The organism is Bradyrhizobium denitrificans (genome assembly GCF_013179005.1).
Lineage (GTDB): Bacteria > Pseudomonadota > Alphaproteobacteria > Rhizobiales > Xanthobacteraceae > Bradyrhizobium > Bradyrhizobium denitrificans.
The window spans coordinates 1-55,415 of the sequence record NZ_JABFDP010000008.1; the positions used below are offsets into that span (position 1 = coordinate 1).

Here is a 55,415-nt window from a genome sequence, read left to right on the forward strand (position 1 = left end):
TCAAATCCGACCGAAAGCAGACTTCTTCAACGGCCTGCTAGACGATGCACGGCCGTCGGCTGGCGGTGCGGCTGCCGGACGCTCCCTGTGACTGTGATGAACGCACCGCAGCCGCTTGACCTGAGGCGCAAGGCTTGGTTTGACCCGATCTCACCCGGGCTGCGAAAGCAGCCTGGGTTTTGCCCCGCCCCAACCGTGGAAGATCCCTGGCCATGCGTATCACCCTCGTCGGCTCCCGCCATTTCGGTGTGGCCACACTGAACATGCTGCGTGAGAGAGGCATCGAGATCGCGCGGGTCGTCGTGCATGATGGCGAGGACAGGCTCGCCGCGGCGGCGCGTGCGGCCGGCATCGAGGTTCTCGTTCAGGCCAACCCGAAGGTGGTGCCGGCGAACGAGATCGCCCCGGGGACGGATCTGATCGTCACCGCCCACAGCCATGCCCGCGTGACGCAGGAGGCGGTCCAGGCGGCACCGCTGGGTGGCATCGGCTATCATCCTTCGCTGCTGCCGCGGCATCGCGGCATTGCGGCCGTGGAGTGGACTGTCAAAGAGGGCGATCCGATCGCGGGCGGCACGATCTATCATCTGGCCGAGCGCATGGATGCCGGCGCCATTGCCGCGCAGGATTGGTGCTTTGTGAAGAAGGGCGAAACGGCCCGCGAATTGTGGGAGCGCGCGCTGGCGCCGCTCGGCCTCAAGCTGCTCGGCGACGTCGTCGAATATGCCAAAGCCCATGGCACGATCCCCGCCAAGCCGCAGGACGAGCAGTTCGCGACCAAGGCGCCGAGCCTGACGCCGCACTGAGCAGACGCCGCACTGAGCATCGCGGTCACTGGTGGAAACCGGTTTTCCGAAAAGATCATGCTCAAACAAAGAGGAAAGATCATGATGCGTTTCCGTGGAAACGCATCATGATCTAAAGTGCGGATCGCCGCACCGCATCTGGCGCCACATGATCGCTCTGTTCTGCCGTGCCGGTTGAGCAAGCGGCGGCATTTTCCAGACGGTGCAACGCGATGGCGCCGATGTGCTCGAGTCGCGCGCGAGTTCCCAATTTCCCCGCAATGTCGCCGAAATGGCTCGAGGCCGAGTTTTGGATTAACCCTTACCCGTTTGAAAAGACGAGATAATTTTCCATTGCGGCGGCGCGGCAAATTTTCGTCACAATTCTTCCAAATAAGCTAGCCGATCACAGACATTGAGGGACATCGATTCATGCGTCTCGATCGCATTGGAATGGCTTTCGCCGCGTCGATCCTGGCAGGCGCTGCAACCTCTCCTGCTTTTGCCCAATCGCCCTATGACGGACAGTGGCAGGTCACGATCGTCACCAACAGCGGCAGCTGCGAGCCCACGGCCAGCTCGACCCTGATCGTCTCCGACGGTAAGATTTCGGCCGCCGGCGCCAACGTCTCGGGTTCGATCGGGCGCGAGGGCGTGGTCAAGGTCTCGATCAATGGCGCATACGCGAATGGTCAGCTCAGCGGCAATTCCGGCTCCGGCAAATGGAATGGAGCTTCGGCAGGTATCCCGTGCAGCGGGCGCTGGCAGGCGTCCCGCCTCTAAGGCAAGCCACGCCCCCTTCTCCAGGCGGCGGCTTTCGACAGCCGCCGTTTTGCTGTGTGCACTCTTTGCCGACGGCCCGGCATGGGCCGATCCGGGCGCCTTCACCGGCCTGGCCGGGACGTGGAGCGGCAGCGGCACGGTGGCGCTCGAGGACGGCTCGACCGAACGCATCCGTTGCCGGGCCAATTACGCGGTCGCGGGTCCGCGCATGGGCCTGGTCCTGACCTGCGCGAGCGACGCCTATAAATTCGGGCTGCAGGCCGATGTGGTCGCCGAGGGCTCGGCGATCTCGGGAAGCTGGAGCGAGACCAGCCGCGGCGTCAGCGGTGTGCTGCAGGGGCGCGGCGGCGGCGGCAACTTCCAGCTCGTCGCGACGACCGCCGGCTTCAACGCCAATATCGCGCTCGCCACCCGCGGCAACAAGCAATCGGTATCAATCCGCGCCGACAGCCAGTTCCGCGCAGCGACGATCTCGCTCTCGCGCTAGCCAATAAAGAGACACGGACGGAAGCGCGTCGCGCTCTGACCGGCGCGGCGCCCGCTCAAGCGCGCTTCACGCCTGGCACCGGACCACCGGCCGGAGCGGGCGCCAATTGCGCCGCGGTCCGTTTGATGGTCTTGGCAATCAGCAGCGCCTGCTCCCGGGTCATGGCGAAATCCTGCACGCCCTTCTGGGTGGTCAGCGACAGCACCATGAGATGAGGCTCCCGCTCCGGCCAGCCGGTGGCAAAGGCGGTCAGGAAGTCGGCTGAGGCGGCACGTTCGGTCATGTCTGAAGCTCTGCCCTGCTGTTTCGGGGCGGTGGCTTTAGGACGAAACCGGGCCACACTCCACGTTTTTCTCGACGGACAGCTTTGGTCGGGGCTGCGGTTCCCTGCAGCCATTGGTGCAGCGCATCGTGGAAAACATTTGCAAGACCGGACCGGGGCGGAGATACAGCCCCTCCGCTCCTCGCCCCGATCCTTTCCAAGACAGCTGCCTGATGCATCGCTCCGCTTCGAAAATGACGGCCGCATTATGGATGGCGGGCTGGCTCGCTCTCATGCTTGTCATGGTGGTCGCAGGGCGCGAGGCCATGCGGGAGCTGAACGTGTTCGAGTTGATGGAGCTCCGCTGTCTCATCGGCCTCGTGCTGCTGTCACCGGTCATCGCGCTGAGTGGCGGCTTTGCCAAGCTCCGCACCGCCAGGCTGACGCTGCATGTGGTGCGCAACCTGATCCATTACGGCGCACAGCTGGGCTGGTTTCTGGCCCTCACATTGATTCCGATTGGCCAGGTCGTGGCCATCGAATTCACGATGCCGATCTGGACAGCGTTGCTGGCAGCGACATTCCTCGGCGAGCGCATCACGTTCTCGAAGCTCATCGCCATCGTGCTCGGCCTGGTCGGTGTGGTCGTGATCGTTCGACCTGACGCCGGCGCCGTGAACCCGGGGCAGCTCATTGCGCTCGCCGCCGCCGTAGGCTTCGGCGTTTCGGTCGCCCTGGTCAAAATCCTCACCCGCACCGAACCGACCGCCTCGATCATCTTCTGGATGCTCGCGGTCCAAGCCACGGCGGGGCTTGCCCCCTCGATCGCGATGTGGGCATGGCCGTCGGCGACGGCATGGGGCTGGATCGTCGTGGTCGCGCTTGCCGGGACGTTCTCGCACTTCTGCATGGCGCGAGCGCTGCTCTATGCCGATGCAACCGTGGTCGTGCCGATGGACTTCCTGCGGGTGCCGCTGACGGCCACCGTCGGCTGGCTCGTCTATTCGGAACGGCTCGACGGCTTCACGCTGGTCGGCGCAGCTCTGATCCTGGCCGGAAACCTCCTGAACCTGCGCCCTGCCCCGGCTCGCCCGGTTCCACTGAGCCGCTCAGCGGGGACCTGAGTCCCGGAGCACCCGCTCCGAGGCGCTGGCTGCGCTGTGATCCTCGTCACGGAAGACAGCCCCTGCACGTGGTTGGCGTTGGTCCGGCGCAACACTCGCCAAAAAGCTTTGCGGCCAAAGCGAGATTTTTTACATCGGAACAAGACTTTTCGGCCCGCGCAGCGACAAATGCGGAAGTGATCGCTTCGCTAATTCGTTGGGGGATCTCCTGATGCGCTTTCTCACCATCACATTGTCCCTGCTCTGCATGGTGCTGACGGCGGAAGCCGCACGCGCCGACCGTCGCGTCGCCTTCGTGGTCGGCAACGGCGCCTATAAGAGCGTGGCTCAGTTGCCGAACCCGCCGGTCGACGCCAAGGCCATGGCGGCAACCCTGCGCAATGTCGGCTTCGACGTGGTCGAGGGCACCAATCTCACGCGCGACAAGATGACCGAGAAGCTGCTCGACTTCGGCCGCAAGGCGCAGGGGGCCGACATCGCGGTGTTCTATTACGCAGGCCACGGCATTGCGATCGCCGGCACCAACTACCTCCTGCCGGTCGATGCCGACCTGAAATCGGAGATGGACGTCAAGCTGGGCTCGGCGATCAATATCGACGTGACACTCGATCAGACGATGGGCGACGCCAAGGTCAAGCTGGTGTTCCTCGATGCCTGCCGCGACAACCCGTTCGCCGCCAAGATCAAGTCGAACTCACCGACCCGCAGCGTGTCGGTGCAGACCGGCCTCGCCGAGATGAAATCCGGCGAGGGGACGCTGATCGCGTTTGCGACCGGTCCCGGCCAGACCGCACTCGATGGCGATGCCGGCGCCAACAGCCCGTTCACCCGCGCGCTGATCTCGCACATCGCGCAGCCCGGCGTCGAGATCCAGCAGGCGATGACCTCGGTGCGCGCCCAGGTCAATGAAGAGACCAACAAGGGGCAGCTGCCCTGGGGGCATACCAACCTGATCGGCGCGGTGTATCTCAATCCGGCCGCATCCCCCGCCGCAACCACCGCCTCTTCCGGAACCACTCCGGCCGCCGTCGTCGCAAGTCCGGTCGCCGGCGAGGCCGAGCTTGAATTCTGGCGCTCGGTGAAGGATTCCAACAAGCCCGAAGAGCTCAACGCCTATCTCTCGACCTATCCGAACGGGCAGTTCAAGTCACTGGCGATGGCGCGCATCGCGTCGATCGAGAGCGGCGCCATCAATACCGCGACCCGCAACGTCGCCAAGGGTGTCGATCCCGCCACCTTCACGGAAGAAGGCACACAGGTCAGTGAGGATCAGATCGGCCTCGACAAGACCAAGCGGCGTGACATACAGCGTCGCCTCACCGGTTTGGGCTTCGACACCAAGATGACGGGTGTGTTCGATGACGAGACCCGCGCCGTCATGAAGCGCTGGCAGGCGGCCCGTGGCTATCCTGCGACCGGCTTCATGACCAAGCTGCAGCACAAGGCGCTGCTGGCCGAGCCTCAGCCGGCTCCGGCGACGGCCGCGGTCGGCGACGAGGCCAAGCCCCGCCGCGCCAAGCCGGCCGGCAATGTCGCCGCTGGCGCGCCGCCGCCGCAGGCCGCGCCGGTCTATCGCAACCCGCCGCCGCAGGACAACGCCGGCAATGCCGCGGGCGCCGCGTTCATCGGCGGCATGATGGGTGGCGTTCTCGGCAGCGCGCTGCGTCGCTAGTTTCTCCTGCTATCATTCGACAACAGCTGTCAGCCCGTGCCGCAAGGCACGGGCTTTTGCTGCCGACCGACAAGGCAGCCACAACCGCCGATTTGACCTGGGCCAATCACGGCTTTTTGGTGTAGATATGGAGGCGAATTTCAGCCGTCGCCTATGCTTCGCCAAGGAGATTTCAGATGCGGGGGATCAGCCTCATTCCAAGGCTCATTTTGGCGCTGGTCCTGGTTACGCTTGCGATCGACAGCGCATCGGCGGACCGGCGCGTGGCCTTCGTCGTCGGCAATGGCGCTTACAAGAACGTGGCCCAGCTTCCCAATCCGCCGGTTGACGCCAAGGCCATGGCCGTCACCCTGCGCAATGTCGGCTTTGACGTTGTCGAGGGTACCAATCTCAACCGCGAGCAGATGACGGAGAAACTGCTCGATTTCGGCCGCCGCAGCCAGGGCGCCGACGTCGCCGTGTTTTATTACGCCGGTCACGGCATCGCGATTTCCGGCACCAATTATCTGCTGCCGATCGACGCCGACATCAAATCGGAGATGGACGCCAAGCTCGGCGCCGCCATCAATGTCGACGTGACGCTCGATCAGACGCTGGGTGACGCCAAGGTGAAGCTGGTGTTCCTCGACGCCTGCCGGGACAATCCATTCGCGGCCAAGATCCGGTCGAGCGCATCGACGCGCAGCGTCTCGGTGCAGACCGGCCTCGCCGAGATGAAATCCGGCGAAGGCACGCTGATCGCGTTTGCCACGGGTCCGGGGCAGACCGCACTGGACGGCGAAGCCGGCACCAACAGCCCGTTCACCAGGGCTCTGATCGCGCACATCACCCAGCCCGGCCTGGAAATCCAGCAGGCCATGACCCAGGTCCGCGCGCAGGTAAACGAGGAGACCGGCAAGGGCCAGCTGCCATGGGGCCACACCAACCTTATCGGCGCGGTCTATCTGAACCCGGCAGCCGGAGGAGCGCCCGCAGGCCCGAGCGCCGGGACTGTTCCGGCGGCGGTCGCGGCGGTGCAGCCCGCGAACGATGTCGAGCTGGAGTTCTGGCGCTCGGTCAAGGACTCCAACAAGGCCGAGGAGCTGAAGGCCTATCTGACCAACTATCCCAATGGCCAGTTCAGATCGCTGGCGCTGGCGCGGGTGGCTTCGCTCGAGAATGGCCCGTCCACCACGACGCGCAACCTGACCACCGGCGTCGATCCCGCGACCTTCACCGAAGAGGGCACCCAGGTGACGGAGGACCAGATCGGGCTCGACAAGGGGCAGCGCCGCGACGTGCAGCGGCGCCTGACCGGCCTCGGCTTCGACACCAAGGCCAGCGGCAAGTTCGACGAACCGACCCGAGCCGTGCTCAAGCGCTGGCAGGCGGCGCGCGGCTATCCGTCGAGCGGTTATCTGACCAAGCTGCAGCACAAGGCCCTGCTCGCCGAGATCATCCCGGCCTCGGTCACGGCAAGCGCCAGCGAGGATGAGCGCCCGGCCCGCCGGACGCAGCGCAGCAACGGTGGCGGGGGTGGTGGCCATCATCGCGGCGGCGGTCCGGACGCCGGCGCAGCCTTCATCGGCGGAATGATGGGCGGCATTCTCGGCGGCGCCTTCCGTCGCTGATCTCGGCAACCGCGCGGCTGCAGGCGGCCGAAGACGCGTTGCCCGGTCGGTCGGGTCAGCTGGCCTCGGCGCAACGTTTGCGTTCAATGGCGTCGCTGATAAAGGCCAGCAGGTCCTCGCGCTTGAACGGCTTCATGATCGTCCGCCGGCCGCCGATCCGGTGCTCTCCGGCATCAGCGATGATGGGATCGTTCGAGTAGCCTGTCATGAACAGCACCGGCAGATCAGGATGCGAAACGGCCAGTTGCCGGGCGAGTTCCGGCCCGCTGAGCCGCGGCATGACCACGTCGCTCAGGACCAGGTCCACCGCATCTGCATGCTCGCGAAGAAAGCGCAGCGCCTCTTCGCCATTGCTCGTGGACTGAACCGAATAGCCCGCCCGCGTGAGCATCGCCGCTGTTGCGCGCTGGGCGAGAGAATTGTCCTCGACCAGCAGGATCCGTTCGCCTCCCCTGGCTTGCTGAACGGGAGGAGCCGGCGCAGCCTCGGTCTGGATGGTCTCGTTCGCACGCGGCAATAGCACGATGAAGCTGGTCCCCTCGCCGATCGCACTCCGCACAGCAATGCTGCCGCCCGCCTGCTTCACGATGCCGTAGCAGGTCGCAAGTCCGAGTCCGGTGCCGCCGCCGCGGACCTTGGTCGTGAAAAACGGATCAAAGATGCGATCCAGATCATCGGGAGGAATCCCGGTGCCGGTGTCGCTCACCGTCATCATGACATAGTCGCCCGGCTCCATGCCCTCGTCGCCGCACTGGATCGTCCTGTTGGCCAACCTGATCGTCAGCTGCCCGCCCGAGGGCATCGCATCGCGGGCGTTGAGAGCGAGGTTCATGATCAGTTGCTCGACCTGCACCCGATCCGCGATCACGGGCCAGCTCTGCTCTTCGACATCGATGCTGATCTCGATATTGCTGGGCAGCAGCCGGCGAAACATCTTCTGCAGATCCGCCAGAGTGGCGCCGAGATCGAGCAAGGTCGGGGTCGCCGGCTGCTTGCGCGAGAAAGCCAGCAGCTGCCGCGTCAGATCGCGGCCTCGTTCAATCGCCTTGATGAGCTCCATGACATCCGGCAACCGCGGATCGTCGCCGAGACATTCCTCACGCAGCATTTCGGCATAGATCATCATCACGACGAGAAGGTTGTTGAAGTCGTGGGCGATCCCGCCTGCGAGCACCCCGACCGCCTCCATCTTCTGAGACTGCCGAAGCTCCTCGTTTAGCCGCTTCTGCTCGGTCACGTCCTGAATGAGAAGAAGCTGCGCCGGCGCCCCCTCCCATTCGCATCGCGACACGCGCAGCTCGCAGCGCCGGACGTCCTTACCGCGATAGACCTCGATCTCCGAAACCGCGCCTTCGCTGACCGCGAAGCTGACGCGTTCGCCGATGAAGTCGTCGCGCGCCTTTCCGAACAGCTCATGGGCCGCCCGGTTGACGAAGGCGACCTCGTTGTCCTGATTGGTGACGATCAACGCGTCCGGCACGGCCTCGAGCAACTGGCCGAAGTGACGATGACTTTCCGCCGACAACGCGCGCGTCGCGGGCGCGCCAAGCGGCAGTCTGAGGCGGGCCTGTCCGGCACCGTCGTGCCCGTCCGCGGACTGGTTGAAGAGCACGACGGGGCTCGCGGAAGCCAGCGCGTACAGTTCCTCCGGGAAGGCGGCAGCGACCTGCGAGGACGCCAGGTTCATCAGGATGGTGTCGTAGGAGGCTGTTTCGAGCCTGCGGCGCGCCTCCGCGATCGTCGATGCCCGGCTCAGGTCGAACTCGGCTTTGTCGCCGCCTTCACTTCCTCCCGCCGCGAGCAGGGGCGCCGCGGCCTCGCCGCCGATCACCAGCACTCGGTAGGTTGATGCGTCCATGTCGGATGTCCCTGCCTAGAGCTCGCTTTGCGATCCGCCAAACATCTCGGCAAGATGGTCGCGCTCGCGTGCAAACATGTAGGTGGGAGCCCCCGTCAGAATTCCGTGCACGTCGCGGAAGGTGGAGACCAGATGCATGCCGTGACCGTCAATGACATACTCGCGGATGTCCTTGTCGTGCTGCGTGCCGCGCATCTTCAGGATCGCCAGGCCACGCCGCATCACGCCATAGAGCTCGACGTAGCGCAGCAGCACGATCATGTCGGTGATGGTGGAGATATGGGTCTCGGTGATCGACGCGCCGCCCATCAGCATCGATGTCGTGTTGGTGAAAAGCCCGGTGATCCCGACCTTCTTGATATGACTCGTCAGCGCAATGACGAATTCTCGATAGGATTTCGGCGTGCCCGCGCGCTCGAAGGCCGACAGGCTGTCGACCGCAATCCGGCTCGGCTGGAACTCGTTGATCTCCCGCTGGATGTAGAGCAGGTGATCCTCCAGGCCCATGGTCTCGGGGTATCTGGCAATGATGCGGAGAAGACCCTCCTTCTCCGCTGAATCGAAATCGACGTTCCAATTCGACGCATTGCGGGTCAACTGTTCCCGGCTCTCCTCCGCCGCGATCAACAGCGCACGTTCCCCGCGCTCGATGGCGGCCCTCAGGTAATGCGTCACCATCAGCGTCTTGCCGGTGCCGGTGGCTCCGCTCACCAGAATGATGGAGTCGCGGTAGAAGCCACCGCCGCACATCTGATCGAGCTCGGGCACGCCGGAGGATACCCGGAGATCGCTCGAGCGCTGCTTCAGCTCGATGGCCGAGAGCGGAATAATCGTAACACCCTCGGCGTGGTCGACCGTAAACGGATACTCGCCCTTCTGATGCGTGGCGCCACGAAATTTCAGGATCTCGATGGTCCGCCTGCGCTTTTCCTGCTCGAGCCGGTTGCGCAGCACCAGGACGTTGTCGGCCACGAACTCCTCGACGCCGAAGCGCGCCAGCCCGCCATCCTCGTCGAGACGTTCCATCGTGATGATCGTGGTCACGCCAAGCAGCCGCAGCGCGCTGGCGATGCGGTGCAGTTCCCGGCGCACCACATTGGCGTCCGAGAACTGCGGAAACAGCGCGCCGACCGAATCCAGCACCACCCGCTTCGCATTGACCTTCCGGATCGCATTCTCGATCCGGACCATCAGCGCCGAGAGATCATAGGCGCCGGCCTCGACCATCTCCTCGCCCTGCTCCGGCGTGGCATCAACAATCGCGATCTGGCCGTTCCGGTTCAAGGATTCGAAGTCCCAGCCGAACGACGCGACGTTGCGCATCAGGTCCTCTGGAGCCTCCTCGAACGTGACACAGACGCCATGCTCGGCACAGGTCTGCACGCCCATGACGAGAAACTGCAGCGCGAGCACGGTCTTTCCGCTGCCGGCTGTGCCGGAGACCAGCGTGCTTCGATTCAGTGGCAGGCCACCGTTCGAAATCTGATCGAATCCGGCGATGCCGGTGCGCAATTTCTCAAGTTCGAAAGCCCTACTCGCGCTCATTCCCCGCCCCCTCCTCCTTTCCCATACGCCCCGCGGACGAATTCTGGAGGATCCCGAGCCCGAGCAGGACCTTCCTGGTGTCGCTGAGATCGCCGATGATCTTTCGCACCGGGCCGGGATGGCGCTTCACCAGCGTGGGTGTCGCGACGATCTTCTCGTCCTCGGCGATCTGCGGATGCTCCAGCACGTCGATGATGTCGATCTCGCAGGGGATGTTCAGCTCGTGCTGGCAGATCCTGCGGAGGTTTTCCATCGCGCGCAGCGAGTTCGATGTCTGACCTGTGATGAACAATCCGAGTTGCAGGGTCATGCCCTGTCTCCCGGTGCGATGCGGCGTCGATGCCCGAGCCGGTAATAGTCGACCAGCAGTCCCATCATCTCGAGCGCAAGCAGCCTGCCTTCGAACACCAGCGTGCTCGTCCGCTCGACGGTCGTCCCGCCGATCGCCCTCTCGAGCGCCACAACGTGAAGATCGAGGAGATCGCGCGGCCCGCCGCCTTCATCGCCAATCGATGTCGCAATCCTCTCCATCATGCGGAGCGGACGAGCATGAGGCTCACCGCTGGGGTCCAGGTATTCGCGAAACAGGTGCAGATATTGCTCCACGAGGTCACCGAAGGCCTCAGGCCTGCGCTCCCGGATCGACCCGTGTCCGGCCAGATGCGCCGAAACGCTGGTGACGCGGCCGGCCGAGGACAAGTCCCGATCATTGGCAAGCGAGCGCCTGTTGTCCTCGATACGATCCTTGCGGCGCCGAGCGGTCGCATAGATCATCGCGCGCCGCAGCGTCGAAGGTCCGGTCTCCGCTCCGGGCAGGTAATCACGAGCTCCAGCCCCAGCATAGGCCGCGGCGCTATCAGCATTGGCCGGTCCATTGACGACAATGATCGGGATATCCTGGCCAGCGGCTCTGAGCTTGCCGACATCCAAGACGCTGTGCGCGTCGGAATCGTCCACGTCCAACACCACCAGGTCGATGGGCTGGTGCGTCAAGATGGCTTGCGCTTCCGCAACTGTTGCAACAGTCACCAATTCGCAGCCATCCATCATCGAGGGGCCGGTGATCGCATCCCGCACCACCTGCCCGCTCGCTGGACCACTCTCGACGAGCAGCACACGAACCGGAAGCTCAGCTTCGGCGCTCATGAAACGCTCCCGGAGAGGCGTCGAAATCGCTCAGTCGGGACAATTAAGGCATTGCAGACGACCGCTGCAGAGGCTTGCTCTGAACAACATCGCCGCGTAGCCGGATGGAAACGCAAGAGACAATGGAAGAACACGTTCGACGACAGTAGATCAGGATCGAGGCGGTGAGAAGAAAAAGTTCCACCAAGACGTGTGCTGCGCCAATATATCGCTGCGATCATGCGACGGGGTGTCGCAAATGCCTCGCGTGATCTGCCGCCATGACCTTCGGCGGTCATCGGGGCGATCAGCCGCGCGGAAGCGGTCACATTGCCTCACCACTGACCTGTGACCGAAGGCGTGCAGAGCAGGCGCGGCCGCGACCGGCCGAGCCAGAGAGTCAGCCGTCCGACGCCTAAGCCGGGGACTTGGTTATCGCGCTACAGACCCGCGGCCTTGCGCAGGACGGCGTTGATGCGGTCCTGCCAGCCCGGGCCTTCGGATTGGAAGTGCTCCAGCACGTCCTGATCAATCCGCAAGGTCACCTGCTCGCGCACGCCGGGGACGGCCGCCTTCTTCGGCGGCGCCTCCACCGGCTTCGTGGTGACCTTCTTGAAAGCGGCTTCCGCCTCGGTGCGAGCGTCGGCCAGGGTCCGTGGACGCCGCGGCTGGTCGGCCATGATCAGATCCCTTCGAACAGCGCGGTCGACAGATAGCGCTCGGAGAACGACGGCACGATCGCCAGGATCGTCTTGCCGGCATTCTCCGGCCGCTTGCCGAGTTCGATCGCCGCCGCGATCGCGGCGCCCGAGGAGATGCCGCCGGGGATGCCCTCATTGCGGGCCAGCGCACGCGAGGTCTCGATCGCGGTCGTGCTGTTGATCTTGACGATCTCATCGATCACCGAGCGATCGAGAATATCAGGCACGAAGCCGGCGCCGATGCCCTGGATCTTGTGCGGCGAGTGCTGACCGCCGGACAGCACCGGGCTCTCCTCCGGCTCGACGGCGACCACTTTCAGGCCCGGCTTGCGCGATTTCAGCACCTGGCCAACGCCGGTGATGGTGCCGCCGGTGCCAACACCGGCGACGAACACGTCGATGTTGCCTGCGGTGTCGTTCCAGATCTCCTCGGCCGTGGTGCGGCGGTGGATCTCCGGATTGGCGAGGTTCTTGAACTGCTGCGGCATCACCGAGTTCGGTGTGGTTCGCAACAGCTCTTCCGCGGCGGCGATTGCGCCCTTCATGCCCTGTGCCGCCGGGGTCAGCACGATCTCCGCGCCGAGGAAGGCCAGCATCTTGCGCCGCTCGATCGACATCGATTCCGGCATCACCAGCTTCAGCTTGTAACCGCGCGCTGCCGCGACAAAGGCCAGCGCAATGCCCGTATTGCCGGAGGTCGGCTCGATCAGCACCGTATCCGGCTTGATCACGCCAGCCTGCTCCATGGCCAGGATCATGCCGACGCCGATGCGGTCCTTCACGCTGGCGGCTGGATTGAAATATTCCAATTTGGCGAGAATCGTCGCTTTGACTCCGTGCTGCTCCGGCAGCTTTCGCAGCCGCACAATCGGCGTGTTGCCGAAGGCATCGACAATTGAGTCAAATACACGTCCACGCCCGGGACGCGGCGTTGCGGCTGCTGTTTCCATGATCTCACCCCTCGCGCACTCCGGCGCAACTGCGACACTCTTCCACGTCCGTTCATCTTCGACGAGGCTGCTGCACTGCGCAAGCACGTTTCCACGATGGCCTGATCGTCGCGACGCACAACAACTTGTTGTTAAATTTCGCCAAACCAACGCATTTGTGTTGCGACACAGTCAAACAAATCAGTCTATAGTCGAAGTCAGACGGAGATGCCGGTTGTAACTTTGAGCCTCGTTTCGTGCCTGAACTGCAATCTATTTGCGCCTGCAAAGTTCGACAAGAAAAGATCGCCCAGGAGGTCACTATGTCAGCACTTGCTGATCTCGTGTCGACCGCAACGCCCCGCCCCGATCCTCGCGGCTGCGATCTGCCGACATGTCCAGTCTGCGCCGATTCCATGATTGCTGCCGAGGCCTCGGCCTATCTGGCCGACAATGCGATCAGCTACCTTTGGACCTGCGACACCTGCGGCTATGGCTTCGTGACCAAGCACGCGGTAAAAAGCCGGTTCGCCTGCAACTGAAAATCCCGGCGGCGTGCCACGCAGCTTGGTGACGTACGCCGAAGCGCGTTGCGGCCTTGCAGAAGGCCGCGCAACTAGATCCGTGCAATGTCGCCGCGCGTCCAATCCGCCTTGGTGCGCGCGTAGAAATCCGCGAACTGGCCCTGCGCGATCGCCGCGCGCATTCCGGCCATCAGCAGCTGGAAATAGGCGATGTTGATCTCCGACAGCAGCGTCGCGCCGAGCGCCTCGCCGGCCTTGATCAGATGGTGCAGATAGGCGCGCGAATAGCTGCGCGCCGGCGGCCACGGGCTTTCCTCATCGAGAGGACGCGGATCATCGGCGTGGCGCGCATTGCGCAGATTGACCGGTCCGAAGCGCGTGAAGGCGACGCCATGCCGGCCGTTGCGGGTCGGCAGCACGCAGTCGAACATGTCGATACCGCGCTTCACCGACTCCAGCAGATCATCCGGCGTGCCGACACCCATCAGATAACGCGGGCGGTCACCGGGCAGCGCCGGCACGGTCGCCTCGATCATCTCCAGCATGACCGCCTGCGGCTCGCCGACCGCGAGACCGCCGATCGCATAGCCATGGAAGCCGATGTCGACCAGCGCCGCGGCGCTCGCCACGCGCAGCGCGGGCACATCTCCGCCCTGCACGATGCCGAACAGCATATAGCCATCCGGCGCGCTCTCGAAGGCACGACGGCAGCGCTCCGCCCAGCGCAGCGACAGCCGCATCGCGCGCTCGATATCAGCAGGCTCGGCCGGCAGCCGCACGCATTCGTCGAGCTGCATCGCGATGTCCGAGTTGAGCAGCCGCTGCACCTCGATGGCGCGCTCCGGCGACAATTCGATCTTGGCGCCGTCGATATGCGAGCGGAACGTCACCGCCTGCTCCGTGACCTTGCGCAGGGCCGACAGCGACATGACCTGGAAGCCGCCGGAATCGGTCAGCATCGGTCCGCCCCAGCCGGTAAAGCGCTGCAGGCCGCCGAGCGCAGCAATGCGTTCGGCCGTGGGACGCAGCATCAGATGATAGGTGTTGCCGAGCACGATGTCGGCGCCGGCGTCGCGCACGTCGCGCCAGTGAATGCCCTTCATCGCGCCGGCCGTGCCGACGGGCATGAAGGCGGGGGTCCGGACCACGCCATGCGGCGTGGTCAGCCGGCCGGTGCGGGCCGCGCCATCCGTGCCGAGAAGTTCGAAATGATTGGGGAGTTCGGTGCCGGGGGAGCTCATGGCCGGCTTATTGCGTCAGGACGGCCCCGGATTCAACCGCGATCGGCACAAGTTCGGCCCCTCGCGGCCGTTGACGGCGGTGCCTCACGCCCCTATGGTCCCCCGCCATGTCGACCTCGACCAAACGCACGACGAAAACCACCAAGCCCTTGCGGGCCTCGGGAGGCGTGCGCGCGTAATCGACCTCGATCGCGACCATCTTCGAACCGAAGCCCCGCCTGATGAAGGTCCGGGGCTTTTTTATTGCCTAAATTTCAACCGGAGACCTGAGACGTGCCCCACGATCCCACCATTGCCATTGTCGGCGTCACCGGCGCGGTCGGCGCCGAGTTCATCGCCACCCTGGACCGCCGCAACGTCCGCGTCGGCAAGCTGAAGGCGCTGGCGAGCGCCCGCTCGGCCGGCCAGAGCGTGAGCTTCCGCGGCCAGAGCATCGTGATCGAGGAGCTCAATGAGCGCTCATTCGAGGGCGTCGACATTGCGCTGTTCTCGGCCGGCAGCGGCATCTCCAAGAAGTTTGCCCCGATCGCCGTGCGCTCCGGCGCCGTCGTGGTCGACAATTCGTCCGCCTTCCGCATGGACCCGAACGTGCCGCTGGTGATCCCCGAGATCAACGCCCGCCGCATCCGCGACCACAAGGGCATCATCGCCAATCCGAACTGCGCCGCCATCACCGCGCTGGTGCCGCTGTGGCCGATCCACCAGAAGAACCGCATCAAGCGCGTGATCATCTCGACCTACCAGGCCGCCAGCGGCGCCGGTGCGGCCGCGATGGACGAGCTGGTGCAATCGACCCGCGCGAACCTCAACGGCCAGGTCTATGCGCCCAAGGTGATGCCGCACCCGTTCGCCTTCAATCTGTTCAGCCACAACACCGCGATTGATCCGGAGACGGGCTACAACGACGAAGAGACGAAGGTCATCAACGAGACCCGCAAGATCTTCGAGGATGAGGGGATCGCGATCGGCGTCACCTGCGTCCGCGTGCCGGTGCTGCGCGCCCATTGCGAGTCGATCACCTTCGAATGCGAGAAGCCGATCTCGGAGGATGAGGTCCGCCGCATCCTTGCCACCGCGCCGGGCGTGCGCATCGTCGACGATCGCGCCAACAACTACTTCCCGATGCCGGTCGACGCGTCAGGCCAGGACGACGTGCTGGTCGGCCGCATCCGCAAGGATCTGTCCGATCCGTCCGGCCATTCGATCGCGATGTTCGTCGCCGCCGATCAGCTGCTGAAGGGCGCCGCGCTCAACGCCGTGCAGATCGCCGAGTTGTTGCCGGAGCGGGTGATGGCTTAGCCATCTCCACGCGTCATTACGAGGAGCCGAAGGCGACGAAGCAATCCAGGACTCCCGCCGCAGCGGCAGCCTGGATTGCTTCGCTGCGTCGCTGCGCTCGCAATGACGTGGTGAGAGCACGGCCTGCCATGAGCGACGCAACGTGGAGAGCCGCGCGAAATGACGACACCCGGATGTCACGATCGCCAATGCCTTTGCGCCAGCGGGCTATCAGCTACGGCTCGACGATGCGCTCGTCCGGCTGGCGAAACAACAAACACGCATCGCCATACGAATAGAACCGATAGCCGCTTCGAATCGCATGCGCATAGGCCGCCTGCATCGTCTCCAGGCCGGCGAAGGCCGAGACCAGCATGAACAGCGTCGAACGCGGCAGATGAAAATTGGTCATCAGGATGTCGACGGCGCGGAAGCGATAGCCGGGCGTGATGAAGATCGAGGTCTCCGCCTCGAACGGCGCGATGGTGCCGTCCGGCAACGCCGCGCTCTCCAACAGCCGCATCGACGTGGTGCCGACGGCGACGATACGGCCGCCTTTGGCCCGGGCCTCGTTCAGCGCGGCGGCCGTCTCGGCCGAGAGGCTGCCCCACTCCGCATGCATGCGGTGGCCCTCGGTGTCCTCGACCTTCACGGGGAGGAACGTCCCGGCCCCGACATGCAAGGTGACCCGCTGCAACCCGACGCCGCGGGCGCGCAGCCGCTGCTCCAGCGCCGGGGTGAAGTGCAGCCCGGCCGTCGGCGCGGCCACCGCGCCCTCCTTGGCCGCGAACATGGTCTGATAATCCGCCGCATCCTGCTCGTCCGCGGGACGCCTGCCGGCGATGTAGGGCGGCAGCGGCGGCCGTCCGAGATCGGCGATGGCCTGGTCGAGCGCCGGGCCATGGAAGACAAAGGAGAGCGTCACCTCGCCCTCTTCGCCCTTGGCCTCGACGGTCGCGTCGAGATGGCCGAGCAGGCAGACCTTGCCCTCATGACCGAAACGGATCGTATCGCCAGGGGCGAGCTTCTTCGCAGGACGGACCAGCGCCTGCCAGCGCGAGCCGTCGAGCCGCTTGATCAAGGTCGCCTCGATCTTCGCCTCGGTCTCGCGGCTGACGCGGCGGCCTGAGAGCTGGGCTGCGATCACCTTGGTGTCGTTGACCACGAGCTGATCGCCCGGCTCGAGCCAGTCCGGCAGATCCGCGACAATGCGATCGCGCAGCACGCCATCGCCCTGCACCACCAGCATGCGCGCGGCCTCACGCGGGCTCGCCGGCCGCAGCGCGATGTTCTCAGGGGGAAGATGGAAATCGAACAGGTCGGTGCGCATCGTCGTCCTGGAACGACAATCGGGATCCTCATCCTGAGGCGCGCGTAGCGCGTCTCGAAGGATGAGGCCCCGATGTCGGCCTCATGGTTCGAGACGCGTGCTGCGCACGCTCCTCACCATGAGGGTCTTGAGCTCAGGCCGCGTCGGCGGCCATATACGCCTTCACGATCTTGTCCGGGTTCTGCACCGGCTCGCCGCGCTTGATCTTGTCGACGTTGTCCATGCCCTCGGTGACCTTGCCCCAGACCGTGTACTGCTTGTCCAGGAAGCGGGCGTCGTCGAAGCAGATGAAGAACTGGCTGTCGCCCGAATCCGGGTTGGCGGCGCGGGCCATCGAGGCGGTGCCGCGGACGTGCGGCTCGGCGTTGAATTCGGCCTTCAGCTTCTTGCCTGAGCCGCCCATGCCGGTGCCCTGCGGACAGCCGGTCTGCGCCATGAAGCCGTCGATGACGCGGTGGAAAACGATGCCGTCATAGAAGCCCTCGCGGACGAGCTCCTTGATGCGCGCGACATGGCCGGGCGCGAGATCGGGGCGCATCTCGATGGTGACGGGGCCCTGGGTGGTTTCGAGGATCAAGGTATTTTCGGTCACAGCCATGCTGGTCTCTCGTTCGCTAGGGATGAATCGGGGTCAGGACGGACATCCTGGGTCTGAAATGTCGAGCTTCCAATGTGCGGCCGTCACCCCTTCTGACGGCGAGCCGGGGACGACGGGCCCGGGCGATGCAGGCGCAGGATAAACCGATCCGGCTTAAAGCTGAAGCCGCCGGTCCTGTCGATGCAACGGGCGGCGCGTGGCAAAGGGTTCCTTAAAGGACGGGAACCCGGGCCTGGGCCCGGGTGCCCTGCTCTCGCCGGCCTACTTGATATCGGAGGCGACCTGCACCTTCACCATCTTGTCCGGGTCGGTGACGGCTCCGCCGGCCGAGCCCGGAGGCGCTTTCTTGAGCTTGTCGACGACATCCATGCCCTGCACGACCTCACCGATCACGGTGTACTGGCCGTTCAGGAACGACGCGTCGCCGAAGCAGATGAAGAACTGCGAATTGGCTGAATCGTTGCTGTCGCCGCGCCGCGCCATGCCGACGGTGCCGCGCTTGAACGGCGTCTGGGAGAACTCCTGCTTCAGGTTCGGATATTTCGAGCCGCCGGTGCCATTGAAGTTCTGGCCATCGCCGGTCTGGGCCATGAAGCCGTCCATCACGCGGTGGAACGGCACGTTGTTGTAGAAGCCCTCACGCGCCAGCGTCTTCAGCCGCTCGGCATGCTGCGGCGCCAGATCGGTGCGCAGCTTGATGATGATGCGGCCTTTGGTGGTGTCGATGACCAGCGCATTCTGCTTGTCGAGACCAGCCGGCAATGATTGCGCCAGCGCTGGCAACGCGAAGACGAGAGCAACAACGAAAGCAAGAGCTCGGATCATGGCAACTCCGATGAGATGTGAGGCTGTAAAGAGACCGGCACCGCGCCGAGCGGCCAGCGCCCGACGGATCAGTTGAATTTGGCCTTCAGGCTGGCGGCGACGGCGGCCGGAACGAAGTGAGACACGTCGCCGCCCATGGCGGCGATCTGGCGCACCAGCGTCGCCGCGATCGGGCGGACAGCCACCGAGGCCGGGACGAACACGGTCTGAATTCCCGGTACCATGGTCTGGTTCATGCCGGCCAATTGCATCTCATAGTCGAAGTCCGTGCCGTCGCGCAGGCCCCGGATCATCATGATCGCACCCGCCTTTTGCGCGGCGGTGACGGTGAGATCGTCATAGGTGGAGGCTTCGAAGCCACAACCGGCCGCCGCGGCCACCGGCCCCAACACCTCATGGACCATGGCCAGCCGCTCCTCGGTCGAGAACAGCGGCTTCTTGCCGTGATGCACGCCGACCGCGACGATCAACCGGTCACAGAGATGGACGGCCTGCCGGACCACGTCGAGATGGCCGTTGGTGACAGGGTCGAACGACCCCGGATAGAGCGCGATGCGTTGCATGTGCCCGTCCTATACCGGCCGGAACAGGCCGGCAAGCTGGCCGTCATGCCCGATGGCGGAGCTGTGATGGCGACCGGCGACTGCGGCAAAAGAGATCGGCCCCCTGAGTCCGGGTCCTGATTGTTTCGTCGGAACAGCCGCCACGAAACAGTTCCGTGTTCCCACGAAACCTTTTTTTGCGGCGGCGAAGATCTTCCGAAACCCGAGATGGTTAACAAGACATCAACGAACAACGGGCCGAAATCGGCCCTGACAGGGGTCCGTCATGATCAAAGCGCTTTCTGCCGTTGCCGCCGCCGGCTTCGTGGCCGCCGCCTTCTCCGTCGTGCCCGGCTTCGCTCCCCAGGTCGAAGCCAGCGTGCCGCGCCCGCTCGCCAAGGGCGACCGCCTCGACATCCGTCCGATCGGCCGCGACTGCTCGCAACAGGCCTGGCCGAATTTCGAAGCTTCCTGCCTGCGCAGCGCCGGCACCAAGGCGACCGTTGGTCAGGCACGAATGGTCGGCGTCGACCGGACGCAGTGAGGCGAATAGCGAAGCGGGAAGACCTGATTCGTCCCTATTCACTAATCCCTATTCGCCATTTGCCCGTACTCGCACCTCGCCCTTATTCGCCATTCGCCGCTTCGGTCCCATTCGTCCCGTTGCCGTTCTCCGTCTCCTCGCCGATATGCTCGACCGAGACGACATGCTCATCATCAGCCGTGTTGAACACGATGACGCCCTGGGTGGAACGGCCGGCAATACGGATGCCGTCGACCGGGCAGCGGATCAGCTGGCCCTTGTCGGTCACCAGCATGATCTGATCACTGTCCTCGACCGGGAATGAGGCGACCAGCTTGCCGTTGCGGTTGTTGACGGACATCGCGACGATGCCTTTGCCGCCGCGACCGGTGGTGCGGTACTCGTAGGACGAGGTGCGCTTGCCGTAGCCGTTGACCGACACGGTCAGCACCACCTGCTCCTGCGCCGACATCTCCACGTAGCGCTCCTGCGACAGCTGGATTGCACCCGCCGCCTCCTCGCCCTCGGTCTCGACGGGCTCCTCCGTGGTCGTCTCGCCGGACATCGCCCGGCGCATCTTCAGATAGGCCGTGCGTTCGTCCGAGGTGGTTTCGACGTGGCGCAGGATCGAGAGCGAGATCACCTTGTCGCCCTCGGCCAGGGCGATGCCGCGCACGCCCATCGAGGTGCGGCCGGTGAAGACCCGCACGTCGGTGACGGGGAAACGGATGCACTGGCCGCCCGCCGCGGTCAGCAGCACGTCGTCGCGCTCCGTGCAGATCTGCACGTTGACGATTTCCTCGCCGTCATCGAGCTTCATCGCGATGATGCCGGAACGGCGCACGTCGACGAAATCCGACAGCTTGTTGCGGCGGACATTGCCGCCCGTGGTCGCGAACATCACGTCGAGATTGGCCCAGGAGGATTCATCCTCAGGCAACGGCATGATGGTGGTGATGCGCTCGCCCTGCTCCAGCGGCAGGATGTTGATCAGCGCCTTGCCGCGCGAATTGGGCGCCGCGATCGGCAGCCGCCAGACCTTCTCCTTATACACCTGACCGCGCGACGAGAAGAACAGCACCGGCGTATGCGTCGAGGCCACGAACAGCCGGCTGACGAAATCCTCCTCGCGGGTCTGCATGCCCGAGCGGCCCTTGCCGCCGCGGCGCTGCGCCCGATAGGCCGACAGCGGCACGCGCTTGGTGTAGCCGGCATGCGACACGGTCACCACCATGTCCTCGCGCTGGATCAGGTCCTCGTCCTCGACCTCGCCCTCCTGCTCGATGATGGCGGTGCGGCGCGGCGTTCCGAACTCCGCCTTCACGGCGGCGAGCTCGGTCTTGATGATGTCCTGCACACGCGCGCGCGAGCGCAGAATCTCGAGATAGTCGGCAATCTCGATCTTCAGCTTGTCGAGCTCGTCGGAGATCTCCTCGCGTCCGAGCGCGGTCAGGCGCTGCAGGCGCAGATCGAGAATGGCCTTGGCCTGCTCGAATGACAGCCTGATCGTGCCGTCTTCCGCGAGCCTGTGACGCGGATCGTCGATCAGGGTGATGATCGCCTCGACATCCCGCGCCGGCCAGTCACGCGACATCAGCGCGTCGCGCGCGCTGGTCGGATTGGGCGAGGTCCGGATGACGCGGATGATCTCGTCGATATTGGCGACGGCAACCGCGAGACCGACCAGGATGTGGGCGCGGTCGCGCGCCTTGTTGAGCAGGAACTTGGTCCGGCGCGTGACGACCCGCTCGCGGAACGCGACGAAGATCGTCAGCAGATCCTTCAAGGTCATCGTCTGCGGACGGCCGCCGTCCAGGGCCAGCATGTTGGCGGCGAAGCTGGTCTGCAGCGGCGTGAACTTGTAGAGCTGGTTCAGCACCACGTCGGCCACAGCGTCGCGCTTCAGCTCGATGACGACGCGATAGCCGTCGCGATCGGATTCGTCGCGCAGATCGGAGATGCCTTCGATCTTCTTCTCGCGCACCAGTTCGGCGATGCGCTCGACCATGGTGGCCTTGTTGACCTGATACGGGATCTCCGAGACGATGATCGCCTCGCGATCCTTGCGGATGGTGTCGATGGTCACCTTGCCGCGCATCATGATCGAGCCGCGGCCGAGATGATAGGCGCTGCGGATGCCAGCCCGGCCGAGAATGATGCCGCCGGTCGGAAAATCCGGCCCCGGAATGATCTGGGTGAGTTCGTCGATCGAGATCGCAGGATTGTCGATCAGCGCGACGCAGGCGTCGATCACCTCGGAGAGATTGTGCGGCGGGATGTTGGTGGCCATGCCCACGGCGATGCCGCCGGCACCGTTGACCAGCAGGTTCGGGAACTTGGCCGGGAGAACCGACGGCTCCTTGTCGGAGTTGTCGTAGTTGGCCTGGAAGTCGACAGTATCCTTGTCAATGTCGTCGAGCAGCGGGATCGCCGACTTGGCGAGCTTCGCCTCGGTGTATCGATAGGCCGCAGGCGGATCGCCGTCGACCGAGCCGAAATTGCCCTGGCCGTCGATCAACGGCACGCGCATCGAGAAGTCCTGCGCCATGCGCACCATGGCGTCATAGATCGACTGGTCGCCATGCGGATGGTATTTACCGATGACGTCACCGACCACGCGCGCAGACTTGACGTATTTCTTGTCGGGCGTGTGCCCCTGCTCGTACATCGAATACAGGATGCGCCGGTGCACCGGCTTCAGGCCGTCGCGCGCATCCGGCAACGCTCGCGACACGATCACGCTCATGGCGTAATCGAGATAGGAGCGTTTCATCTCATCGAGGATCGAAACGGGACGAATGTCGGAAGGTCCGCCCGGCTCGCCGGGCTTCTCATCTTCTTGATCGGACAAAGGGGATACCGGTCGGTTTTGACACGCGAAAATCGCGTGGAATCATATAGCGCATCGCTGCGCCGCAGGCCACCCCCCGGCGCTCCAGCCCGAAGGATTTTTTTGTCGCATTTCCAGTTACTTAACGAGGACACCGCGCCTCGCCTGGGAGCCGGCCGCAGGCGCCCTTGACATCGTCCTGCCACAGCCACGATTCACGTGCTCCGCACGGCGCGACGACCGGCGACGAAAAGCCCGACGTGAAGCCGGTCCATCTCGCCGGGCGCGACATCCGCGGCCAGATCCGGCAGGCCCTCAGACCTGCTCGGCCAAACCGTTGTGGTCCAGTTGGACTATGACTCTTGATCGTCGTGCCGAACTCCGAACCGGCGCTGAAGAAGCCACCGATTGGATCAGTGCCTACGACGAGGCTGACCAGCGCGACCGCGGCTTGGAGATCGAAATGCACGGGTCCGACGACGAGGCGATCGAGATCACGACAACCGCGCCGATCTGGCGAGCGCCTGTGCGTCCGCCCCCACTGCAAAAGGTGATGGACACCCTGCCACCGTGATCGGCGGCAGGGCGCATTCCTGGGAGCGTGACCTTAGAACGGAATGTCGTCGTCCATGTCGCTGTTGCGGCTGCCACCGCCAGCCGAAGCCACCGCGCGGCGCGGGGGCGCCATCGACGGGCCGCTGCTGCCGAAATCGCCGCCACCCATGTCGTCGGCGAAATTGCCGCCGCCGCCACCGCCGCGGCCATCGAGCATCGTCAGCGTCGAGTTGAAGCCCTGCAGCACGACCTCGGTCGAGTACTTCTCGACTCCGCTCTGGTCGGTCCATTTGCGGGTCTGCAGCGCGCCCTCAATGTAAACCTTGGCGCCCTTCTTCAGATATTGCTCGGCAACCTTGCAGAGACCTTCGTTGAAGATCACCACGCGGTGCCACTCGGTCTTTTCCTTGCGCTCGCCCGTTCCCTTGTCGCGCCACGTTTCCGACGTCGCGATGCTCAGATTGGCGATCGGCCGACCGTCCTGCGTGCGGCGGATCTCCGGGTCCTTCCCGAGATTGCCGACCAGAATCACCTTGTTCACGCTACCCGCCATCACACTCTCCCGCGGTTATCTCATCACTGGGCCGGTCATCCCACCGGCCTCCCGGTGCAGGCTGGCGCGCCCGTCCTCTCGGCGCGGACCCTATACGGTTGCCGCGCCAGCCACCCGTTTTCTCGTTGCTTATCCACATATAGCAGGAGAACCGTCATTGTTCCAGTTTTGTTCACACCAGCGCGTTGCAACCTCGCGTCGAGCTCCATGGAACCCAATGGAACCTCGAGTTCCCCGAACGGAACCCCTTAAAAGTTCCCTAAATCACGAAAAAGTAATTAACTTTCATTAGGTTAGATCGCCTCACATCCTCCTCGCCTGTGGCTTTTGGGAGACGGTATCCAGGGTTGAATCGCGTATATTTGCGGATGGATTGAGGCCGCAAGCGCGGTCGCACCAATTCACAGAAGCGCGCCTCCGGGGACCAATTGGAGGCGCCAAACCCGGGAGAGTTGGGATGAGACTTGGGATGAAGAGAGTTTTTCTTGGAGCCGTCAGCTTGATGGTTTTGGGCGCCCTGGCGCCCGCGGGAGCCGCCGATCTTGCCGCCCGCCCCTACACCAAGGCGCCGATGGTGGCGCCCGCACCGCTTCCGACCTGGACCGGCTTCTACATCGGTCTGCAGGGCGGCGGCGGCTGGGGCCGCAGCGATGAGACCTTCTTCAACGCGCCGAACGGATTCGGCTTTGCCGGCACGCAGCGCTACGACATCAATGGCGGCTTCGCCGGCGGCGTGATCGGCTACAATTGGCAGGTCGACAACATCGTGTTCGGCCTCGAGGGCGACTACCACTGGGCCGACATCAACGGCCGCTCGGGTGTCATCACCGCGGGCCTCGGCGACAGCTACTTCACCAAGCTGCGTGGCTTCGGCGACATCAAGGGCCGGCTCGGCTGGGCTGCGGGTCCGGCGCTCTTCTTCGTCAGCGGCGGTGCCGCCGTCGGCGACCTGCAGCACCGCTACGACAATCCAGCCTTCAGCACCATCCAGAACGACTGGCGCTGGGGCTGGACGATCGGTGCCGGCGCCGAATACATGTTCGCCCCGAACTGGTCGGCGAAGGTCGAGTACAACTATCTCGACTTTGGCAAGAGCACGCTCCAGTACAACAACCCACTGGTGGCATCCAACCGCTCCGAGTGGAGCGATACGGTTCACACCGTCAAGGCGGGCATCTCCTACCACTTCGGTGGTCCGGGCGTGTCGCGCTACTGATCACACGCTCGAATTGAATACGACCAAAGGCCGGCCATGCGCCGGCCTTTTTTTGTGTGCCATAACCAGCACTTGCTGGGCCGTTGTGTCATTTGGGTGACGGCTTTTTCCGATCAGAGCAGCTATCAAGGTTTGGCGGGTGGGCGTTGGTGAGAGCGTGCGTGCGGGCGTCGGACGAGGTTTGGGGACTGCGATGAGAAGTCTGTTGCTGGGGGCGACAACTTCGCTGGCGCTGGGGATTGCGCCTGCCATCGCTGCCGATTTGCCCGCGCGCACCTTCACCAAAGCGCCTGCGATGATCGCGACGATCTATGATTGGAGCGGCTTCTATCTGGGCCTCAATGCCGGCGGCGGATCGGCACGGACCTGCTGGACCAACCAGGTCACCATTGCCGGCGTCGCGGCCACCAATGCCGAGGGCTGCCATGACGCGACCGGCGCGCTGGCCGGCGGCCAGGTCGGCTATCGCTGGCAGACCGGCGGCTGGGTGTTCGGCGTCGAAGGTCAGGGCAATTGGGCGAATCTGAAGGGCCGCAACGCGAGCCAGTTGGCGCCCGGCGTGACCAACCAGACCAAGATCAACGGTGTCGGCCTGTTGACCGGCCAGATCGGCTACGCCTGGAACAACGTGCTCTGGTACGTCAAAGGCGGCGCCGCCGTCACTGGCGAGAAGTATAGCGGGCTAGCGACCGCGACCGGGACGCCGTTCGATCAAGCCAGCGCGACCCGCTGGGGGGCTGCCGTCGGCACCGGCGTCGAGGTCGGCTTCGCCAATAACTGGTCGATCGCAGCCGAGTACGAGCATCTCTTCATGGGCAACCGGACCCTGACCTTCTCAGGTGTGCCCGGAGGCGCTGCCACGCGAACCGACGCCGTCGGCCAGGATGTCGACATGGCCACCGTCCGGGTCAACTATCGCTGGGGCGGCCCCGTCGTCTCCAAGCACTGAACAGGTTCGCGCTGCGGCCCGAGTTCAGCGGGGCTGACGATCTGCCCGGTGGCGCTGTCCTTCGCGGTACCCCGTATATTTACCAGCCCTTAAGCACGACCAGCACATCCGCCCGCCTGCGGGCGGGCCATCACCGCTTTGGCAACCAGTGTTTCCTACAACCAGCCTCGGACCACGCGAGTGGGCTCGGATCGGAGGGATCCGACGCGATGAAACTGGGATTGGGGAGACTGCCATGAAAAGCACTCTGTTTGTCACCGCCGGCGTCGCTGCGCTGGGCTTGGCGCCCGCCTCGGCCGCCGATTTCGCCGCGCGTCCGTATGGCAAGGCACCGCCGCCGGCCTATGTCACGCCGCTGCCGAGCTGGGCCGGCTTCTACCTCGGCGCCAATGGCGGTGCGGACTGGAGCCGCAATTGCTGGACGCTGAACCGGGTCAACGGTGTGCCGGTCGTGCCGACACAATCCGAAGGATGCCACAACGCCACCAGCGGCCTCATCGGCGGCCAGATCGGCTATCGCTGGCAGGCCGCAAGCTGGGTGTTCGGCCTCGAGGCCCAGGGCAACTGGACAGACCTGAAATCCTCGAATGCCAGCTCGGCGGCATTCGCGGCGGGCATCACCAACAACACCAAGACCGACGCGATCGGGCTGTTCACCGGCCAGATCGGCTATGCCTGGGGCAACGTGCTCTGGTACGTCAAGGGCGGCGCCGCGGTCGCGCATAACAAATACACCGGGACGGCCAATGCGGCAGCGCCCGTGGCCGTGGGCACCCTGCTGGATTCAGCAAGCGAGACGCGCTGGGGCGGCACCGTCGGCACCGGCGTCGAGTTCGGCTTCGCACCGAACTGGTCGGTGGCGGTCGAGTACGATCACCTGTTCATGGGATCGCGCGACATCACCTTCCCGGCCACCGCCATCGTCAACGCCCGCGTCGACACCATCAAGCAGGACATCGACATGGCGACCGTCAGGGTCAACTACCGATTCGGCGGCCCGGCGGCGGCGCGCTATTGAGCGCCCAATCCACGCTCCAAGGCTGATCACAAAGGCCGGCGCCCGCGCCGGCCTTTTTCGTGTCCTTAGCCCGGCATCGAGACGGCTCTTTTGTGTTAAATATTTGATTTATAACGCTTTTTCACGGTTGTGGCGGATCCGTTACAGCCTGTTCGGGATGCCCCGTGTATGACGGCTTCATCGCCTGTCATTCCAACTCCTTGGGGGAGCATTTGATGAAGAAGTTGCTTGTGATCACGACGGCCCTCGTCGGCATCGCAGCCGCCATGCCCGCATCGGCGGCGGATCTCGCAGCCCGGCCCTACACCAAGGCGCCGCCTGTGGTTGTGCCGATCCTGAGCTGGTCGGGCATCTATGCGGGTATTCAGGGCGGCGGCGGCTGGGGCACCAGCAAGGAAACCTTTATCGGCCGCTTCAATGCGCCGGGCTTCCTGGGCACCCAGAACTACAACACCAATGGCGGCTTCGTCGGCGGCGTGATCGGCTACAATTGGCAGTTCGACAATTTGGTGGTCGGCCTGGAAGGCGACTATCACTGGTCCGATATCAACGGCCGTTCTGCCGTCATCAATGCCGGCGTCGGCGACACCTATTTCACCAAGCTCACCAGCTTCGGCGACATCAAGGGCCGTCTGGGCTACGCGGTCGGCCCCGCCCTGTTCTTCGTCAGCGGTGGTGCGGCCGTGGGCGAATTGCAGCATCGTTACGACCGTGCTGCCGGTGTCTTCTTCGGTCAGAACACCACCCGTTGGGGCTACACGGTCGGCGCCGGTGCGGAATACATGTTCGCGCCGAACTGGTCGGCCAAGCTCGAATACAACTATCTCGATTTTGGCAAGAGCACGCTGCAGTATGTCGGGGTTCCCGGACGCTCCGAGTGGAAGGACAGCGTTCACACCGTCAAGGCGGGTCTGAACTACCATTTTGGTGGGCCGGTCATCGCCAAATACTGACCGTCATCCTCCCTGGAGGGTTCCCAAGGCCGGCTCGGAGCCGGCCTTTTTGTTGCGCCGATGCCACCTGGGCCGGATGCCACACCCGGAACCAAGCAGTTGAGCCACATAAGCTTTTGGGAACCCCGCCAGGGGAACGCGGTTTCGCCGCGACTGTGGCTTCAGGGTGACGGTAATCTGCGAGGAACCCGGCTATAGGATGGAGGTCAACTTGAACGAGTGAGTCTGTTTCGTGCGTGCAATTGTCGGTGCGATACGGACTTCGTCGAAGAAACTGGAGACAATAATGAAGAAGATCCTGCTCGCGACCGTGGCCCTGGCCGCCCTGGCCGCTCCCGCCGCCGCCGCAGATCTCGCCGCGCGCCCGACCTACACCAAGGCCCCCGTCCTCGCGCCGGTGCAGACCTGGACCGGTTTCTACATCGGTGCCTTTGGCGGTTATGCCAATGAAGACGCCAGCACCGCAGCGTTGAAGGGCGGTTTCGCAGGCGGCACTGTCGGTTACAACTGGCAGCAGGGACCGCTGGTGTTCGGTCTGGAAGCCGACGCAGCCTGGGCTGACATCAACGCCACCGTGGGCATCCCGGGTGTCTTCGGCCTGACCGACCGCATCGAATCGACCGGCACCGTCCGCGGCCGCATCGGCTACGCCTTCGACACCGTGCTGCTGTACGGCACCGGTGGTTACGCCTGGGGCAACAACAAGCTGTCCGCCACCGTGGGTGGCGTGGCCGGTTCCGAGACCAAGTTCCTGAGCGGCTGGGCCGCCGGCGCTGGCGTCGAGTGGATGTTCGCTCCGAAGTGGTCGCTGAAGGGCGAGTACCTCTACAAGAGCCTCGAGAGCAGCACCTATTTCGGTGGCGCTGTTCCGCTCGGCACGCTCAACCTGCACACCTTCCAGGTCGGCGTGAACTATCACTTCTAAGAACGTCGCCCTTCGGGCCAACGCACACAGCCTCCGCTCTGCCAGAGCGGAGGCTTTTTTATTGACGGTTCGGGCCCAGAATCGCCCCCGCGTGCCTCCGCTCCTGCCAATCGCTGCCATTCCGCCAGCGCATTGTTGATGATTCGCTGACGGCACTGGAAATCCAGCTCCGTTCTTCCTACGTTCCGACCATACCTTTTCCCTCTGGCGTCCGATGGCCGGTTCCCGGCGAAACGCGCCTGCAACGATGGCGCGACCTCGCGCCGTGGGACGATCGTCATGGATGAAGTGCTCAAGGCCAAGCAGCGCGCGCAAGCCAACTCGTCGAGCCTGCGGGCGATCACCATCCGCGGCGCCCGCGAGCATAATCTCAAGAACATCGACGTCGAGATCCCCCGCGACAAGCTTGTCGTGTTCACCGGCCTGTCCGGCTCCGGCAAATCCTCGCTCGCCTTCGACACGATCTATGCCGAGGGCCAGCGCCGCTACGTCGAATCGCTGTCGGCCTATGCGCGCCAGTTCCTGGAGATGATGCAGAAGCCGGACGTCGACCAGATCGACGGCCTGTCGCCGGCGATCTCGATCGAGCAGAAGACGACGTCGAAGAATCCGCGCTCCACGGTCGGCACCGTCACCGAGATCTACGACTACATGCGCCTGTTGTGGGCACGCGTCGGCGTGCCCTATTCGCCGGCCACCGGCCTGCCGATCGAAAGCCAGACCGTGTCGCAAATGGTCGACCGCGTGCTGGCGCTGCCCGAGGGCACCCGCCTGTATCTGCTGGCGCCGGTCGTCCGCGGGCGCAAGGGGGAGTACAAGAAGGAGCTCGCCGAGTACCTCAAGAAGGGCTTTCAGCGCGTCAAGATCGACGGCACCTTCCACGAGCTCGCCGAGGCGCCTACGCTCGACAAGAAGTTTCCGCACGACATCGACGTCGTCGTCGACCGCATTGTCGTGCGCCCCGACATCGGCCAGCGCCTCGCGGAAAGCTTTGAGACCGCGCTGAAGCTCGCGGAGGGCCTCGCCGTCATCGAATTCGCCGACGCCCCTCCGTCGTCATCACCGGGCCGCGCCGAAGGCGCGAGACCCGGTGATCCATCCTCCGCAAAAGAGATGGATGGCCGGGTCAAGCCCGGCCATGACGAGAAGAAGAAGGTCGCAAAGATCCACGACAAGAGCGGCCCCGAGCGCATCCTGTTCTCAGAGAAATTCGCCTGCCCGGTCTCCGGCTTCACGATTCCCGAGATCGAGCCGCGGCTGTTCTCGTTCAACAACCCCTATGGCGCCTGCCCGGAATGCGGCGGCCTCGGCGTCGAGCAGCATGTCGATGCCGATCTCGTCATCCCCGACAAGGACCTCACCCTCCGCAAGGGCGCGATCGCGCCTTGGGCCAAGTCGTCCTCGCCCTATTATCTGCAGACGCTGACCGCGCTCGGCAAGTTCTACAAATTCACCTTGGACACCAAGTGGAAGGACCTGCCGAAGAAGACGCAGAACGCGCTGCTGCACGGCTCCGGCGATGACGAGATCAAGTTCACCTATGAGGACGGTGTCCGCGCCTACGACACCAAGAAGCCGTTCGAGGGCGTCATCACCAATATCGAGCGCCGCTTCCGCGAGACCGAGAGCGAATGGGCGCGCGAGGAGCTCGGCAAATACTTCAACGACGTGCCCTGCGCGGCGTGCCGCGGCTTTCGGCTGAAGCCCGAGGCGCTGTGCGTCAAGGTCGGCGGCAAGCATATCGGCGAGATCTCGGAGCTCAGCGTCAAGGCCGCGGGCGAATGGTTCGCCGAGGTGCCCAAGCAGCTCAATCCGCAGCAGACCGAGATCGCGACCCGCATCCTCAAGGAGATCCGCGACCGCCTCACCTTCCTGCTCGATGTCGGCCTGAACTATCTCACCCTGGCGCGCTCCTCCGGCACCCTCTCCGGCGGCGAGAGCCAGCGCATCCGCTTGGCGTCGCAGATCGGCTCGGGCCTGACCGGCGTGCTCTACGTTCTCGACGAGCCCTCGATCGGCCTGCACCAGCGCGACAATGCCCGCCTGCTCGACACGTTGAAGCGGCTGCGCGACCTCGGCAACACCGTGATCGTGGTCGAGCATGACGAGGACGCCATTCGCCTCGCCGACTACGTGCTCGACATCGGCCCGGGCGCCGGCACCCATGGCGGCAACATCGTCGCCGAGGGCACGCCCGCCGAGATCATGCGCAATCCGAAGTCGCTGACCGGCAAATATCTCACCGGCGAGCTCGAGGTCGAGGTGCCCGAGCGGCGGCCGCCGAACCATCGCCGCACCATCAAGGTCGTCAACGCCCGCGGCAACAATCTGAAGAACGTCTCGGCCGAGATCCCGCTCGGCCTGTTCACCGCCATCACCGGCGTCTCCGGCGGCGGCAAGTCGACGCTGCTGATCGACACGCTCTACAAGGCCATCGCGCGCAAGCTCAACGGCGCCAACGAGGCCGCCGCCCCGCATGACCGCATCGAGGGCCTGGAGCATATCGACAAGATCATCGACATCGACCAGTCGCCGATCGGCCGCACCCCGCGCTCCAACCCCGCGACCTATACCGGCGCGTTCACGCCGATCCGCGAATGGTTCGCCGGCCTGCCGGAATCGAAGGCGCGCGGCTACGAGCCCGGCCGCTTCTCCTTCAACGTCAAGGGCGGCCGCTGCGAGGCCTGCCAGGGCGACGGCGTCATCAAGATCGAGATGCACTTCCTGCCCGACGTCTACGTCACCTGCGATGTGTGCAAGGGCAAGCGCTACAACCGCGAGACGCTCGACGTGCTGTTCAAGGGCAAGTCGATCGCCGACGTGCTCGACATGACCGTCGAGGAGGCGGCCGATTTCTTCAAGGCGGTGCCGCGCGTGCGCGACACGTTCGAGACCTTGCGCCGCGTCGGCCTCGACTACATCCATGTCGGACAACAGGCCACCACGCTCTCAGGCGGCGAGGCGCAGCGCGTCAAGCTCGCCAAGGAGCTGTCCAAGCGCGCCACCGGCCGCACGCTCTACATCCTGGACGAGCCGACCACCGGCCTGCACTTCCACGACGTGAAGAAGCTGCTGGAGGTGCTGCACGAGCTGGTGGCGCAGGGCAACACGGTGGTCGTGATCGAGCACAATCTCGAAGTCATCAAGACCGCCGACTGGGTCATCGACCTCGGCCCCGAAGGCGGCGACGGCGGCGGCGAGATCGTCGCCTGGGGCCCGCCCGAAGACATCGTCAAGGCGCCGCGCAGCTATACGGGGCAATTCCTCAAGCCGGTGCTGGAGAAGTCAGCCAAGCCGAAGAAGCGCAGCCGCGGCGCGGCCAGCGAGGCGGCGGAGTAGCCGCGCCATCGTAGGCCGGATGAGCGCAGCGACATCCGGGTTCTCCACAAGCGCCGGCGCTGATCCCGGATATCGCTGCGCTCATCCGGGCTGGGCGCTGCCCGCGAGGCAGGCGTGCCCTCGCGTCGAACGTCATTGCGAGCGAAGCGAAGAAATCCAGGGCCGCGTGCGCGACTCTGGATTGCGTCGTCGCTGCGCTCCTCGCAATGACGCGTGTGATGCATCCCAGGTAATCAAAGCGAAGCCCGCCGTTCTCGACAGAGCGGCGGGCTTTATCTTCTCTGTTACGATTGTCTCTCTTAGGAGATCGGCCTACCAGCGATAATACCCGGTCCGGGTCCCGTTGTTGTTGCCACCCGGGCCGACATCGCCCTGGGTCGAGCTCGGCGTCGGATGGTTGGTGCCGTTATACCCGGCGCCCCAGCCCCGGCCATAATACGGGCCCGGCGCGACGGCGACGTAGCCTTCCTCATAGACTGGGGCCGGCGCCCAGGCGTAGGAGTCGCGATAGGCGTAGGTGCTGGTGACCTGGCCGCCATAGCCATAGCCGCCCGGACCATATTCGCCGGCCGTGGCTCCGGCGGCGCCTGCCACCAGCGTGACGGCAGTCAGCGCGGCCAATCCAAGGATACGTGTCATGAGTTTGCTCCGTTGTTCCTGAATTCATCGAGGAACAAACAATCACGAGGGCTCGCAGTTCCCGCGATGCGGCCGATCATCGTGCGACACAACGCACCGCTCACATGTCCGCGCTCACGTGACCGCGATGACATGGCCGCGAGCGCCGGATCCGATGCCCTGGCATCACCAGGCGCGCGGCTGACCTGCAGACACAACAGGCCCGCCGCTCGTGTTCAAGCGGCGGGCCTGATCTCTTCACTCAGCGCGAGGCGACGCCTACCACTGCCGATAGACACCGGTCAGCGTGCCGTTGTTGTTGCCATCAGGGCCGACATCGCCCTGGGTCGAGCCGGGGGTCGGGTGGTTGGTGCCGTTGTAGCCGCGGCCCCAGGTTGCAGGGGCCGGCGCGAAGACCCGCGCCGGGGCGCCGCCATAGACCGGTTCGGAATCATAGGTCGAAGCTGCCGGTGGCACCCAAGCCATCGAGTCGCCGTAACGGGCGTAACCTTGCGCAGACGCTGCGGCCGTCCCGATCACCAGCGTGGCGGCGGCCAGCGCGGCCATCTTGATCGTGCGTTGCATGTGTCTCTCCTTGCTGCTTGTGCGGGGGTCAACGACCGCACTGCGGCGCCGTTCCCGCAGTGCACGCTCACAAAACGCGTGATGCAGTGTTGATCGGTTGCGACCGCAAGCCTACTTGCGCCAGCCCGATCGCCCGCTTGTCAGCGTGCGCTGGCTCGCGTAGCCATGGTGATCCCTTCAATTCCTTGTCGATGCCCTACACCCTCATCATCTTCGATCTCGATGGCACCTTGGCCGACAGCTTTCCGTGGTTTCGGCTCCACGTGAACGCGGTTGCCGCGCGCTACGGCTTTCGCCAGGTGAAGGACGAGGATGTCGAGCGGCTGCGTCACGCCTCGACGCGAGAGATCCTTGATTTCCTCGCGGTCCCCAGCTGGAAATTGCCGTTCATCGCGCGCCACATGCGCAGGCTGAAGACCGCACACGCCGCCAGCATTCCGCTGTTCGCCGGCGTCGGCCCGATGCTCGATACGCTCGCAGCCCATGGTCACCAGCTCGCATTGGTGTCATCCGACACGGAGGCCAATGCGCGTGAAAAGCTCGGTCCGCTGGCCGCGCTGTTCGCCGACTTCGACTGCTCGGCCTCCGTGTTCGGCAAAGCGCGAAAATTCCGCCGCGTGCTGAAGCGCGCGCGTCTTGCCCCCCATGACGCGATCGCGATCGGCGACGAGACCCGCGACATCGAGGCGGCGCGCGCCGCCGGCATCGCCTGCGGGGCGGTGACCTGGGGCTATGCCGCCGAGAAGGCGTTGCGCGACCGCCAACCGGATTACGTGTTCGAGCGGATGGAAGAGATCGTGGAGCGATTGACGAGCCTGCCGGCCGGACAGGATGCTGCGCCTGTGTGAGGATCAGCGACATCAAGGACAAACACGACCGCCGCCTGCTCCGCATCGCTGCGCTCGCAATGACAGAGATTGCGGCTTCGATGATATTCTCAAGCCGACACGACCGGAGCTGACCTACCGTCGCAGGAACGACCCGAACGCGCGCGGGCCGTTGCCGACCTTGATCTCTCCCGTCACCTTCAACGTCGCGACGTCGATGACGCTGAGGATGTTGCTCTCCCAATTCGCCACGATGATGCGCCGGCCATCCGCCGTCGCCGCGATGCCCTCGGGATAATCGCCCACGGTGATGCGCGTGAGCGGCTGCAGGCTCGCCACGTCGAACACGGTGACCGTGCCGTCATATTGGTCGGTGACGAAGCCCTTGCCCTGCGCCAGCGCCACCGCATAAGGGCGCAAGCCGGTCTTGATCCGGCCGACCTCGCGGGCCTCTGCGAGATCGATCACCGAAACGTCATTGGAGCCGACATTGGCCGTGTAAGCGCGCTGGCCATCGCCGTCGATGGTGACGCCGAACGGGCGCGTGCCGACCTTGATCGTCTTCAGCCGGGTCTGCGTCGCAGTGTCGATCACCGACACCATATCGTCGTCTCGGTCGGCCGAGAGCAGCAGCTTGCCGTCGGGCGTCACCGCCAGACCCGAGGGCGAGGCGCCGACGGCGATGCTCGCCGTCACCGCCCGCGTCTTGGCGTCGATGATGCGAATGGCTGCATCGTACCAGTCCGCGACGTAGACCGTCGCGCCATCCGGCGTGACCGCGATCCCGAGCGGCCCGCCGCCGACCTCGATGCGGCCGACGACTTTTCGTTCGGCGGCGTCAACGACGCTGACGGCCTTGTCGTCCGGACTCGCCACATAGGCGAAGCGCCCGTCCGCCGCGACGGCAACGCCCGCCGGCTTGCCGCCGATCGGAATCGTCGCCACCGGCGTGGAGGTCGCGAGGTTGACGATCGTCAGATCATCGCTCAGCTGATTGGTGACGAAGGCTTCCTCGGTGTGGGCCGTGCACGTGGTGGAAACAAGCAGGACAGCCGACAGAAGTCCTCGGAGACGATGCAAGAGACGATGCGCGCTTGAGCCGCTGGCTCGGCATCTGACCCTGCCCATGTGCGGACGTACGATTGCATATGACAATGGGAGTCTGGCGCCCGTCTGTCTCCAGACCGTCATGGCCGGGCTTGTTCCGGCCATCCAGGTCGTTCGGCATGCTCGGAAAGACGTTGATGCCCAGGCCTTCGCCGCGCCGAAGCGGCTTCCGCCGCGCAGGCGGGACGAGCCCGGCCATGACGGAGCAACCGATTGGCCGGGTCGTCCGTCGCATTCCGGTGAGATGGAGAGCGCGGCCCCGTCAACATCGTCAATCCGCACTAGCTTCCGCTCTCCACCTTCTTCTTCAGCCCTTCAAGTCCGCCTTTGTAGAGCCCGGTCACGGCATTCACCGCGGCCTCGTCGCTCAGTTCCGGCGGCGGATCGTTGTTGGGGAAGCCGCGGTAGAACGCGCCGGTCCACTCCACGACGCTGCCCTTGCCGTCGGCACTGGGCGCCACCGAGATGGTCGAGGAATAGTTCGTCACCGGCAGCACCTTCACGTCGACGGCCGTGATCCGGTATGAATAGCTCATTTTTTCGGCATCAAATTTGTAGAGCTCCTCGTCGACGGTCGCGCCGCCCTTGAGGGTCAGCTTGCGGGTCGCGCCGATCTCGTTGCCCTTGTCGCCCTCGGTCTTCTCGACCACGCCGAGCCAGCTCATGTCCTGGAAGTTGCCGATCACGGCCCACACCTTGGCGGGCGCGGCGTTGATCTCGACATGCTCCTGGACCTTGCGCCGGGTCGGACCATGCGCATCCGCCGTGGTCAGGGGCGTAATTGTCAGGCCCGTGGTTGCGATCGCGAGCGCCGCCGTTACCGCCAGCGCCTTGCCGAACACCATCCTCATCTCGTTTCCTCGGTCACTCTCATTGGCCGGCGCATCTGTGCGCCCGGCGGCGCCATCTTTGCACCGCTTCCAATTGTTGCAACAAAAAAGACCGTGTCGTGGCGGCCGCCGGCCGCTCAGGCCGCCCCGCAGCAGCGCTTGTATTTCTTGCCGGAACCGCAGGGACAGGGATCGTTGCGGCCGATTTTGCCGAAGGCGGCGAACGGATTGGGACGGACAGCGAATGGGGGCCGGTCCGGGACCGGCGCCCCGCTCTGCCGGTATTTGTAAAGCGTCAGCACGGCCTCGCGGAGGCCAGCGGGCAACGCGGGATCGAGAGCGGCAGGATTGATCCGGTCGCGCCGATCGTCGAGCGCGATGTCGATCGCCGTCGAGAGGCTCCGACTCGCGATGGCCGCGTCGCCGCCGAGTTGCGGATAGGCGTTGAACCGCTCGCGACGCAGGTTCACTGCGGCGGCAAGGCCCTCGATCCACAGCTCCCAGATCACATCGCCGTTCACGGGATCGACTGGAAAACGCGGCTGGTACAGCTCCGGCTCCTGCGCCAGCGTCCGCGCGATCTCGTCGTGATAGGCCATGACCAGATCAAGCACCGCATTGGCATGGTCGATGCTCGCAAACACCGAGCGCCGACGCCTGCCAAGCCCGAACGCTGCGGCGAACCACTCGCCCGGCGGCACAGGCTCCGGCAGGATCAAGAGGCCGGCGATAAACCCGTCGAGCTCCTCCAGCACCATGGCGGGGTCGTCGAGGGCGAGCAGCGCCTGGTCGAGCTCGTCGAGACGGTTGGCCTGCTCCGACATCTGCAACCCTGCTTCCCTCACGCGCGTCCCGACCTGATTTGCCCGACGCCCCCCGCGAAGGCGCAACGCGCTCGTTTTGACACCAAAACGGCCATGCGCGCAAAATCTAAATTCCGATGCGGGATCCGCGCCATCACCCCTGTCCAGTGGTGCCGCGAAAAACATTCTTCTTTCGCTTTTTCGGAAACTGCGTTCTCCTGTCCGCATCCTGCACTCATGAGAGGGGCGCTTCGCGGTCGTCACGAGCGTTGAGTGGGGGATGCGATGGACGCGGCCGGCCCGGCGCTTTTGCGCAAGACGACGGGCCTGGACGTGGACGGCGAAATCGTGTGGTCCTGGCCTCCCGATGCTGAGGTCAAATGGGCGTCGATGTGTCAGCGCATCGCGCCGATGACGGTGGCCAGAAAGCCCGGCGCACCGAGGAGAGCACGTATAAACCGGTAGAAACCGTCGCGCAGGGAAGGCCGGGTCATCTCGGCTGAGCCTGTGGTTCCTGCCCCGTGCATTTTTTCCTGCACGGGGGCCGCGGGCATCAGCGGATGCCCGGCCTTTCCTGCGCCCTCTCACTGAAGAGGGCAACGCATGAAGCAAGACCTGGGCGCAATCTGCGTCGCGGGGACGTCTCCTCATGTCTTCCCGTCATCGCGAGGAGCAAAGCGACGAAGCGACCCAGAATCCCTGCCCAGCCTTGGATTGCCTCACTGCTCGCAATGACGGCAGAGCAAGCCGCTGGACCTCGCCAATGGCCATGCGCGACAGCACAACCTCACTCAGAGAGCACCGCGTGCACGAAGCCGTCCGGGTCGGCGCAAAACTCGCGCAGGGCCTTGAAATGATCGGTGTCCTGCACCCGCACGGGCTCCAACCCGGACTTGGTCAACCGCAGCAGGGTTGCGCCGGGATAGGCCATCAGCACCGGCGAATGCGTCGCCATCAGCACCTGGCAATGGCCGGCCTCGTCCATGCGCCGCATCAGCTTGAGAAACTCGATCTGCCGCGCCGGCGACAGCGCCGATTCCGGCTCGTCGAAGATGTAGAGGCCCTGGCGCCGGCAGCGCTCCTCGAAGAAGCGCAGGAAACCCTCGCCATGGGAATGCGACAGGAAGTCGGGCGGCGGACCGCCGAACGGATCGTCCAAGGCGGCTTCATCGAGATAGCGCGCGACCGAAAAGAAGCTCTCGGCACGGAAGAACCAGCCCTGGGTGATCTTCGGCAGCCAGCTTGCGCGGAATGCCGCGCCGAGCGCGCCGCCCATCCGCTCCACGGCACGCGCATGATTGACAGGCATGTAGCCCTTGCCACCGCCGGCTTCGTCGTAGCCGGCCAGCGCCGCGATCCCTTCGAGCAAAGTCGACTTGCCGGTGCCGTTCTCCCCCACGACGATGGTGATGGCGCTCGTGAAGCTCAGCTCGAACGCGTCCTGCAGGAACGGCAGGCAGAACGGATATTCGCTGCGGTCTGCGATCTTCGCCGGATCGAGCCACAGCCGCTTCAGATAGGGCGCGCGCAGCCGGATCTCGCGTTGCTTCCTCGCCATGACGCCTTCACGAATGCGGTGACACGACGGGCCATCTTGCACAAGGCGGCGGGCGCGGCCAGTGCCCCCGGCGGGCTACGCGAGGACCTCCAGCACCAGCTCCATGGTCATGAGCACCGGGTTGTCGCCGCGGACCAGCCTGCCCTGCGCCAATGCGCCGGTATAGTCGACCAGCGCGACGTCGAGCACGGCCTCGAGACCGTCGGCGCCGGGCGCGATGACGCCGGCAGTCATGGTCAACTCGGTCGCGAATGGCTCGACCACCTCATCGCTCGCGAAGCGCGCGCCGATGGTCGAGCCGACGCCGCCGCGAATGCGGGCCTCGCGGATGCCCTGCGCCTGGCAGAACGCTTCGAGGCAGGCGGCAAAATCCTGGTTCGGCCGCAGCCGCAGCGCGAAGGCGCAACGATCGGTTGTTGCGGCGAGCGGCGCGGCCGCCACAGGTCCGAACAGCTTGAAGCCGGTCTCCGGATCAGGCTCGGCGGCAAAGATCGCTCCATCAAGGCCGAACGCTTCGACCTCGAATGGCTCCGCGACCACGGTCTCCTCGGGCAGGATGTGACCGCCGCCGTTGCGGCCGCCCTCCTCCATCCACAGCGCATGGCAATGGAAGAACGGCGCGCCGTCGCGCACGCCGAGCGTCATCGTGGCGGTGGAGAGCTGCGTGACCCCGCTTGGCCGATGGGTCTCGCTGTAGAACGCGGCATGATCCGGCGTCTTCGACAGCGCAGGCATCACATAGGCGAACGGCCCGAGCGCGCCGGCGCTGATGTCCAGCACGCCGCCGGCAAAGCCCTGCGCCGCAAAACCGCGATGCGCGGCTTCGAGCAGCGGCAGCCCGCGCTCCATGGTGAAGGTGAACGCGCGGCCGCGCGCCTCAACCCACTGGATGCGGTCCGCGACGGGCGCGCCGGGCTGTTTGATGGATCGCATCCGCGCTCAGCCCTGTTTGGTGAGGTCGAGCAGCCCGCGCGCCTCGAGCTCATCGCGCACCAGGCGCTTGGGGATCTTGCCATAGCCGGACTTCGGCAAGGCATCCCAGAAGAAGAAGCGCTTCGGCATCTTGTAGCGCGGCAGCTTGGTCGCGAGATAGCCGGCGATCTCGCTCTCGCTCGGCGCGGCCCCGCCCTCGCGGGCGACGCAGACGGCGACGCCCACCTCGCCCCACACCGGATCGGGCACGCCGAGCACGGCGACCTCGCCGATGGCGGGGTGGGTCAGGATCTTTTCCTCGACCTCGCGCGGATAGATGTTCGACCCGCCCGAAATGTACATGTCGGACGCGCGGCCGGTGATGTAGACGAAGCCTTGCGCATCCATGTGGCCGAGATCGCCGGTGCGAAACCAGCCGTCGCGAAACGCCTTCGCGTTGGCTTCCGGATTGTCGTAGTAGCCGGCGAACACCGCCGGGCCGATGACGCAGATCTCGCCGGTCTCGCCCGGCTTCAGCTCGCGGCCCTGATCGTCCTGGATCGAGACCTGCATGCCCGTGCGCTCATAGCCGCAGGTGCCGATCCGCGCCTCCGGTCCGTCCTCCTCCTCATGCGCCGCGGCCGGCAGCACCGTGATGTTGCCGGTGACTTCGCCGAGCCCGAAATATTGCACGATGACCTTGCCGAGCCGCGCCAGCGCGCGCTTCTGGTCCTCGCGATACATCGGCGCGCCCGCATAGATGACATGGCGCAGCGAGGAATGATCGAACTGATCGACGGCGGGATGCTCGACCATCATCTTCAGGATGGTCGGCACCGTGAACAGATTGCTGACGCGATGCCGCTCAATCAGGCGGAACGCCTCGGCGATATCGAACTTCTCGCTCGGCAGCAGCACCGTTTTGGCGCCGCGCGCGCTCTGCATCAGCTGGTGGACGCCGGCGCCATGGGACAGCGGCGCGACGACCAGCGAGGCATCGTGCTCGGTGGTGCCCGGCGTCAGATCGGCGAGGTGGTTGGTGATGACGAAGGCCATCTGGCCGTGGGTCAGCACCGCGGCCTTGGAGCGGCCCGTGGTGCCCGAGGTGAAAAAGAACCAGCAGGGATCGTCGTGCTCCACCGCGGCGTTGGCGATCTCCGCGCCGGCATGTGCCCTGATCGCCTCGGCCACCGCGCGCGTGCCGAGGCTGCCCCCCTCGCCGATGCGCCAGGTGAAATCGGTCGTCGTCACCGCCGCGGCATGCTCCGGAAAATCGCCATGGCAGAGGAATGCCTTGGCGCCCGACGCGGTCGCGAGATAGGCGACCTCGTCGGGCATGAGCCGGAAATTGGTGGGCACCCAGACCGCGCCGAGCCGAAACGCGGCGAACATCGAGACGAACATCTCCTCGCAATTCTTGGAGTGTACCAGGATGCGGTCGCCCTTCGCGATGCCCTGCTTGGCGAGCGCCGCCGCAAGCGCCGACACCATCGCGTCGAGCTCGCGCCAGGTCCAGGACCGGTCGCCCCAGACGAAGCCGATGCGGTCGCCGAGCCGGCGGCCATTCTGCGTCACGATGTGCGCGAGGTTCATCACCCGGCGGGACATCCGCAGCTGTGCGCCAGTCATCGGCGAGCCCTCGCGTCCCCGCGGTGCATGAATAGATCCATGACGGCGTCCCCTCGATCGATGCGTCGGGCGGTCTCAAGCCGCCCGTTACCTCCGGTCTGTTTATCGTGGTCCGGCGCGCCCTCGCAAGGCCGCCCTGCCCATCGCTCCCATGCGACCGCGTCATTCGAACGAATGCAGGCATCGTGCGACAAACCCGAGCCGGTCGCGCATTCCGTCGTCTCACCGCGCACCGAATCTGATGTGAGGATATCCATGATCGATCGTCGCCTTCTGCTCCTCGGCCTTGCCAGCGTGGTCGCCGCGTCACCGCTGCACGCGCAGATGTCAGCGGCCAACGATCCCGCCGGCATCGTCAGCGCGATCTACACCCGCGTGGCCAAGGGCAAAGGCGAGGATGGCGGCACCTTCGTCATCGAGACCAAGGCGGCGCGCGCGAAATATCTGTCCAGATCGCTGGCGGCCGAATGGGCCAGGATGGACGCCCGTACGCCCAAGGGCGAGGTCGGCGCGGTCGATTTCGATCCGATCACCAATTCGCAGGACCCTGACGTCGCATCGTTCAAGGTGACGCCGGAGACGCAGGAGGCCGACAAGGCCACCGTCGCGGTCACGATCGCCGGCCATCGCACCGAACGCAAGGAACAGGCCGACAACGTCATCCGTTACGACTTCGTGCGCGATGGCGGCCAATGGAAGATCGACGACATCAAGGGCGCCGTGGACGGCAAGCCGTGGTCGATCCGCCAGATGCTGGCCGAGTTCATCAAGCTGACCGACAAACCGACACGAAGGTAGAGCCCATGACGTCAGTCCGCGACAACAAGGCCAAGAGCCGCTTCGAGCTCGACATCGACGGCAACATCGCCTTTGCCAATTATCGCGCGACGCCGCTGGCGGTCATCATCACCCACACCGAGACCCCGGCGGCGTTGCGCGGCCGGGGCATCGGCTCCGAGCTGGTGAAGGGCGCGCTGGAGCTGATCCGCGGCGAGGGCCGCAAGGTGGCCGCAGGCTGCAGTTTCGTCGCAGATTACCTCCGCGACCATCCGGAGAACCGGGACATCATGGCGTGAGCGGACCGTAGAACTACTGAACGCAACGATTGACGTCTTGGCCTTAACCCCATGGCTACCCGGATGGATCAGCAATCCCCCGCCGAACAGACAACCAGACCAATGGGGAGAGGCTCATGTTCATCACGGCCATTTTCGACATTCTCAAGCGCTACGTCCATTACCGCACGCAGCTCGCCTATGTTGACCAGCTCGACGAGAGGACGCTGCGCGATATCGGTTTCAACCGCGATCAGTTGCATGCCGAGGCCTGGCGGCGCGCGGGCTTCGTGCTCGCCTGAGATCGTTCTGCAGCATCGTCAGCAAGACCAATATCCGAGACGACGAAGGCCCGCACGATGGCGGGCCTTTCGCTTTGTTGTGGGCAGCGGCACAGCCTCAGTGCTTGATCTCCGGCGGAAGCTTGCCACCATTGGCCGCGAGTTTACTCATGACCTGCTTGTGCAGCCAGACATTCATGCTGGCGGAGTCATTGGTGTCGCCGCTGTAACCGAGTTCCTTGGCCAGCTCCTTGCGCGCCGCGAGGCTCGAATCGATGTCGAGCGCCTTCATCAGGTCGACGATCGAGGTCCGCCATTCCAGCTTCTCGTGCTTGGCGGCGGCGGCCTTGTCGACGATCGCAGCCACGTCGACACTTTGCGGCGCAGCAGCGGGAGCCGAGGTCGGAGCCGCAGCCGGGCTGCCGGCCGGCGCGGTGCCACCTGCAGCCGGGGCGCCGCCGCCGGCCGGCGCGGCCTCGGCATGATGGCCGAAAATCGCGCCCATGATCTTTCCGAAAACGCTCATCAATGGCTCCCAATGGATAGTGATCGAATGAAGAACTCGGCCCGCGGTGTTCCGTTGCGGATTAGCCCGCATAAGCTCATCCGCCAGCCGCGACGTCCTGCCAACGCGGACATCGCGACGAATGTGAAGCTTACCCAAGGCGGAATGACGGCGGAATGACTTTGTCCGGGGATGCTCACTTTCGTTGGTCGCAGATGCCGCTTGAATGCACCGCGACATTCACAACTCTCACCGAGGCGTGAGTAGGCGCCGCGGTGATCACGATTATGCTCATCACTTCCGTTCGCGAATGGCCGTCCCGGGGTTCGTCGCGTCTGGCCATCCGCGATCCGTCCAACGACAAGCGCAACCCGGCCTGCGTGGTTGGGAAGCGCCCATGAGGCACGAGGGAGCGAACGACGATGGCCACTTATCACAGCAATGTCGCTGCACATGTTCGGCCCGCCGACGAGGTGGCGGCCGAGATCACGATTCGCACGATCGATTTGTCCAGCCTGATGCGCGCGCTGCGGCTCGGCTGGGACGACTTCAAGGCGGTGCCGAGCCACGCCGTGATGCTGTGCGCCATCTACCCGGTGCTCGGCCTGGTGCTGGCCCGCGCCGTGTTCGGCTATGCGGTGCTGCCGCTGCTGTTCCCGCTGGCGGCGGGCTTCGCCCTGCTCGGCCCATTCGCCGCGCTCGGTCTGTATGAGCTTTCGAGCCGGCGCGACCGCGGCGAGGAGGCCAGCGCCTGGGATGCGTTCGAAGTGCTGCGCTCGCCGTCCTTCGGCTCGATGCTCGGGCTCGGCACCCTGCTGCTGGCGCTATTCGTCACCTGGGTGGCAACGGCACAGGCGATCTATGTCGCGGTGTTCGGCTATGGCGGCGCCGCCGGGGTCGGTGAGTTCCTTCAGCGCGTCGTCACCACGCCGCAAGGGTGGTGGCTGATGGCCGTCGGCTGCGGCGCCGGCTTCCTGTTCGCGCTGCTCGCGCTGTGTCTCAGCATCGTGTCATTTCCGTTGATGCTGGATCGTCACGCCGGCGCCCTCGAAGCGATCGTCACCTCGCTGCGTGTGGCGGCGCGCAACCCGGTTCCGGTCGCGGCCTGGGGCCTCATCGTGGCCGTGCTGCTCGTCGCCGGAACGATCCCGTTCTTCCTCGGGCTCGCCGTGGTCATTCCGGTGCTTGGCCACGCCACCTGGCATCTCTATCGCGAGGCCATCGCGATCCATCCCGACGCCGCCCGCATCGTGCCGCCGGCGCCGCGCGGATCCAAGCCCGCCGCCGACTTCCCGGCCAACCTGTTCCCGTGGCGTTCGCGTGACCGGATGTGACAACCATCGCTCGACCGTCGACGGCCGCCGCTCTGCGGCGGCCGCGGCGGAGAGCGTCCGACGGCTTCGGTCAGCCACCAAGCAACCATACTCACGACAAACCAACGGCAAGTTGACTGAAGGGCCTTGCTGCCGCCGCGGTCATGCCCGACATGATCGGTTCCGCACATGCTTTTTCAGACCATTGCCGTTCAGGTGTTTCGATGATTCGTCGCGTCCTCTCCGCCGCCGCCCTCTGTGCTGCTGTGATGACAAATTGCGCGTCGGCGCAGTCTGCGGTCCCCTGTGGGACCGGCAATTTCGATGCGTGGCTGGCGGAGTTCAAGACCGAGGCCGCCGCCAAGGGCATTTCGCAGAACGCCATCAACGCCGCGCTCACCGGCGTGACCCCTGATCAGAGCGTGCTCAATCGCGACCGCGGCCAGAAAGTCTTCAGCCAGACCTTCGAGGAGTTTTCCGGCCGCATGGTGCCGCCGCGCCTGACCCGCGGCTCCAACATGATGAAGCAGTACGGCTCGGTGTTGTCCCGCATCGAGCAGACCTATGGCGTGCCCGGCGAGGTGCTGGTGGCGATCTGGGGATTGGAGACGGATTTCGGCGTCAATGTCGGCAAGTTCCCGACCATCCGCGCGCTGGCGACCTTGGCCTATGATTGCCGCCGGGCTGAGCAATTCCGCGGCGAACTGCTGGATGCGCTGCGCATCGTCGACCGCGGCGATCTCCAGCCGGCCGAGATGCGCGGAGCCTGGGCCGGCGAGATCGGACAGACGCAGTTCATGCCCTCGTCCTGGATCAAATACGCGGTCGATTTCGACGGCAATGGCCGCCGCGACCTGATCCGCAGCGCGCCCGACGTGCTCGCCTCCACCGCCAATTATCTGAAAGGCTACGGCTGGCAGAAGGGCAAGGATTGGGAGCCGGGCAGTCCCAATTTCGCGGTCATCCAGCAATGGAACAAGAGCGACGTCTACGCCCGGACGATCGCGACCTTCGCGACGCAACTGGCGCGGGCTCCATAGTCATAAGCCGTCGTCCCAGAAAACAATGAGGCCGATCGCACTGTCGCGATCGGCCGATCGTTGGCGAGACCGAGCTGCGCCGCGTTACTTGGCCATCCCGGCCTGCATCGCCTTGGTCAGATGCACGCTGCAGGCCGCCATCTTGCCGCTCAGCAGCGCGTCCTGGGCCGCCGCAATCTCCCGCTGCGCGGTGTACCGCGCATCGCCGTCGGCCATGCCCTCGATCGCCGTCTCGGTCTTTTCCAGATTGGCCCCGCTGCAGCCGGCGCCATGCATCTTGGCCGCCTGGGCCGGTCCAACCGCAACAACTGCCGCAGTGATGAGCGCGGCCCCCAACAGTTTGCTGTTCATTGTTCTTCCTCGCTGGTGCGACGGCATCATTGCCGAAGACGCGACATTATGTCGCACCATCGTGATGTCGGGCGAAATGACATCACCGCGATCGGCTCGTGAACTATCCTACGCTTCTAAAAATGAATAACAATTCATATTGATTCACCCATGCGTTCGGGGATGTGACGAGAGGAGCCCACGCCATGATAGTTTCACCATTAGGCCGGTATCCCTCGATACGCCAAATCGAACGAACGATCGAGAATCCGCATGAATACGGAGTTTTTACAGTACGCATAGGTGCTAGGCGCCCTTGCCCGATTCTTACTCGACCGTTACCCGAGCTATGCGCCGGCGGTTTAGCTGCATCGCAACATCGACGCTTCCGCACCGCAACAATCTCTTCTATGTTCATTTCAACGATGAGGTTCCAGCGAAGAACTGAATCGCGAACTAAAGGAGATTTCTCATGTTGCTCTCGCTCATCCGCATGATCCAGGCGTTCCGTGAGTATCAGCGCAACGTTGCCGAGCTGTCGCAGCTCAGCGATCGCGAACTCGCCGACATCGGTCTCGACCGTTCGGACATTCCGCGCGTTGCTGCCGGTCAGTACAACGGCTGATCAGCCTGCTTCCGATCCCTACCGGACATCGCCCGCCTCGCTGCGGGCGTTGCCGTTTTTGGGGCGCCCCTTGACACAGGCGCCCGGTTTCTTGCGCTGAATCGCACAGTTGCATTTGCAGCCGCCGGGAAAAGCGCTACCTGTCCCGCGCATGACAGGGACCAAATCATCTTCGAATACCGTTCACGTGATCGGCGCCGGGCTGGCCGGATCCGAGGCTGCGTGGCAGCTCGCGGAAGCGGGTGTGGACGTCGTTCTGCACGAGATGCGGCCGGACCGCATGACCGAGGCGCATCGGACTGCGACGCCGGCAGAGCTTGTCTGCTCCAACTCGTTCCGTTCGGACGATGCCGCCAACAACGCCGTCGGCCTGCTTCATGCCGAGATGCGCCGCTTGGGCTCCCTCATCATGCGCGCGGCCGACGCAAACCAGGTTCCGGCCGGCGGAGCGCTGGCGGTCGACCGTGAGGGCTTTTCGGCAGCCGTGGCCGCCGCTCTGAACGGGCATCCGCGGATCGAACTGCGGCGCGGCGAGATCACCGGCCTGCCGCCTTCCGACTGGGACAATGTCATCATCGCCACCGGCCCCCTCACCTCTCAGCCGCTGGCCGAAGCGATTCGCGACCTGACCGACGAGACCGCGCTCGCCTTCTTCGATGCCATCGCGCCGATCGTGCACAGGGACACGATCGACATGTCCAAAGCCTGGTTCCAGTCGCGCTACGACAAGGTCGGCCCCGGTGGCACCGGCGCCGACTACATCAACTGCCCGATGACCAAGGACCAGTACGACACATTCGTTGCGGCCCTGCTCGCCGGCGAGAAGACCGACTTCAAGGACTGGGAGACCAACACGCCCTATTTCGACGGCTGCCTGCCGATCGAGGTGATGGCCGAGCGCGGCCATGAGACGCTGCGCCATGGTCCGATGAAGCCGGTCGGCCTGACCAATCCGCACAACCCGACAGTCAAGCCGCATGCCATCGTGCAGCTGCGCCAGGACAACAAGCTCGGCACGCTCTACAACATGGTCGGCTTCCAGACGAAGCTGAAATACGGCCCGCAACAGCAGATCTTCCGCACCATCCCCGGGCTCGAGAACGCCGAATTCGCGCGGCTCGGTGGCCTGCATCGCAACACGTTCCTCAACTCGCCGAAATTGCTCGATGCGCAGCTGCGTCTGCGCGCTCAGCCGCGGCTTCGTTTTGCCGGCCAGATGACGGGCTGCGAGGGCTATGTCGAGTCGGCCAGCATCGGTCTCATCGCCGGATTGTACGCGGCTGCGGAAGCGCGCGGCACAGGCCTGTCGCCGCCCCCCGCCACCACCGCGCTCGGCGCCCTGCTCGGCCACATCACCGGCGGGCATATCGAGACGATCGACGGCGCGACGCGCTCCTTTCAGCCGATGAACATCAATTTTGGCCTGTTCCCACCATTGGCGGTGGCGCCGACCCGAAAGCCCGATGGCAGCCGATTGAAGGGCAATGAGAAGACCGTCGCGAAGAAGCAGGCGCTGAGCGCCCGCGCGCTGGCAGATCTCGATGGCTGGATCGCCGAACACCTGCGCGTCGCCGCGGCTGCATGAGAGTGCGATGAGCTTGCCGAAGACTGACTCTGCCCTGCTGTCAGCGCGCTGGAGCGAGGGCGTCCTGCTCAAACGCGACGTGTTCTCGACGGTCGAGCGCGGCCGCTTCAAGAGCGATGCCGGCGAGGTCGACGCGGTGCTGCGCCGGCTCGACGAGGTGCCATGGTGGTCGTTCGTGCTGGCGCGCCATTTGTTCGCCCGCGAGCGCAAGGCGCTGATGCGCGCGAAGGGCCTCAATGCCGGTCCCGACCTGCTGTGGGCGGGCGACCGGGCGCTGGTGCGCGGCTTCATCAACGGCGTGGCGCTGCATCTGGCCAAGCCGCACGGCAACGTCGCCTATTTCCGTTCGGCCAAGCAGATGATGCGCCGGCTGCATCGCGCCGGCATCACCCACAACGACCTCGCCAAGGAGCAGAATTGGCTGGTCGGCCATGACGGCCATTGCTACGTGACCGACTTCCAGCTCGCCGCATGCTTCTCGCGCCGGAGCCGCCTGTTCCGGATCGCGGCCTATGAGGACCTCCGTCATCTCCTCAAGCACAAGCGCAGCTACGCGCCCGAGGCGCTGACGCCACGAGAGCGCAAGATCCTGGCGCGCAAATCGCTGTTCGCGCGGGTCTGGCTGATGACGGGCAAGAAGGTCTACCGCGCGATCACCCGCGGCATCTTCAATTTCACCGACCGCGAGGGCGGTGGACGGCGCCTCGTGAACGATGCGCCGGTGCTGATGGACATGATCCGCAAGAACCCGGCCGTGCGCGACGCTGCGATCGTCGCCTTCGCGGATCGCCGGACCGGCGTCGGCCTCTATGCCTTCGTCGAGGCGGAGCAGCCTGGGCTCGAAGCTCAGTTGCAGAGCGAGCTGGCATCCGCCAAGGGGCCGAAGCCGCCGGAGCATATTCAGGTCGTCCATGCGCTGCCACGCGACGCCAGCGGCAGGCCGCGCACCGAGCTGCTGCAGCTGGTTGCAATGAACCAGATCGACCTGATCGAGCCGATGATCACGAGCGACAGCGACCGCGCGTTCCTCAAGGACATCCTCGACTCCCGAAAGAACCTGCGCGATCGATTCAATTTCGAGGCAGACCTGAAGCTGCCCTCGGCCTGAGCGGCGAAACTTCGCGGTTCTTCCGCTATAATCTGCCGAGCAACGCCATCCGTTGGGAGGATCTGGCCATGAATGTTGAGACCCGCATGCCCCCGGCCGCTCGGTCAGCCAATATCGAGATTGTTCCGACGGACCGGTCGTTGGGAGCCGAGATCCGCAATGTCGATCTCCGGCAACTGGACGACGCGGCCTTCGCCGCCGTGCTTCGCGCCTTCCACACTCATTCCGTACTGCTGGTCCGCGGACAACACCTGTCCGACCAGGATCTGATCGCCTTCAGCCGCCGCTTCGGCGATCTCGACTGGGCGCCAGTGCAGGAGAATGGCCGGCGCTTCGTCGAGGGCCTCCCGGAAATCTATATCGTCTCGAATGTGAAGGTGAACGGCGAGGCGATCGGCAGCCTCGGCGCAGGCGAGGCCGTGTGGCACACTGACATGTCCTATCTCGAGACGCCGCCGATCGCGAGCGCGCTCTATGCGCTGGAGATTCCTCCCGTCGGCGGCAACACCTCGTTCTGCAGCATGTACGCGGTCTACGACGCGCTGCCGACCGAACTGAAGCATCGCATCGCGGATCTCAAGATCAAGCACGACGGCACCTACAACAGCGGCGGCTTCGTGCGGCAGGGCGTGACGCCGACGGATGATCCGCGGAGCTCGCCGGGCGCTGTGCATCCGCTGGTCTGTACGCATCCGGATTCCGGCCGGCAGATGCTGTATCTCGGCCGCCGGCGCAACGCCTATCTGGTCGGCCTGGAGCTCGCCGAGTCGGAAGCGCTGCTTGATGAATTATGGACCTATGTCGCGCGCCCGGAGTTCGCCTGGGAGCACGTCTGGCAGGTTGGCGATCTCGTCATCTGGGACAACCGCTCCACGATGCATCGACGCGATCCGTTCGACGATCAGGCGCGGCGAATCATGCACCGAACCCAGATCAAGGGAACAGAGCGCCCGCAGTGATTCGCTCGCGCGCCAGATCTGCATGATCAGGCATCGCATTGCCTGCAAATGAATTGCAGGTTGCTCGATATTTCCTCGCGCGTCGCCTTGAAGCGTCCAATTTCCGACTCAGAGCGGCAGACTGTGCCGACAATCGGCAGATCGTGCCGCGATCCTTCCGCGAATTGCCTCCGAGCCGAAACACCCCCGACAAATTACAGTGATTGATTTGCGGGGCTGGTGAAACTTGGGAGATGGCACAAGTGAGTCTCAGAAGCAACGCTGCCCGGAACGCAGAAAGCGGCCTCATCCAGGTCATCCCGATGGGAAAGGCGCTCGGTGCCGAGGCCTGCAATGTCGATCTCAAATCGTTCGACGATTGGGCATTCGCGTCCTTCATGCGCGCGCTGCTCAAGCATCAGGTCCTGCTGGTCCGCGGTCAGCGTCTCAGCGAGCGCGACATCGCGGTATTCAGCCGTCGCTTTGGCCATGCCGATCTCGCCTACACGTCGCCCAGCACTTTGTCGGGGGACAGGCTGACATTCTGCAGCCTGTACGCAGCCTATGATGCGCTTTCGCCGGCACTGCGCAGCCGCGTCGCTCATTTGAAGATTCGTCATCTGGCCGCCGAAGCGAACGGTTGTCACACCACCTTCGCCAGCGCAGTTCATCCGCTGGTTGCTCCGCATCCCGACACCGGCCGGTCGATGCTGGCGCTCGGACACCGCCATCACGCCATCATTGCCGGACTCGACCGCGCCGAATCGGACGCGCTGCTCGACGATCTCTGGCAGATCGCGGAGCGGCCCGAATTCACCTGGGCTCACACCTGCCGTCCGGGCGACTTCGTTGTGTGGGACACGCGCTGCACGATCCACCGGCGCGAGGCTTCGGACCTGCCGAGGCTCTGGCACAGTCCCCCGCTCTGGAACGCGCTGTCGACTGTTTGAACGATGATCCGGAGATGGGAACCAGTCTCCGGACCAATCGGGCTCAACAGTGACGTGCGCCTTGAGGTCAGCGCTCCCGAAAGGCCGGCGATCGCGCGGCGCGCCACAGCGTCCAGAGCGTTGCCAGACGCGAGCGGAGCTGCGGCTGGAATGGATCGGCGTCGATGCGGCGCTCCGCCCGCACCAGATCGCGGCTGACGAGCGCGAGCGGCAGCAGCACCGGTCGCACCCCGCCTGGCGCCTCGCGCGCCAGTTCCAGCGTGTGATCGAGATGCTGCCGGGCCTGCCCACGCAGCTCGGCCAGCATGGCCCGGATCACCGGCGTGGCCTTGGCAGCGAACACCTGCTCCTGGCCGAGCCCATGCCGGGCGAGGAGATCGAGCGGAATGAACAACTGCCGGCGGGCGGCATCCCGGGGCAACGAGGCGATCAGGTGCAGGATGCCTTGGGCAAGTCCGGCATGATGAGCGAGATGATCGATGTCGGCCACCGCGCCAACGACGATCCGTGCAGCCAGCGCGAACAGCGCTCCGCGCGTGTCGCCGAGATAGCCATCCAATGCGGCCATCGTGGGCATCGGATCGTTGTAGAGATCGAACTGATGCTCGTCGATCAGGCGTGTGAGGCGATCGACCGGAAGGGCGAAGCGCTGCACCGTCAACAGCAGTTCAGCGGCGACGGGATTGCCTTCGACACCGCCATGTTCCTGGCCTGTCAGCGTATCGTGCCACCATTGCAGGCGTAGCTCGCCCGGCAGCGGCTGTGACACGACATCGCGAATCCGGGTTACCTCGACATTGAAGGCGTAGAGCGACAGCAACGCACGCCGGATCTCCGGCGCAACGAACAGCGTCGACGCGTAACGATCGAAATCATGCTCGCGGACGAGGCTGGCGCAGAACGCAGCGTCGGTGCTGGCGCTGGTTTCGCTCATGGCACGGCAATGAGCGCAGCGGCCACACGCCGCCGCTCGCCGATCATGACATTGTAGGTGCGGATCGCGGGCCCGGTCTGCATCGCATCAAGCACGATACCGACACCGCGCAGCGCCGTGCGCAACGGCGCCGGCGGAATCCAGACCTCGGTGCCGGTTCCCACGATGAGCGTGTCGATCTTGTTGGCGGCATCGAAGACCCGCTGCAGCGCATAGCGGTCGATCTGGCTCGGCTGGGTGACGTCCCAGGCCCAGATCGAATCCGGCAGGCACAACAGCGAGCCGCGATGCGACATGTCTGCAAAGGCGAAACCGCCTTTGCCATAGCCGTCGATCGACGCCGATCGCGGAAAGTGTGGAGCGTCCCCGGAAGCCGCCATGCAAGACCAACCTTTCAGCCCCGATCCGGGTCCAATGGCTGGCGTCCCATCAAGGCTTCTTCTTCGGCTCGTCGACCTGATCGCCGCGCACGGTTCCCACGCCGAGATAGATCAGGATCGGCGCCGCGATGAAGATCGAGGTGTAGGTGCCGACCAGCACGACGCCGAACATCATGACGGCGGTGAAGCTGTGGATCGCGGTGCCGCCGAACAGCAGCAGCGCCAGCAGCGCCAGGGTCACCGTGACGTGGGTGATGATCGAGCGCGACAGCGTCGAGTTGATCGATTCGTTGAGCAGCTGCGGCATCGGCATCTTCTTGTAGCGCCGCAGCATCTCGCGGATCCGGTCGTAGATGACGACGGTGTCGTTGAGCGAGTAGCCGAGAATGGTCAGCAGCGCCGCGATGCTGGTGAGGTCGAAATCGACCTGGCTGATCGACATGAAGCCGATCGTCAGCACGATGTCGTGGACGTTGGCGATCATGGCGCCGAGCGCGAACTGCCATTCGAACCGGAACCAGAGATAGATCAGGATCGACACGATCGCGAGCATCAGGCCGAGCATGCCCATCGCCAGCAGTTCGCCCGACACGCGCGCACCGAGCACCTCGACGCGGCGATAATCGACCGTATCGCCCAGTGCGCCGCGCACCTTGTTGACGGCCTCCTGCTGCGCGCTGTCGCCGCCCGGTTGCGCGGCGAAGCGGATCAGGACATCCGCCGGACCGCCGAACTGCTGCAGCTGGACCTCGCCGAGATTGAGCTTGGACAGCTCGCTCCGCATGCTGGCAATGTCGGCAGTCCCCGATTTCGCGCGGACTTCGAGCAGCGTGCCGCCCTTGAAATCGATGCCGAAGTTCAAGCCGTGCGTGAAGAACAGCACAATGGCAATGATCGACAGCGTCGCCGAGATCGGGAAACTGATGCGGCGGAACTGCGTGAAATCGAAATGCGTATCGTCGGGGACGATGCGCAGCGACGGCAGCAGGCCGAGCGCGCTGACCACCGTCAGCACCGCGATCAGGATGCCAAGCCCGATAAGAACCCAGTGTGTCACAGTAGCTCCTAGATTGGCACGCTTTGCGGCCGCTTCCACCGCACCCACCACGCGACGATCAGACGCGTCAGCGTGAAGGCGGTGAAGACCGTGGTGAGGATGCCGACGCCCAAGGTCACGGCGAAGCCGCGCACCGGGCCGGTGCCGATGTAGAACAGCACGGCGGCGGCGATGAAGGTCGTGATGTTGGAGTCGAGAATGGTCGCCAGCGCGCGCTTGAAGCCGGCGTCGATCGCCGAGATGGCGTTGCGGCCGCCGCGCAGCTCCTCGCGGATGCGCTCATAGATCAGCACGTTGGAGTCCACGGCGATGCCGACCGTCAGCACGATGCCGGCGATGCCCGGCAAGGTCAGCGTCGCATTCAAAAGCGACAGCACGCCGAAGATCATGGCGACGTTGATGATGACGGCGATGTTGGCGAACACGCCGAACAGCCGGTAGGTCACCAGCATGAACACGATGACCAGGATCGAGCCGACATAGGAGGCGAGCTCGCCCTTGGCGATCGAATCGGCGCCGAGGCCCGGACCGACGGTGCGCTCCTCGATCACTGTCAGCGGCGCCGGCAACGCGCCGGCGCGCAGCAGGATCGCAAGCTCATTGGCGGACTGCACGGTGAAATTGCCGGAGATCTGGCCCGAACCGCCGGTGATCGGTTCGCGGATGACCGGCGCCGAGATCACCTTGTTATCGAGCACGATCGCGAAGGGCTGCCCGACATTCTCGGTGGTCGCCTGCGCGAATTTGCGCGACCCGGCCGAGTTGAAGCGGAAGGTCACGATCGGCTCGTTGGTGCGCTGGTCGAAGCCGGTCTGCGCGTCCGAGAGATCACCGCCGGAGACCAGCACCTGCTTCTTAACGACATAGGGCTGGTTGGGCGGCGATGCGCTCTGCAGGACTTCGGAATCCGGCGGCACCCGCCCCTGCAACGCCTGGTCGGGCGGCACCGAGGTGTCGACCATGCGGAATTCCATCTTCGCGGTCTTGCCGAGCAGATCCTTGAGCTGAGTGGGATCCTGCAGGCCGGGAACCTGCACCAGGATGCGGTCGGTGCCCTGGCGCTGGATGACCGGCTCTACGGTACCGAGTTCGTTGACGCGGCGCTCGACGATCTGGATCGACTGCTCGATGGTCTGGCGGATGCGTTCGGTGATCGCGGCCTGCGGAATCGTCAGTCGGATGAGGCCGCCGCCGGCATCGCTGACCTCGAGGCTGCGTTGGCCGCTGGAGCCCAGCAGGCCGCCGAGTGGCTGGGAGAGCTCACGCAATTTGGACAATGCGGTCGGAGCGTCCGTGTCCTTGGTGATCCGGACCTCGACGCCGTCTCCCCGGCTCACCAGCCCCGTATAGCCGATCTTGGCATCGCGGAGCGTCCGACGAACGTCGTCCCGCACGGCATCGAGCCGCTCCTTCTTGACGAAGTTGGAGTCGACTTCGAGCAGCAGATAAGAGCCGCCCTGCAGGTCTAGACCGAGAACGATATGGCGTTGCGCCCAGGCCGGCCAAGTCTTGACCGTCGCTTCGGGGAAGAAGTTGGGCACCGCGCACAGGCACACCACGAGCGCCGTGAGAATGATGCCCAGCGCCTTCCACCGCGTGAAATACAACATGGAGGTTGTCCATAAGGGCCGAGCCGGCCCGAAAATCAGAACATCAGACGAAGATCAGACCGCCGGCCGGATTGGCGCCGGCAAGCCTGAACTCAACTCGCCGCCTTCTCGTCCTTGGCGTCGGCCTTGGCCGGCTCGCCCTTGGTGCGCACGCCCGTGATCATTTGGCGCATCTGGCGCACGCGGACGCCGTCGGCAATCTCGAACTCGACCTGATCGTCGTCGACGACCTTGGTGACCTTGCCGACCAGGCCGCCCTGGGTCACGATCGTGTCGCCGCGGCGGACGTTCTTGACCAAGTCGGCGTGCTCTTTGACCTTCTTCTGCTGCGGCCGCAGGATCAAGAAGTACATGATCACGAAGATCAGCGCGAAGGGCAGCAGCGACATCAGCATGCTGTTGGTGTCACCAGCGCCGGCGGCCTGGGCATAGGCAGGGGTAATCAGCATGCGGTCGATCCTCGTGGGCCAGTGCCCGGTGAGACAGGAATAGCCGGCGAACCGCGGCGGTCAGCGCGGGCCGGCCTTTGTGAATTTGGCGCGGAATATAGCGGCCGTGGTCCCAATAGCAAGGCGCAGAGCCCCTTCATTTCCTTGGCTTGCGGCCGCCGGCGCGGCCCGATATGGCTGCCCCATCAGGAACTTGCAGCATGCCGAAAAAACCAGCCAAAGCCCCGTCCCCCGCCTCCGCCAAAACCGTGCTCAGAGCGCTCGCCAAGCGTCCCAAGGCCGCAGTGCAAAAGCCTGCAAAAGTCG

The 55,415-nt window shown here is 64.8% G+C and carries 57 protein-coding genes (1 of these 57 running past the window's edge); 28 read left to right on the forward strand and 29 right to left on the reverse strand.

Annotated elements, in window-relative coordinates; all coding sequences use genetic code 11:
• Positions 1-212 precede the first annotated feature (212 nt).
• The 3 genes from HL671_RS09945 to HL671_RS09955 all read left to right on the forward strand — a co-directional run bounded on the left by HL671_RS09945 (position 213) and on the right by HL671_RS09955 (position 2,055).
• Entirely contained in the window at positions 213-806 is a 594-nt protein-coding gene (locus tag HL671_RS09945; protein WP_172236315.1) for a formyltransferase family protein, read from the forward strand.
• 411 nt (positions 807-1,217) lie between these two features.
• Entirely contained in the window at positions 1,218-1,568 is a 351-nt protein-coding gene (locus HL671_RS09950) for a hypothetical protein (RefSeq protein ID WP_012044389.1), read from the forward strand.
• On the forward strand, positions 1,513-2,055 hold the full coding sequence (locus HL671_RS09955) for a hypothetical protein (protein ID WP_172236316.1): 543 nt from the start codon (positions 1,513-1,515) through the stop codon (positions 2,053-2,055). Before HL671_RS09950 ends, HL671_RS09955 begins: the two co-directional genes overlap by 56 nt.
• A gap of 55 nt (positions 2,056-2,110) precedes the next feature.
• Here the strand turns inward: HL671_RS09955 and HL671_RS09960 are convergent, their stop codons facing one another.
• Entirely contained in the window at positions 2,111-2,338 is a 228-nt protein-coding gene (locus HL671_RS09960) for a hypothetical protein (RefSeq protein ID WP_012044391.1), read from the reverse strand.
• Between the two features lie 212 nt (positions 2,339-2,550).
• Here HL671_RS09960 and HL671_RS09965 point away from each other — a divergent pair, with 212 nt between their 5' ends.
• The 3 genes from HL671_RS09965 (at position 2,551) to HL671_RS09975 (ending at position 6,723) form a co-directional block, all read left to right on the forward strand.
• The gene (locus HL671_RS09965; RefSeq protein ID WP_172236420.1) at positions 2,551-3,441 is read left to right on the forward strand and encodes a DMT family transporter; all 891 of its coding nucleotides are present in this window, start codon (positions 2,551-2,553) and stop codon (positions 3,439-3,441) included.
• Between the two features lie 211 nt (positions 3,442-3,652).
• Complete coding sequence (locus HL671_RS09970) at positions 3,653-5,113, forward strand: caspase family protein (RefSeq protein ID WP_012044393.1); 1,461 nt, start codon at positions 3,653-3,655, stop codon at positions 5,111-5,113.
• Positions 5,114-5,289: 176 nt separating this feature from the next.
• Positions 5,290-6,723, forward strand: coding sequence for a caspase family protein (locus tag HL671_RS09975; RefSeq protein WP_012044394.1), 1,434 nt, complete (start codon positions 5,290-5,292; stop codon positions 6,721-6,723).
• A 55-nt stretch (positions 6,724-6,778) separates the two neighbouring features.
• On the opposite strand, the gene HL671_RS09980 is transcribed toward HL671_RS09975, so the two are convergent.
• The 6 genes from HL671_RS09980 to cysK form a co-directional block, all read right to left on the reverse strand.
• Complete coding sequence (locus tag HL671_RS09980; protein WP_012044395.1) at positions 6,779-8,581, reverse strand: hybrid sensor histidine kinase/response regulator; 1,803 nt, start codon at positions 8,579-8,581, stop codon at positions 6,779-6,781.
• A gap of 15 nt (positions 8,582-8,596) precedes the next feature.
• Positions 8,597-10,126 carry a circadian clock protein KaiC gene (gene kaiC, locus HL671_RS09985; RefSeq protein WP_012044396.1) on the reverse strand — a complete coding sequence of 510 codons (1,530 nt, stop codon included), beginning with the start codon at positions 10,124-10,126 and terminating at the stop codon, positions 8,597-8,599.
• Positions 10,113-10,436, reverse strand: coding sequence for a circadian clock KaiB family protein (locus HL671_RS09990; protein WP_012044397.1), 324 nt, complete (start codon positions 10,434-10,436; stop codon positions 10,113-10,115). Before HL671_RS09990 ends, kaiC begins: the two co-directional genes overlap by 14 nt.
• Positions 10,433-11,272: a response regulator gene (locus tag HL671_RS09995; protein WP_012044398.1), complete on the reverse strand. Its 840-nt coding sequence runs from the start codon at positions 11,270-11,272 to the stop codon at positions 10,433-10,435. Before HL671_RS09995 ends, HL671_RS09990 begins: the two co-directional genes overlap by 4 nt.
• Before the next feature lie 419 nt (positions 11,273-11,691).
• Positions 11,692-11,931: a BrnA antitoxin family protein gene (locus HL671_RS10000; protein ID WP_012044399.1), complete on the reverse strand. Its 240-nt coding sequence runs from the start codon at positions 11,929-11,931 to the stop codon at positions 11,692-11,694.
• A gap of 2 nt (positions 11,932-11,933) precedes the next feature.
• A complete protein-coding gene (gene cysK, locus HL671_RS10005) occupies positions 11,934-12,902 on the reverse strand; it encodes a cysteine synthase A (protein ID WP_012044400.1) in 969 nt (322 codons plus the stop codon).
• Between the two features lie 302 nt (positions 12,903-13,204).
• Between cysK and HL671_RS10010 the strand changes: the two genes are divergently transcribed.
• Entirely contained in the window at positions 13,205-13,423 is a 219-nt protein-coding gene (locus HL671_RS10010; protein WP_012044401.1) for a hypothetical protein, read from the forward strand.
• Between the two features lie 74 nt (positions 13,424-13,497).
• On the opposite strand, the gene tgt is transcribed toward HL671_RS10010, so the two are convergent.
• Positions 13,498-14,646, reverse strand: coding sequence for a tRNA guanosine(34) transglycosylase Tgt (tgt, locus tag HL671_RS10015; protein ID WP_012044402.1), 1,149 nt, complete (start codon positions 14,644-14,646; stop codon positions 13,498-13,500).
• 273 nt (positions 14,647-14,919) lie between these two features.
• Here tgt and HL671_RS10020 point away from each other — a divergent pair, with 273 nt between their 5' ends.
• Positions 14,920-15,945 carry an aspartate-semialdehyde dehydrogenase gene (locus HL671_RS10020; protein WP_172236317.1) on the forward strand — a complete coding sequence of 342 codons (1,026 nt, stop codon included), beginning with the start codon at positions 14,920-14,922 and terminating at the stop codon, positions 15,943-15,945.
• Between the two features lie 214 nt (positions 15,946-16,159).
• Here the strand turns inward: HL671_RS10020 and queA are convergent, their stop codons facing one another.
• The 4 genes from queA to coaD all read right to left on the reverse strand — a co-directional run bounded on the left by queA (position 16,160) and on the right by coaD (position 19,240).
• Positions 16,160-17,254, reverse strand: coding sequence for a tRNA preQ1(34) S-adenosylmethionine ribosyltransferase-isomerase QueA (gene queA, locus HL671_RS10025; RefSeq protein ID WP_172236318.1), 1,095 nt, complete (start codon positions 17,252-17,254; stop codon positions 16,160-16,162).
• Between the two features lie 133 nt (positions 17,255-17,387).
• On the reverse strand, positions 17,388-17,852 hold the full coding sequence (locus tag HL671_RS10030; protein ID WP_012044406.1) for a peptidylprolyl isomerase: 465 nt from the start codon (positions 17,850-17,852) through the stop codon (positions 17,388-17,390).
• A gap of 261 nt (positions 17,853-18,113) precedes the next feature.
• Positions 18,114-18,677 carry a peptidylprolyl isomerase gene (locus HL671_RS10035; RefSeq protein WP_012044407.1) on the reverse strand — a complete coding sequence of 188 codons (564 nt, stop codon included), beginning with the start codon at positions 18,675-18,677 and terminating at the stop codon, positions 18,114-18,116.
• Positions 18,678-18,745: 68 nt separating this feature from the next.
• Positions 18,746-19,240 carry a pantetheine-phosphate adenylyltransferase gene (gene coaD / locus HL671_RS10040; protein WP_172236319.1) on the reverse strand — a complete coding sequence of 165 codons (495 nt, stop codon included), beginning with the start codon at positions 19,238-19,240 and terminating at the stop codon, positions 18,746-18,748.
• A 265-nt stretch (positions 19,241-19,505) separates the two neighbouring features.
• Between coaD and HL671_RS10045 the strand changes: the two genes are divergently transcribed.
• On the forward strand, positions 19,506-19,763 hold the full coding sequence (locus HL671_RS10045) for a hypothetical protein (protein ID WP_012044409.1): 258 nt from the start codon (positions 19,506-19,508) through the stop codon (positions 19,761-19,763).
• 82 nt (positions 19,764-19,845) lie between these two features.
• Here HL671_RS10045 and gyrA read toward each other — a convergent pair whose 3' ends face one another.
• On the reverse strand, positions 19,846-22,593 hold the full coding sequence (gene gyrA, locus HL671_RS10050) for a DNA gyrase subunit A (RefSeq protein ID WP_172236320.1): 2,748 nt from the start codon (positions 22,591-22,593) through the stop codon (positions 19,846-19,848).
• Between the two features lie 334 nt (positions 22,594-22,927).
• On the opposite strand from gyrA, the gene HL671_RS10055 reads away from it, so the two are divergent.
• Complete coding sequence (locus HL671_RS10055) at positions 22,928-23,146, forward strand: hypothetical protein (RefSeq protein WP_172236321.1); 219 nt, start codon at positions 22,928-22,930, stop codon at positions 23,144-23,146.
• 33 nt (positions 23,147-23,179) lie between these two features.
• Here the strand turns inward: HL671_RS10055 and HL671_RS10060 are convergent, their stop codons facing one another.
• The gene (locus HL671_RS10060; protein ID WP_012044411.1) at positions 23,180-23,680 is read right to left on the reverse strand and encodes a single-stranded DNA-binding protein; all 501 of its coding nucleotides are present in this window, start codon (positions 23,678-23,680) and stop codon (positions 23,180-23,182) included.
• Between the two features lie 469 nt (positions 23,681-24,149).
• Here HL671_RS10060 and HL671_RS10065 point away from each other — a divergent pair, with 469 nt between their 5' ends.
• The 6 genes from HL671_RS10065 (at position 24,150) to uvrA (ending at position 32,080) form a co-directional block, all read left to right on the forward strand.
• Entirely contained in the window at positions 24,150-24,896 is a 747-nt protein-coding gene (locus HL671_RS10065) for an outer membrane protein (RefSeq protein ID WP_172236322.1), read from the forward strand.
• Between the two features lie 193 nt (positions 24,897-25,089).
• Entirely contained in the window at positions 25,090-25,845 is a 756-nt protein-coding gene (locus tag HL671_RS10070) for an outer membrane protein (protein WP_172236323.1), read from the forward strand.
• A 235-nt stretch (positions 25,846-26,080) separates the two neighbouring features.
• Positions 26,081-26,863 carry an outer membrane protein gene (locus HL671_RS10075; RefSeq protein ID WP_012044414.1) on the forward strand — a complete coding sequence of 261 codons (783 nt, stop codon included), beginning with the start codon at positions 26,081-26,083 and terminating at the stop codon, positions 26,861-26,863.
• A gap of 215 nt (positions 26,864-27,078) precedes the next feature.
• Positions 27,079-27,816 carry an outer membrane protein gene (locus HL671_RS10080; RefSeq protein WP_012044415.1) on the forward strand — a complete coding sequence of 246 codons (738 nt, stop codon included), beginning with the start codon at positions 27,079-27,081 and terminating at the stop codon, positions 27,814-27,816.
• 286 nt (positions 27,817-28,102) lie between these two features.
• Positions 28,103-28,741, forward strand: coding sequence for an outer membrane protein (locus tag HL671_RS10085; RefSeq protein ID WP_012044416.1), 639 nt, complete (start codon positions 28,103-28,105; stop codon positions 28,739-28,741).
• A 279-nt stretch (positions 28,742-29,020) separates the two neighbouring features.
• Entirely contained in the window at positions 29,021-32,080 is a 3,060-nt protein-coding gene (gene uvrA, locus HL671_RS10090) for an excinuclease ABC subunit UvrA (protein ID WP_012044417.1), read from the forward strand.
• Between the two features lie 312 nt (positions 32,081-32,392).
• On the opposite strand, the gene HL671_RS10095 is transcribed toward uvrA, so the two are convergent.
• Positions 32,393-32,719: a hypothetical protein gene (locus tag HL671_RS10095; RefSeq protein ID WP_172236324.1), complete on the reverse strand. Its 327-nt coding sequence runs from the start codon at positions 32,717-32,719 to the stop codon at positions 32,393-32,395.
• Positions 32,720-32,977: 258 nt separating this feature from the next.
• Positions 32,978-33,283, reverse strand: coding sequence for a hypothetical protein (locus tag HL671_RS10100; protein ID WP_012044419.1), 306 nt, complete (start codon positions 33,281-33,283; stop codon positions 32,978-32,980).
• 191 nt (positions 33,284-33,474) lie between these two features.
• Here HL671_RS10100 and HL671_RS10105 point away from each other — a divergent pair, with 191 nt between their 5' ends.
• Positions 33,475-34,131, forward strand: a complete 657-nt coding sequence (locus HL671_RS10105) for an HAD-IA family hydrolase (RefSeq protein WP_012044420.1) — start codon at positions 33,475-33,477, stop codon at positions 34,129-34,131.
• Positions 34,132-34,245: 114 nt separating this feature from the next.
• Here the strand turns inward: HL671_RS10105 and HL671_RS10110 are convergent, their stop codons facing one another.
• From HL671_RS10110 to HL671_RS10135, 6 genes are all read right to left on the reverse strand, one after another.
• A complete protein-coding gene (locus tag HL671_RS10110; protein WP_246579457.1) occupies positions 34,246-35,238 on the reverse strand; it encodes a cytochrome D1 domain-containing protein in 993 nt (330 codons plus the stop codon).
• Between the two features lie 260 nt (positions 35,239-35,498).
• On the reverse strand, positions 35,499-36,068 hold the full coding sequence (locus tag HL671_RS10115) for an SRPBCC family protein (RefSeq protein WP_041750795.1): 570 nt from the start codon (positions 36,066-36,068) through the stop codon (positions 35,499-35,501).
• Positions 36,069-36,184: 116 nt separating this feature from the next.
• Entirely contained in the window at positions 36,185-36,871 is a 687-nt protein-coding gene (locus HL671_RS10120; RefSeq protein WP_172236325.1) for a UPF0149 family protein, read from the reverse strand.
• A 766-nt stretch (positions 36,872-37,637) separates the two neighbouring features.
• Complete coding sequence (locus HL671_RS10125) at positions 37,638-38,408, reverse strand: AAA family ATPase (RefSeq protein WP_172236326.1); 771 nt, start codon at positions 38,406-38,408, stop codon at positions 37,638-37,640.
• A gap of 75 nt (positions 38,409-38,483) precedes the next feature.
• Positions 38,484-39,341: a PCC domain-containing protein gene (locus HL671_RS10130; protein ID WP_172236327.1), complete on the reverse strand. Its 858-nt coding sequence runs from the start codon at positions 39,339-39,341 to the stop codon at positions 38,484-38,486.
• A gap of 6 nt (positions 39,342-39,347) precedes the next feature.
• A complete protein-coding gene (locus HL671_RS10135; protein ID WP_172236328.1) occupies positions 39,348-40,949 on the reverse strand; it encodes an acyl-CoA synthetase in 1,602 nt (533 codons plus the stop codon).
• A gap of 255 nt (positions 40,950-41,204) precedes the next feature.
• On the opposite strand from HL671_RS10135, the gene HL671_RS10140 reads away from it, so the two are divergent.
• The 3 genes from HL671_RS10140 to HL671_RS10150 all read left to right on the forward strand — a co-directional run bounded on the left by HL671_RS10140 (position 41,205) and on the right by HL671_RS10150 (position 42,306).
• Positions 41,205-41,747, forward strand: coding sequence for a DUF3828 domain-containing protein (locus HL671_RS10140; protein WP_172236329.1), 543 nt, complete (start codon positions 41,205-41,207; stop codon positions 41,745-41,747).
• Positions 41,748-41,752: 5 nt separating this feature from the next.
• Positions 41,753-42,025: a GNAT family N-acetyltransferase gene (locus tag HL671_RS10145; RefSeq protein WP_012044428.1), complete on the forward strand. Its 273-nt coding sequence runs from the start codon at positions 41,753-41,755 to the stop codon at positions 42,023-42,025.
• 116 nt (positions 42,026-42,141) lie between these two features.
• Positions 42,142-42,306, forward strand: a complete 165-nt coding sequence (locus HL671_RS10150) for a YjiS-like domain-containing protein (RefSeq protein ID WP_012044429.1) — start codon at positions 42,142-42,144, stop codon at positions 42,304-42,306.
• Between the two features lie 97 nt (positions 42,307-42,403).
• On the opposite strand, the gene HL671_RS10155 is transcribed toward HL671_RS10150, so the two are convergent.
• The gene (locus HL671_RS10155) at positions 42,404-42,811 is read right to left on the reverse strand and encodes a DUF3597 domain-containing protein (RefSeq protein ID WP_172236330.1); all 408 of its coding nucleotides are present in this window, start codon (positions 42,809-42,811) and stop codon (positions 42,404-42,406) included.
• A 401-nt stretch (positions 42,812-43,212) separates the two neighbouring features.
• Here HL671_RS10155 and HL671_RS10160 point away from each other — a divergent pair, with 401 nt between their 5' ends.
• Both HL671_RS10160 and HL671_RS10165 read left to right on the forward strand, forming a co-directional pair.
• Positions 43,213-44,124 carry a DUF2189 domain-containing protein gene (locus HL671_RS10160; protein WP_012044431.1) on the forward strand — a complete coding sequence of 304 codons (912 nt, stop codon included), beginning with the start codon at positions 43,213-43,215 and terminating at the stop codon, positions 44,122-44,124.
• Positions 44,125-44,327: 203 nt separating this feature from the next.
• Positions 44,328-45,143 carry a lytic murein transglycosylase gene (locus HL671_RS10165; RefSeq protein WP_012044432.1) on the forward strand — a complete coding sequence of 272 codons (816 nt, stop codon included), beginning with the start codon at positions 44,328-44,330 and terminating at the stop codon, positions 45,141-45,143.
• Positions 45,144-45,227: 84 nt separating this feature from the next.
• Here HL671_RS10165 and HL671_RS10170 read toward each other — a convergent pair whose 3' ends face one another.
• Positions 45,228-45,494 (reverse strand): hypothetical protein, encoded by a 267-nt coding sequence (locus tag HL671_RS10170; protein ID WP_244424057.1) that lies wholly within the window; start codon positions 45,492-45,494, stop codon positions 45,228-45,230.
• Between the two features lie 451 nt (positions 45,495-45,945).
• Between HL671_RS10170 and HL671_RS10175 the strand changes: the two genes are divergently transcribed.
• The 5 genes from HL671_RS10175 to HL671_RS10195 all read left to right on the forward strand — a co-directional run bounded on the left by HL671_RS10175 (position 45,946) and on the right by HL671_RS10195 (position 50,679).
• Entirely contained in the window at positions 45,946-46,098 is a 153-nt protein-coding gene (locus tag HL671_RS10175) for a DUF1127 domain-containing protein (protein WP_083780687.1), read from the forward strand.
• Between the two features lie 151 nt (positions 46,099-46,249).
• Entirely contained in the window at positions 46,250-47,683 is a 1,434-nt protein-coding gene (gene trmFO, locus HL671_RS10180) for a methylenetetrahydrofolate--tRNA-(uracil(54)-C(5))-methyltransferase (FADH(2)-oxidizing) TrmFO (RefSeq protein ID WP_172236331.1), read from the forward strand.
• 7 nt (positions 47,684-47,690) lie between these two features.
• Positions 47,691-48,791, forward strand: a complete 1,101-nt coding sequence (locus HL671_RS10185) for an AMP-binding enzyme (protein WP_012044436.1) — start codon at positions 47,691-47,693, stop codon at positions 48,789-48,791.
• A gap of 68 nt (positions 48,792-48,859) precedes the next feature.
• Positions 48,860-49,750 carry a TauD/TfdA dioxygenase family protein gene (locus HL671_RS10190; protein ID WP_012044437.1) on the forward strand — a complete coding sequence of 297 codons (891 nt, stop codon included), beginning with the start codon at positions 48,860-48,862 and terminating at the stop codon, positions 49,748-49,750.
• A gap of 242 nt (positions 49,751-49,992) precedes the next feature.
• Complete coding sequence (locus tag HL671_RS10195) at positions 49,993-50,679, forward strand: TauD/TfdA dioxygenase family protein (protein ID WP_012044438.1); 687 nt, start codon at positions 49,993-49,995, stop codon at positions 50,677-50,679.
• Positions 50,680-50,746: 67 nt separating this feature from the next.
• On the opposite strand, the gene HL671_RS10200 is transcribed toward HL671_RS10195, so the two are convergent.
• From HL671_RS10200 to yajC, 5 genes are all read right to left on the reverse strand, one after another.
• The gene (locus tag HL671_RS10200) at positions 50,747-51,613 is read right to left on the reverse strand and encodes a phytoene/squalene synthase family protein (RefSeq protein ID WP_012044439.1); all 867 of its coding nucleotides are present in this window, start codon (positions 51,611-51,613) and stop codon (positions 50,747-50,749) included.
• Positions 51,610-51,993 (reverse strand): Mth938-like domain-containing protein, encoded by a 384-nt coding sequence (locus tag HL671_RS10205; protein ID WP_012044440.1) that lies wholly within the window; start codon positions 51,991-51,993, stop codon positions 51,610-51,612. Before HL671_RS10205 ends, HL671_RS10200 begins: the two co-directional genes overlap by 4 nt.
• 49 nt (positions 51,994-52,042) lie before the next feature.
• A complete protein-coding gene (gene secF, locus HL671_RS10210; RefSeq protein WP_012044441.1) occupies positions 52,043-53,050 on the reverse strand; it encodes a protein translocase subunit SecF in 1,008 nt (335 codons plus the stop codon).
• 8 nt (positions 53,051-53,058) lie between these two features.
• The gene (gene secD / locus HL671_RS10215) at positions 53,059-54,660 is read right to left on the reverse strand and encodes a protein translocase subunit SecD (RefSeq protein ID WP_012044442.1); all 1,602 of its coding nucleotides are present in this window, start codon (positions 54,658-54,660) and stop codon (positions 53,059-53,061) included.
• A gap of 92 nt (positions 54,661-54,752) precedes the next feature.
• On the reverse strand, positions 54,753-55,109 hold the full coding sequence (yajC, locus tag HL671_RS10220; protein ID WP_012044443.1) for a preprotein translocase subunit YajC: 357 nt from the start codon (positions 55,107-55,109) through the stop codon (positions 54,753-54,755).
• A gap of 200 nt (positions 55,110-55,309) precedes the next feature.
• On the opposite strand from yajC, the gene HL671_RS10225 reads away from it, so the two are divergent.
• Positions 55,310-55,415: the beginning of an ATP-binding protein gene (locus HL671_RS10225; RefSeq protein ID WP_041750797.1), read on the forward strand. The gene runs 899 nt beyond the window's last position; only the first 106 of its 1,005 coding nucleotides appear in the window; its start codon is at positions 55,310-55,312; the stop codon falls past the right edge of the window.

Excerpts from the sequence above, each read along its gene's own strand:
- HL671_RS09945 (WP_172236315.1), top strand. The coding sequence starts at position 213 with ATGCGTATCACCCTCGTCGGCTCCCGCCATTTCGGTGTGGCCACACTG.
- HL671_RS09950 (WP_012044389.1), top strand. The coding sequence starts at position 1,218 with ATGCGTCTCGATCGCATTGGAATGGCTTTCGCCGCGTCGATCCTGGCA.
- HL671_RS09955 (WP_172236316.1), top strand. The coding sequence starts at position 1,513 with ATGGAGCTTCGGCAGGTATCCCGTGCAGCGGGCGCTGGCAGGCGTCCC.
- HL671_RS09960 (WP_012044391.1), bottom strand. The coding sequence starts at position 2,338 with ATGACCGAACGTGCCGCCTCAGCCGACTTCCTGACCGCCTTTGCCACC.
- HL671_RS09965 (WP_172236420.1), top strand. The coding sequence starts at position 2,551 with ATGCATCGCTCCGCTTCGAAAATGACGGCCGCATTATGGATGGCGGGC.
- HL671_RS09970 (WP_012044393.1), top strand. The coding sequence starts at position 3,653 with ATGCGCTTTCTCACCATCACATTGTCCCTGCTCTGCATGGTGCTGACG.
- HL671_RS09975 (WP_012044394.1), top strand. The coding sequence starts at position 5,290 with ATGCGGGGGATCAGCCTCATTCCAAGGCTCATTTTGGCGCTGGTCCTG.
- HL671_RS09980 (WP_012044395.1), bottom strand. The coding sequence starts at position 8,581 with ATGGACGCATCAACCTACCGAGTGCTGGTGATCGGCGGCGAGGCCGCG.
- kaiC (WP_012044396.1), bottom strand. The coding sequence starts at position 10,126 with ATGAGCGCGAGTAGGGCTTTCGAACTTGAGAAATTGCGCACCGGCATC.
- HL671_RS09990 (WP_012044397.1), bottom strand. The coding sequence starts at position 10,436 with ATGACCCTGCAACTCGGATTGTTCATCACAGGTCAGACATCGAACTCG.
- HL671_RS09995 (WP_012044398.1), bottom strand. The coding sequence starts at position 11,272 with ATGAGCGCCGAAGCTGAGCTTCCGGTTCGTGTGCTGCTCGTCGAGAGT.
- HL671_RS10000 (WP_012044399.1), bottom strand. The coding sequence starts at position 11,931 with ATGGCCGACCAGCCGCGGCGTCCACGGACCCTGGCCGACGCTCGCACC.
- cysK (WP_012044400.1), bottom strand. The coding sequence starts at position 12,902 with ATGGAAACAGCAGCCGCAACGCCGCGTCCCGGGCGTGGACGTGTATTT.
- HL671_RS10010 (WP_012044401.1), top strand. The coding sequence starts at position 13,205 with ATGTCAGCACTTGCTGATCTCGTGTCGACCGCAACGCCCCGCCCCGAT.
- tgt (WP_012044402.1), bottom strand. The coding sequence starts at position 14,646 with ATGAGCTCCCCCGGCACCGAACTCCCCAATCATTTCGAACTTCTCGGC.
- queA (WP_172236318.1), bottom strand. The coding sequence starts at position 17,254 with ATGCGCACCGACCTGTTCGATTTCCATCTTCCCCCTGAGAACATCGCG.
- HL671_RS10030 (WP_012044406.1), bottom strand. The coding sequence starts at position 17,852 with ATGGCTGTGACCGAAAATACCTTGATCCTCGAAACCACCCAGGGCCCC.
- HL671_RS10035 (WP_012044407.1), bottom strand. The coding sequence starts at position 18,677 with ATGATCCGAGCTCTTGCTTTCGTTGTTGCTCTCGTCTTCGCGTTGCCA.
- coaD (WP_172236319.1), bottom strand. The coding sequence starts at position 19,240 with ATGCAACGCATCGCGCTCTATCCGGGGTCGTTCGACCCTGTCACCAAC.
- HL671_RS10045 (WP_012044409.1), top strand. The coding sequence starts at position 19,506 with ATGATCAAAGCGCTTTCTGCCGTTGCCGCCGCCGGCTTCGTGGCCGCC.
- HL671_RS10055 (WP_172236321.1), top strand. The coding sequence starts at position 22,928 with ATGACTCTTGATCGTCGTGCCGAACTCCGAACCGGCGCTGAAGAAGCC.
- HL671_RS10060 (WP_012044411.1), bottom strand. The coding sequence starts at position 23,680 with ATGGCGGGTAGCGTGAACAAGGTGATTCTGGTCGGCAATCTCGGGAAG.
- HL671_RS10065 (WP_172236322.1), top strand. The coding sequence starts at position 24,150 with ATGAAGAGAGTTTTTCTTGGAGCCGTCAGCTTGATGGTTTTGGGCGCC.
- HL671_RS10070 (WP_172236323.1), top strand. The coding sequence starts at position 25,090 with ATGAGAAGTCTGTTGCTGGGGGCGACAACTTCGCTGGCGCTGGGGATT.
- HL671_RS10075 (WP_012044414.1), top strand. The coding sequence starts at position 26,081 with ATGAAAAGCACTCTGTTTGTCACCGCCGGCGTCGCTGCGCTGGGCTTG.
- HL671_RS10080 (WP_012044415.1), top strand. The coding sequence starts at position 27,079 with ATGAAGAAGTTGCTTGTGATCACGACGGCCCTCGTCGGCATCGCAGCC.
- HL671_RS10085 (WP_012044416.1), top strand. The coding sequence starts at position 28,103 with ATGAAGAAGATCCTGCTCGCGACCGTGGCCCTGGCCGCCCTGGCCGCT.
- uvrA (WP_012044417.1), top strand. The coding sequence starts at position 29,021 with ATGGATGAAGTGCTCAAGGCCAAGCAGCGCGCGCAAGCCAACTCGTCG.
- HL671_RS10095 (WP_172236324.1), bottom strand. The coding sequence starts at position 32,719 with ATGACACGTATCCTTGGATTGGCCGCGCTGACTGCCGTCACGCTGGTG.
- HL671_RS10100 (WP_012044419.1), bottom strand. The coding sequence starts at position 33,283 with ATGCAACGCACGATCAAGATGGCCGCGCTGGCCGCCGCCACGCTGGTG.
- HL671_RS10105 (WP_012044420.1), top strand. The coding sequence starts at position 33,475 with ATGCCCTACACCCTCATCATCTTCGATCTCGATGGCACCTTGGCCGAC.
- HL671_RS10110 (WP_246579457.1), bottom strand. The coding sequence starts at position 35,238 with ATGGGCAGGGTCAGATGCCGAGCCAGCGGCTCAAGCGCGCATCGTCTC.
- HL671_RS10115 (WP_041750795.1), bottom strand. The coding sequence starts at position 36,068 with ATGAGGATGGTGTTCGGCAAGGCGCTGGCGGTAACGGCGGCGCTCGCG.
- HL671_RS10120 (WP_172236325.1), bottom strand. The coding sequence starts at position 36,871 with ATGTCGGAGCAGGCCAACCGTCTCGACGAGCTCGACCAGGCGCTGCTC.
- HL671_RS10125 (WP_172236326.1), bottom strand. The coding sequence starts at position 38,408 with ATGGCGAGGAAGCAACGCGAGATCCGGCTGCGCGCGCCCTATCTGAAG.
- HL671_RS10130 (WP_172236327.1), bottom strand. The coding sequence starts at position 39,341 with ATGCGATCCATCAAACAGCCCGGCGCGCCCGTCGCGGACCGCATCCAG.
- HL671_RS10135 (WP_172236328.1), bottom strand. The coding sequence starts at position 40,949 with ATGACTGGCGCACAGCTGCGGATGTCCCGCCGGGTGATGAACCTCGCG.
- HL671_RS10140 (WP_172236329.1), top strand. The coding sequence starts at position 41,205 with ATGATCGATCGTCGCCTTCTGCTCCTCGGCCTTGCCAGCGTGGTCGCC.
- HL671_RS10145 (WP_012044428.1), top strand. The coding sequence starts at position 41,753 with ATGACGTCAGTCCGCGACAACAAGGCCAAGAGCCGCTTCGAGCTCGAC.
- HL671_RS10150 (WP_012044429.1), top strand. The coding sequence starts at position 42,142 with ATGTTCATCACGGCCATTTTCGACATTCTCAAGCGCTACGTCCATTAC.
- HL671_RS10155 (WP_172236330.1), bottom strand. The coding sequence starts at position 42,811 with ATGAGCGTTTTCGGAAAGATCATGGGCGCGATTTTCGGCCATCATGCC.
- HL671_RS10160 (WP_012044431.1), top strand. The coding sequence starts at position 43,213 with ATGGCCACTTATCACAGCAATGTCGCTGCACATGTTCGGCCCGCCGAC.
- HL671_RS10165 (WP_012044432.1), top strand. The coding sequence starts at position 44,328 with ATGATTCGTCGCGTCCTCTCCGCCGCCGCCCTCTGTGCTGCTGTGATG.
- HL671_RS10170 (WP_244424057.1), bottom strand. The coding sequence starts at position 45,494 with ATGAACAGCAAACTGTTGGGGGCCGCGCTCATCACTGCGGCAGTTGTT.
- HL671_RS10175 (WP_083780687.1), top strand. The coding sequence starts at position 45,946 with ATGTTGCTCTCGCTCATCCGCATGATCCAGGCGTTCCGTGAGTATCAG.
- trmFO (WP_172236331.1), top strand. The coding sequence starts at position 46,250 with ATGACAGGGACCAAATCATCTTCGAATACCGTTCACGTGATCGGCGCC.
- HL671_RS10185 (WP_012044436.1), top strand. The coding sequence starts at position 47,691 with ATGAGCTTGCCGAAGACTGACTCTGCCCTGCTGTCAGCGCGCTGGAGC.
- HL671_RS10190 (WP_012044437.1), top strand. The coding sequence starts at position 48,860 with ATGAATGTTGAGACCCGCATGCCCCCGGCCGCTCGGTCAGCCAATATC.
- HL671_RS10200 (WP_012044439.1), bottom strand. The coding sequence starts at position 51,613 with ATGAGCGAAACCAGCGCCAGCACCGACGCTGCGTTCTGCGCCAGCCTC.
- HL671_RS10205 (WP_012044440.1), bottom strand. The coding sequence starts at position 51,993 with ATGGCGGCTTCCGGGGACGCTCCACACTTTCCGCGATCGGCGTCGATC.
- secD (WP_012044442.1), bottom strand. The coding sequence starts at position 54,660 with ATGTTGTATTTCACGCGGTGGAAGGCGCTGGGCATCATTCTCACGGCG.
- yajC (WP_012044443.1), bottom strand. The coding sequence starts at position 55,109 with ATGCTGATTACCCCTGCCTATGCCCAGGCCGCCGGCGCTGGTGACACC.